Below are 57,671 nucleotides of genomic sequence, written 5' to 3'. Positions count from 1 at the left end.
AATCGAACCGGCGCTGGGTGTAGACCGGGCAACCTTGACATTCTTAATGGATGCATTTACCGAAGATGAGGCACCCAATGCAAAGGGCGAAATGGAGAAGCGCTCGGTTCTTAAGATCGACTACCGGCTTGCACCAGTTAAAGTCGCGGTACTTCCTCTGTCGCGCAATGCAGATCTCTCGCCAAAGGCCCGAGATCTAGCAACCCAACTGCGGAAGATCTGGAATATCGATTTTGATGATGCAGGGGCGATTGGCCGTCGTTATCGTCGACAAGATGAAATCGGGACACCGTTTTGCATCACGGTTGACTTTGAAACCCTTGCTGATCAAGCAGTGACAATTCGCCATCGCGACACCATGGCGCAGGAGCGTATTTCCCTCGATCAGGTAGAGGCATGGCTAGCGCCACGACTGCTAGGGGCATAACCCCTCTCACGCTCAAACTATCTAGCGGGGATTATGAAATAAATCCGCCAGTTGTTTTAGCGCCCATGGCCGGAATAACAAATGCGCCCTTTAGAACACTCTGCCGAGAACAAGGTGCTGGACTTTTTGTCTCCGAAATGGTGACGGCACGTGCGCTCATTGAGCGCCGCCCTGAAACATTAAGAATGATCGCCCCAGGCGAAGACGAATGGCCGCGATCAGTTCAACTCTATAGCGTGGATCCCGATGTGATGGGTGCTGCCGTAACAATGATTGGCAAAGAAGATCTAGCCGATCATATTGATATGAATTTCGGTTGCCCTGTCCCAAAAGTAACCCGAAAAGGTGGCGGGGCGGCACTTCCATACAAGCGCAGACTTTTCTCCGCGATTGTTGGAGCTGCAGTCGAAGCAGCGACCCCGTTCGGTATACCAGTCACGGTCAAGATGCGAATTGGTATTGATACAGACCACCACACATATTTGGAGGCTGCCAAGTCTGCTGCCGATCTTGGAGTGAATTGGGTTGCCCTTCATGCAAGAACTGCCGAGCAGATGTATGAAGGTAAATCTGATTGGAGCGCAATTAGTCGCTTGGTCGAACACCTCAAGCCAGATGGCGTTCCGGTTCTCGGCAATGGCGATATTTGGAGTGGAGCAGACGGAATCGCAATGATGGAGCAGACGGGTTGCGCCGGAGTTGTTGTCGGTCGAGGGTGTCTGGGCCGGCCGTGGCTATTTCGCGATCTCGTCAATGCATTTAACGGACAAGAGGATCGTCACTTGCCTACACTCTTTGAAGTTCGAGTGGTGATGTATCGTCACGCAGAATTGATTGTTGAATACTTCCAATCAGAGGAGCGGGGATGCCGCGATTTGCGCAAGCACATGGCCTGGTATCTAAAAGGCTTTAGAGTTCCAAGTGATTTGCGCCGTCAGTTTGGAATGGTCTCCTCGCTGGAGGAGCTGCGATCGCTACTTCATCAACTCACCGATCAGCCTTACCCAATTGATGTTGGCAATCTGCCGCGCGGGCGCACGAGTCACGGCCGACCTGTAACACTTCCAGATGGTTGGCTTAAAGATCCTGATGAGTTAGTTCATATTGAACTCGAAGATGCGTTTTCGGGCGGGTGACATGTTCGGATTTCGTCTAATTCGCAGGGTGTTGAGCGCGCTCATTCTTCTTGCTTTGGTAATCCCACTTTTTACACTTGGGAGAGTGTGGATGGCTGCCCACAATTCGAAAACTCGAACAGGAGAGGTAATTGTTGTGCTTGGCGCGGCTCAATTTGATGGACGACCCAGCGGTGCGCTGCTTGCGCGACTCGTTGAGGCCAAGAGAATTTATGACTTGGGCTTTGCTCCATCAATTATCACCGTCGGAGGAGGCGCTCCTGGCGATCGCACGACAGAAGCGGCATCTGCAGAGTTCTGGCTCGAAAATCATGGCGTCCCCAAAAGGACAATCGTCGCAACCGAAAAAGGTAGGGATACCTTTGTCAGTACTCGCGCATATATCGCCGAAATGAAGAAGCAGAAAATTCACACCGTCATCATTGTGACTGACCCGTACCATTGCTTAAGAGCTATGACGATGGCGACTGATCTGGGAGCAGAACCCAGTTGTTCGCCCGTGCGAACCGGAGCAAATTCCCTGGCACATTTCAATCTCCACTATCTCATCCGCGAAACTGGGGCTTATCTTGCCTACGTCACCCTTGGGCGACGGGGGATTCACCTGAGCGATCACCTGAGTCGGTAATAGAGTTCCCTTTATGAGTGCCTACAGTGGTCATGACCTGGAGCGCTTTATTTCCGAGCCTGCTAAGCGGTCCGGACGCACTGAGTTCATGCGCGATCGCGCGAGAGTCATCCACTCGGCTTCCCTTCGCAGGCTGGGAGCGAAGACGCAGGTAGCTGTGCCTTGGGAGAATGATTTCCAACGAACTCGACTTTCGCATTCGTTAGAAGTTGCGCAGATTGGCCGTGAATTAGGCGACTCCCTTGGTGCGGATCCTGATCTACTCGATACCGCTTGTCTGGCCCACGACCTGGGTCATCCACCATTTGGGCACAATGGCGAGGCCGCGCTTGCGCACATCGCACAGAGCGCGGGTGGCTTTGAGGGGAATGCGCAGAGTTTCCGTTTGCTTACCCGCCTGGAAGCAAAGAGCCTAGATCTAGTTGGAAATTCTGTCGGTGTTAACCTCACGCGTGCTTCACTTGATGCCGTCACCAAATATCCCTGGTCTGGCGAAGTAAGTTCGCCAAAATATGGCGTCTACAAAGAGGATCTGGAGATATTCAAGTGGATGCGCGAAGGAGCGCCCGGCTTTCAACGCTGTATCGAGGCACAGATCATGGATTGGTCTGACGATGTTTCATACTCCGTTCATGACCTTGAGGATGCCTTAGTTGCGGGTCAAGTCAGTGTTGCTGATTTCGATAACGACCTGCACCTCTTGTTCGAAGTGATGATTCATGATTATGCGGGAGATGCGAGTGAAGCAGAATTTGAAGCCGCGCTCCACCGCTTACAGAAATTATCCTGTTGGCCAACTTTTTACGATGGCACCCATGCGGGACTCGCACGAATCAAGGATTTAACCAGTCAATTAATCGGACGCTTTGTCTTGGCCGCCGAACTTGAAACGCGTCAAATACATGGAACCAGTGCTCTGGTTCGATATAACGCGAATCTCGAAGTTCCGCGCGATCAGATAATCGAAGTAGGTTTGCTCAAATCCGTTGCGGGTCTTTATCTCATCGGCACGCCGATTGCGAAGGAGCGTTACGCCAAACAGAGAGTAGTCATTTCCGACCTGGTGGAAATGCTTTTGGCAAGTGCGCCAGCGAGCCTTGACTCTATATTCTTGGCGGATTGGGGAAAGGCCGGAGATGATGATGAGCGTCTGCGAGTTATTGTTGATCAGGTTGCATCCCTTACGGATCCAGGTGCGTACACCCTGCATGCTCGTCTCTCCTCGCAGATAGAATCATAGGCATGAGCGGGCGGATAAAGGATGAGGATGTTGCATACATCCGCGATCGCGCGCCCATTGATGAAATTGTCGGGGATTACATCCAATTAAAGAATGCCGGCGGAGGTCAGAAAAAGGGTCTCTGCCCTTTCCACGATGAGAAATCCCCCTCCTTCCACGTCACTCCCAGCAAAGGGTATTTCCACTGTTTCGGCTGCCAAGTTGGTGGTGACGTCATTGCTTTTGTCATGAAGATGGATCATCTCTCATTTACCGAGACGGTCGAGAGACTGGCGGATCGAATCGGATATGCGCTTCGCTACGACGAGGGCAGCGGTGTTAAAAGTGCTCCCGCGGGACAGCGTTCACGCCTGATTGCAGCCAATGCCGCCGCCGCCAAGTTTTATCAACAACAGTTAAACGAATCACCCCTTGCCCAGTTCGGGCGAGACCTTCTCACAAAGAGAGGGTTTGATCAGGGCGCGTGTGCGACTTTTGAAGTGGGATATGCACCCGATGATTGGGATGTGCTCACTAAGTATCTGCGCGCGCAGGGATATTCGATCGACGAGCTCGAAGCGGCCGGCCTTTCGAAAATGGGGCAGCGAGGTCCCATTGATCGTTTTCGCAATCGGCTGATGTGGCCCATCCGCGATATTTCGGGGGATGTGGTTGGGTTTGGCGCCCGCAAGTTGGCCAGTGACGAAGTCGATAATGGTCCCAAGTATCTCAATACCCCCGAAACCGCCATTTACAAGAAGAGTCAAGTCCTTTACGGGTTGGATAAGGCTAAGAAAGAGATTGCCAAGAAAAGACAAGTAGTAATTGTTGAGGGGTACACCGATGTCATGGCGGCACACCTGGCCGGAATTCCCACCGCGATCGCGACTTGCGGTACGGCTTTTGGTGCCGATCACATCCGAATTTTGAGACGGTTACTTATGGATGATGATGCTTTTCGTGGCGAAGTAATTTTCACTTTTGATGGAGATGCGGCCGGACAAAAAGCGGCACTTCGAGCATTTAATGACGATCAAAAGTTTGTTACTCAAACTTTTGTTGCCGTCGAACCTAGTGGGCTTGACCCAAGCGAACTGCGACAACAGAAAGGGGATCTTGCACTTCGTGATCTTATTGCTCGGAGAGTTCCACTTTTTGAATTCGCGATACGAACAGAACTCAGGCAACACAACTTAGAGTCCGCAGAAGGTCGCGTTAATGCGCTCAATGCCGCCGCTCCGCTCATTGGGCAGATCCGCGACAGATCCTTGCGACCTGAATATATCCGATTGCTCGCGGGATGGCTTGGGATCGAAGTGGAGACCGTAAGTGCCGCAGTCGGTCGGGGAGTCCGGGCACCTTCCAAGGAAACTGTCGAACAAATTCCGGAACTAAATTGGAGACCCGATCCAAACGAGCCACGATTGGCGTTGGAGCGAGAAGTCCTGAAGGCACGCTTGCAAATGCCCGACCTTGTGAGAGGGTGGAAAGAAATTGAGAAGGATGCATTCACTCATCCTTTCTATCGGCAGTTAAGAGATGTCATTGATGTGCACGGGGATTCGGATCTACGTCTCGATCAGATAGAGGACGTATACATGAAGGCATTGATTGCTGAATTGTCGGTGGAGCCCATCAGGACTGATGGCGAGATTTCTCAGAGATACGTTGAGAGCATTGTGGCCAGACTCCGGGAGGTGGCAATGAGCCGGAAAATAGCCGAGGTAAAATCCACTCTGCAACGGCTCAACCCCGTTACACATGAGGCTCAATACACCGAACTTTTCACCGAACTTGTGGGCCTTGAGGCCGCTCGTCGATCCCAGCACGATTTGGCGATTGGCGATCTGTAATTCCCACCATAAAAACCAGGATTAACGTGTGAAAAATAGGGAGAAATGTCGCTAATTTAGCGGACTCGTAAGGGTGCGCTAGAGTTTGCGACTGCCAACCAGATTCATTGCAGTAGTCCCTGATAGCTCAATTGGCAGAGCAGCCGGCTGTTAACCGGCAGGTTCTTGGTTCGAGTCCAAGTCAGGGAGCAAAACACTTAATTGACCCCTACGCTTAGTTAATGCCCCGATCAAATCTTCGTGCGATTCGTTCTTCGTGGCGTAATCAAAGTCCGGCAATCCGCGTGATTCGCCTCTGGTTAGGCGTAACGTGGATTTATGCCGGATGGGACAAGGCCAGAGATCCCGGTTTTCTGCAGACAAATGGTGCGACATACATCGGACGACAATTAACTGGCTACGCCACAACTTCACCCTTGGGTTTTATCTTCAGACGGATGATCGAACATGCCACTGCGGTGGGCTCCTTCATCATGGTCGCTGAATTCGCCATCGGTCTGGCCACCCTCTTCTGGGTCGCCCCTACGCTGGCAGCGCTCGCGGGTTTTTCACAGTCCATTGGATTGTGGATCGCGGCCACCTGGCACGTAAAACCGTATTTCTTGGGAAGCGACAGTGCTTATGCAGTTTTATGGCTTGCTTATTTGCTCACGCTCGTGGGCAGGCGCAGACGAGTGGATGTCTCTCTCGACAGGCGTGGAGCGATGAGGGTCGGCGCCATTGGTGTAGTGGCGGTAGGTGCAGCGGGCCTGGTGCATTTTTTCTCTAGAACTAAAACTGAAGTAGGTTCGCAAGTGGTGTCGACCACCGATCCCAGGCGCGTTATTAAGTTGAGCAAACTTGGAGTCGGCCAGACTCACGAATTTGTGTCGCTGAATGGAAATCCTTCGATACTTTTCCGGACGACCAATGGTGTATTTGCATATTCTGAGATATGTACGCACCAGGGATGCACAGTCAGTTATTCGCCTGCTGATAAATTATTGGTCTGTCCTTGCCACGGAACTACCTATGATCCATTTAACAATGCCAAAGTTATCAGTGGCCCAGCCCCTTCGCCTGTCCCCCAGGTCAAAGTGGCGATAGAAGGTGACTGGATAGTTCAGGCATAGTCAACGCCAACTCATTCGGCAGAGGGGTCGCTTGAGTAGACTCTCACTAAGTTATCAGCCTTTTTTTGGTCACATTTCCCTCCAATTGGCTAAATTGCTCACATAGAACTCTTCTGAAAGGTTAAGAAATATGCCTGCGATGCTGAAGAATCTGAAGACCACGTTAAGTCGATCAGCTGGAGTGAAAATTGGGGTTGGTTTTCTTCTGGGAGTCACGATTGCTGGCGGTGTGGCAACTGCTGTGACGCCGTCTTCGCCGGTGATCAAAGCTTGTGTTGATAATAGGACGGCAGTGTTGTACTACTCCGCTGACGGTAAGTGCGCGAAGACTCGCACCGCGGTAGATCTTGGCACCGGTAGTTTCAGTGTCAAGGCAATTGCTGCGGCTGCCACCCCTAGCGTAGTTTCGATCTACGTGACGACGGCATCGGGAAACGGAACAGGTTCTGGATCCATCATCCGCACTGACTCAAGTTCAAGTTACATTCTTACTAACAACCACGTTGTTGATGGGGCAACCTCCGCTGGCGGTATCAACGTGGAGCTTCATAATGGTGACACTTATTCTGCGAGCGTTGTGGGGCAAGATCCAATTTATGATTTAGCGGTCCTCAAGGTTGCTGTAGGAAATCTCCCTGTGATTCCCTTCGGTGATTCATCTAAGTTGAGCATTGGAGATCCTGTAGTGGCGATCGGTTCGCCTTTGGGATTGGCAAGTACGGTGACGAGTGGAATTGTTTCAGCACTCAATCGAGCGATAATTGCGGGGGACACTGGAGTCGAAACGTACATCGATGCGATTCAGACCGATGCGGCAATTAATCCTGGCAATTCAGGCGGGGCGCTTCTGGATGGACAGGGAAGGATGGTTGGAGTGAATGCAGCCATTGCCACACTCTCCTCTGGTGGCACAAGCGGCAGCATAGGCTTAGGCTTCTCCATTCCGATAAATGAAGCAAAGAGAATTGCCAATGAACTTATAACAACGGGTGCATCCACTAGGCCACTCTTAGGCGTTTCTTTCAATAATTCTTATCAGGGCATTGGCGCGCTTATTAATGCGATTACGCCAGGAGGAGGCGCAGAAAAGGCAGGGATCCCAAATGGATCTGTCGTGCGCTCCATCAATGGGCTGCGAATTGCAGATTCAGTTTCCGCTATTGCCAGAATCCTTTCGTACGCACCCGGTGAGGTCATCTCAGTGACAGTCGATCTTCCAACGGGACCCTCGAAGACTTTCAAAGTCACTCTTGGATCTACGCCCTCTCGGTGAACTTTGGGCGATGTCCTAGTCCAGGTTTAAGAGCGCTCGGGATAAGGTGAGACATGGCGATTTTTCGGCTCCACGTCTCACTTCCTGACCGCCCGGGTTCTCTTGGAGCAGTTGCTTCGGCTATCGGCTTCGCAGGCGGTGATATTCGCGGCCTGGTTGTTATGAAGAGTGAAGCAGGGCGCGGCTACGACGATATAACCGTGGCAATTCCTGGAAGTGATCCAACAGATCTGTTAAATATTTTGGGTGATATTGGAGGTGTGGAAGTCCTGCGGGTTATACCAGTCGAATAATCCCTGTCTAATAATTATTGCGCCCAATTAAAAGTCCGCTCGACCGCATTTTTCCATCGCGCATAACCCTGCGCACGCGCTTCTTCCGAACTTTGAGGTTTCCAGGTTTTAGATGCTTTCGCCTGAGAGCGGATCTCATCTAGATCTTTCCAAAATCCCAGGGCCAATCCAGCACTGTATGCAGCACCTAGTGCTGTTGTTTCGCGAACTTCTGGTCGTATAACACTGATGCCCATAATGTCGGCCTGCAATTGCATACAAAGTTCATTGGCGGTAATGCCACCATCAACTTTCATCTCCTGCATAGGCACTTGACTGTCGACAATCATTGCATCCAGAATCTCCTTGGTTTGGTAGCAGATTGACTCAAGGGCGGCACGAGCAATATGTGCCCTTGTTGTTGCAAGAGTTAGTCCGATCATCAGGCCCCTCGCGCTACTGTGCCAGTACGGCGCAAATAACCCGGAGAACGCCGGAACGAAATAGAGATCTCCGGTGTCCGAAACGCTGGCAGCGAGGGCTTCTACATCGCTGGCTTTTTCAATCAGACCAATTTGATCGCGTAACCATTGGATTGCTGCGCCTGTCACCGCTACCGAACCTTCAAGTGCATAGTGAACTGGCGCGTTTCCCATTTTGAATGCCACGGTGGTGAGCAGCCCGGAATTGGATCTGACTATCTCTGTTCCTGTGTTGAGAAGCGCGAAATTGCCCGTGCCATAAGTTGTCTTGGACTCGCCGCGGTTGAAGCAAGTTTGACCAACGAGGGCGGATTGTTGATCACCTAAAATACCCGCAACGGGTATTGACACGCCAAATGGCCCTGATGGATCGGTGTCACCGTATCTTTCCGATGAAGAGCGAATCTTTGGCAACAGGATCCGTGGGATGTTGAAAATGTCCAGTAATTCCTGGTCCCAATCAAGAGTTTTGAGATTCATCAGAAGCGTCCTACTTGCATTGGTTACATCGGTCGCGTGCACTCCACCATCGATACCGCCCGTCAGATTCCAGAGCAACCACGAGTCAATGGTGCCGGCGCGCGCGCGGCCGTCCTTGAGTGCATTCCTTACTGGCTCACTATTCTCCATGAGCCAGCGAAATTTACTCGCCGAAAAATAAGAAGCAACTGGTAATCCAGTGCGCTCGCGGATCAGCTCACTTACGCGCGGCGGGAGAGAAGCAAGCGACTCTTGAGTTCTTGTGTCCTGCCAAACGATGGCGTTTGCCAATGGTTTACCGGTGGTGATGTCCCAAATAAGTGCAGTTTCACGCTGATTGGTGATGCCAATTCCAAGGAGGTCGGACCCGATGAGATTAGCCTTCGTCAATGTCGCGCGGATGACTTCTTGCGCTTTAGACCAGATTTCACTGGCGTCATGTTCGACCCACCCTGGCTGACTTACAATCTGGCGGTGTTCCACTTGGTGGGATGCGATCACATTGCTTGCATGGTCGAAAATCATAAAACGCGTGCTACTAGTGCCTTGGTCTAAACTCCCCATGTAAGACCCAATAACCGACATCGCGCGCTCCTCTTTCTTAGTGCATTAGACTCAACTCTAGTAGCGACGGATATGGAGCAGGGATGTTTGACTCGCGATTAGACCCAGATCAACATCGCGACGCCCTGGTGGCTCTATCGAACGAGAAATTTGATGTCCTGGTCATTGGTGGTGGCATAACCGGAGTTGGCGCCGCCCTAGATGCCGCGTCCCGTGGATTGCGGGTGGCACTCATCGAGGCACATGACCTCGCCTCCGGTACGTCAAGTAGGTCAAGCAAGCTCATTCATGGCGGACTGCGGTATCTAGAACAGTATGACTTCCGCTTAGTTCGCGAAGCATTGCAAGAACGGGAGTCCATGGTCACATCGCTGGCCCCACACCTAGTTAAACCGGTGGCATTTCTTTATCCGCTCCACGAGAAGTTGAAGGACAGAACCTATGTCGGTGCAGGACTTGCGCTCTATGACGTTCTGCGCGGATTCCAAAGGGCACTGCCGTGGCACAAACACCTAAGCCAGAAAAATATCGCGCAGATTGCTCCCTCACTTCGCCAGGACATTGTCACCGGGGCAATCAAATATTTTGATGCTCAAGTCGACGATGCCCGATACACAATGATGGTGGCTCGTACTGCCGCCCGACATGGAGCAGTAATCGCAACTGGGGTGGCATGTGAATCGCTGATTCGTGAAGGTCAACAAGTAACGGGCGCAGTAGTTCGTAATCTAGAAAATGATCAACTGGTCGAAGTTCAGGCGGGTGTCACGGTTATGTGTGCAGGCGTTTGGAGTGACGATCTACACGAGAAATTCGGACTAAAACCTGGGTATGAAGTCAGGATGAGTAAAGGTGCCCACATTGTTCTGCCCGGATCCGCAATTAAATCTGAGGCTGGAATTATATTGAAAACGCCGGTTTCGGTACTCTTTGTCATCCCCTGGGAAGATAAGTGGATTGTTGGTACTACCGATACGGAGTACACCGGAGACCGCAACGAACCTCTTGCCAACCGTGAAGATGTCGATTACATACTGGCTCAGGCAAACAGGATCCTCGAACCAGTAATCCGCTCTGAAGACATAATTGGCGTCTATGCCGGACTGCGACCTCTGGTTTCCAAGAAGGCCGATGCTCTCACGACAAAATTATCTCGTGAGCACACTGTCGATCGGCCCGCTCCGGGGTTTGTAAGCATTGCTGGCGGGAAGTACACGACTTACCGAGTGATGGCGCAGGACGTTATTGACCTTGCAGCTAAGGAGTTAAACGAGGAAGTCTCCAACTCGATTACATCAAAATTACCTATCGTTGGAGCCGACGGCTACATCGCGCTGGTGCAACAAGTAACCCTAATATCCGCCGAGACCGGGCTGGCCGAAAGCCAGGTACTTCATCTCCTGAATCGTTATGGATCACTCATAAGTGAGATTTTGGATCTTATAACCGAGGATTCTTCTCTGGCCGAACCACTTGCAAACGATCTTCCATATTTACGTGCCGAAATTCATTATGCTGCCAGCCATGAAGGAGCTCGATCGGTCGATGATGTCGTGTCTCGGCGAACTCGAATTTCTTTCGAATCGCGAGAGAACTCAGTAGAACTTCTTGATGAGATTGCAAAAATTATCGCTCCGATTCTGGGATGGAATCGGATAGAACGAGTTCAGTCAATCGAACGTTATCGTGAGATATATCGACAAGAGCGCCAGGCAACTACCGAATTACTAGAAAAGCAGATTAATTCTTAACCTGATACCGGCAGTAATCTATGGTGGATCTTTTCGTCGGAGTTGGTTTTGGCTTTGCCGTAGGGCTGGGAGTAGGGCTGTCTGTCTCAGATGTTGAAGGGGTTGGCGACGGCGATGGGGTAGGTCCCGGGCTAACTTCTAAAGTTACTGCACTCGTACTCTTTGCATGCGTACCAGAAAGATCATTGTAGATAATTCGTCCACTCCAAAGTCCAGCGGGCACCGACTTCAAGGTTAATGTCCAACGACCACTTGACGAGCGAACTGCATTCTGCGTAAAACCAACAAGTGGCGGAACAATTTTATCAGCCACGAATTTCACTGTTCCAGTGACAACCGGAAGTCCTGTTGGGCGATTCACATCGATGGAGAAGAGAATCGGTTTATTTGCCTTGGAGACCACTGGGGGAGTAACGACCATTTGGGTTGGTTCAAGGACCGGCATCAGATCGGCGCTCTCTGGGGCCCACGTACCTTTTGCAAGATCGAGGAAGCTCGATGGCGTTCCTCGGAATACATTGAGATCTACCCGCGTTCCAGGTACTCCATATTTCTTTGCGATTCCGCAGGATGTGTACTGCCACACCGCCCAAAGTGACGAGCAATTTGCTGTCGTCCAAGGAGTGACAAAACATCCCGCTGTTTTCAACCCAGGCTGTGACAACGGGTCAAAAGGATTAAGTGAGTAGTGAGCGATCCACAATGGATAACTTGCAAAACTTGCGTCCCTTACCATCGCATTTTCGAGAAATTGTGGGTATGAGTAAATAATCGGTGTGCGATTCGTTTTCGCCGCAAATATTTCCAGCCACGTCTTTGCCCACAGGGTGACCGCGCTTCGGGAGGTGTACTTGGTGCAGGAACCGCTGGTTGACTTGCGCACACAATTATTCTCAAGATCTAGGGCAAATGAGAGGTCTCGATCCGTATAACCTCCCAGGCTTGCTAATCTCCAGATGGCTTTTTGTGCTTGCGCTTGTGCATCCTCAATGATCACCGCTTCATCAGTTGTATCGGGAAGTGTGGCGTAATAGTAGAAGCCAGTGTAAATGCCCACGGCCTGTGCGGCATTACGATCCATGATTAGATATTTCAATGCCTCTGCGTCGGCAATATCATGAGAGTCCGCCGCTTTAATCATGACAAATCGAACACCGGCCGCGTACATTTTTTCGAAATCTATAGGTGCACCACCTGGATGTTGCCAGCGACTTATGTCCATGCCGTGGATGCGCCCTCCTGGACCTGTTTCCAGGATGAGTGATGAGGGATCGTAGTTACTCATTTCGGGTATTTGCGAAATTCTTATGGAGCGAGCAGATGAAAATGTTTTGCTGCTTCCGAGAGTTGCAATTGCGCGATACTTAACTTGAGCGTCCAGGGCAGTCGCTACGGCTTCAATTTTCCAGGTTCCTTTTGAAGTTGTGGTAGTTGAAAAGAGTGTGTTCTGCCATTTATTAGAGAGTTCCACTTGAACATTAATTTTCACTGACTTTCTTGCCGGTTTGAGTTGCCCGTACAGCGTGATTACGGGATCGCTGACACTAGGCGTTTGTCGAATCGAAAGAGTGAGTTTTGAAGAGGTTGCCAGGGCTGGCAATGGACTCAACGTGCCTACGACGATAGACATGATGAGGAAGAATTTTGGAAGATATTTCATCACCGATCAACAACTTCTAGAGCCACGCCGAGGGTGGTTTTTATAGCTTCTTGCAATGCAATGCGATGGCTATCTCGAATCTGTCCGTACTCGAGGCTTCCCGAAAATTTTCGGCTATCTGAAAAATCCAAGTAGAGAGTTTGATTCTCGAGTCGCGCCAACCTGGCATCAAAAAATGCTAACCAAGCAATTCGGTCTTCCTTCTCAAGAAGATTGAGGACATTACTCCACTGTGAGCGAAGCTGGGAAAGATTCATACTCGTGACGATACCCGAACATTCTTAGAATTCGCCACATACGCTTGGCTGCGGCCAAATTCAAGCCAATCAAACGGCATGGATCAGTGTCGCGGAGAACCGACCCACTTGTTGTATTCATTCGTCAATAGCACCCGCAAGTTACGGCTTCGATCGGGAGAGATTCTCAATTGAGAGGCGATTCGAGCCACAATCTGCTCAACTGATTTTTCGCTTACGAAACGCTGTCTACCAATTTCACTATTGCTCATGCCTGAAGCAACGAGACGGAATGTTTCGGCTTGAACATCTGTCAAGAGTGCAGTAGCGGTGAGAAATGATTTTCCATTTGGTGAGATGAATCGATTAACCCACTGAGTTTTTTCGTTTTTTGAGATTGCCTCCACCGAAGCCGAGACAGCCATGCATAGTATGTTTAAATCAGATAGGGACCTTTTAAGAACGACTTGGGTTCCAGTCGGTATGTCTTTCTCGAAAAGTCCCAGCAGCCGAAGATCGGGGCAGGCCGTGGTGAGGACAACTCCGAGCCCCTCTCTGTTCTTTCGCATCTTCCGAGCCAAATTAATTCCACCATATCCATCAAAGTGTGCATCAATGACAACAACGTCGGGCCTTAGCGTGCTGAACAGATTTTGAGCGGCCACGAGGGTATGCGCTTCACCGACGACATTTATCCCACGCAAGCGCATTGCGTCGGCCAAGGTAGTGAGTTCGAATGCATCATCATTGATAAGCAGAGCACGATGGGTCATGAGCCGAAGTATATTAATTACGCTTTGAATAAACCCACATTGACGGTGATAGTTAAATGCTAGTGAGTAGTTTTCGGATTGCCTCAGGTATAGCCGCTGAGACACTAATTGCGTTTATTGGCCCGCCGCTTGAGGCGAGAAGGGCGGCATGAGAATGTATCCACGAGCCAGTAGCGGCAAGTTCGGCAAGAAACTCGGGTCGCGCTTTTATGAGATCGGATTGTGTTGCAAGTAGAGCCCCAAGTATTCCACTGAGAACATCGCCAGTTCCTGCAGTTGCTAACCAAGCCGGAGCCGACGGCAATTCGATTGCAGTCTGCCCCGAGGCGACGACAGTTTGAGTGCCCTTGAGAAGCACGGAGACATTGAATTTATTGGCTGCAAGTAGAGCCCACTTTTTGGGGGCACCTTGAATCTCCGTTGCGCTCACCTCAACATTTGACAGAGCAAAGAGCGATGAGAGTTCTCGAAAATGAGGCGTGATGAGGGTTGGAGTGGTGGCTCTCAAGGTCAACGAAATGGCACCCGCATCCAAAATCAGGGGGACTTTTTGATCTAGTGCATTTTCAATGAATCGCCTTTTTCTGCGTCCAATTCTATGGAAATCAATTCCTGGTCCGATTAGCCATGCTTGAACTTGTCCGGATTGGATAACCACTTCTGGACTTTGCCGAAGTACCAACATTCGCGCAATTCTTGGACCAGAATATCGAACCATCCCTACGCCGGTCTGCATTGCTCCTTCGCACGCCAGTACTGCCGCTCCTGGATATTGCCTAGATCCGGCAATCACTCCCAGAACTCCACGTGAGTATTTATCGTCAGTTGACTTTGGGGTCGCGATACAACGGCGGGCATCATCTTCCGTCCATATCTTGAACTTTTCCATGATGACTTCCGCTCATATTGGGTCTAGATGAGTATATTTGCTTCACTCAAAGTCTACGATTTGTTGGAGGCCGCGTGAAGCATGCCGTTTGGACTCAGTGGGAAGATATCGCGGTTCCTGACGGGATTGAGAGGCTCACTCCAACGAGCACTCCTCTGGATATAAGCGATCTATCAAAGATCACTTTTTACGTGCCTTCGTATATGGAGGGCCGTCGCGCACTTGAGTACGTGAAATCAATGCCAAACCTCAAAGTTTTACAGATGCCAAACGCCGGCTATGAGGATGCATTGGAATATCTTCGGCCAGGGCTCACTCTCTGTAATGGACGAGGAATTCACAATGACTCAACAGCTGAATTGGCGGTAGGAATGGCCATTGCATCCTTACGGGGATTTCCAAGATTTGTTCTATCGCAGAGTCAAGGTAAGTGGGATCCCGCACAATTTCGTTCTATTAATGATAGAAAAATAGGGATTGTTGGATTTGGTGCAATTGGGCAAACCATCGCTCGAAATCTTTCGGGTTTCGACGTCGAGGTTATCGGTTTTTCCAGATCGGGTCGGGATGGGGCAGTCAAAATTAAGAATTTTGATGACTATTTACCTTCGCTGGACGTCGTCATCTTAATTATGCCGCTCAATGACGAGAGTCATCGCTTCTTCGATGCTAGAAGATTCGCACTGCTTAAAACTGGCGCACTACTCATAAATGTGGCTAGGGGAGCCATTATTGATACGGACGCCCTTTTAGCAGAACTGCGAACTGGAAGGATTACTGTTGCGTTAGATGTCACCGATCCCGAACCATTACCCCCAGATCATCCACTCTGGAAAGAGGCAGGAGTTTTTATTACTCCACACGTTGGAGGTAATTCGAGTGCCTTCGAACCACGCGCACGTCGATTAATCGAGTCTCAATTGATCCGACTGGCTGCAAGCCAACCTTTGGAGAACGTAGTTGCGCAAGGGAGGGATCAATAGGTTTATGAAAGTAGAAATTTTTGATGAGCGTCGAAACGTATTGGGGGAAGGGCCCAATTCATCTGGCGTAGAGAACGAAATCATCAACTGGGTTGATGTAACTGGTAGGAAGGTCCGATTCCGCAACATGCTCACGTCGGAGATTTCCGAATATGAGACTTCAGATGATGTGAGTTTTGCAATTCCGCGGGTAGGAGGCGGCGAAATAATCGGCGTTGCAGATGGCCCATTGCTCCGTGATTTGGATGGAACTCTCCACCACCTTCCTACAAGGGAAGATGCAGATGGCCTCAAGACATCTAAGAAAATACGATGGAATGATGCCAAAGTTTCGCCGTTCGGTGACCTATTCCTTGGCACCATGGCATATGACGCGGAATTGAATGCGGCGGCTTTTTATCAATTGAGAAGAGATGGTAAGCACTTGCGTCGTCTCTTTGGAGATGTCACGTGCAGTAATGGAATGGCGTGGAGCGCTGATGGTCGGCTGATGTATTACATAGATACGCAACTCAACCGTGTTGACATTTTTGATGTGGAAGAAAGAGAGATTAGAAATCGTCGAAGTCATGTCACATTTACGCAAGACATGGGATTGGCTGATGGCATGTCTATAGATGCGCATGGCAATCTTTGGATCGCGTTCTGGGGAGGCAGTCGAATCCGCTGCATCGACGGCAATACGGGGCAGGTACTTGATGAGATTCCCTGTCCTGCTCCGCTCATTACATCTTGTGTTTTTGGTGGAAAGGACCTTGATCAGTTGGTTATTACGAGTGCAAGTCAATCGACCGACTTGCGCGACTTTCCTCAAGCAGGCATGGTTTTTATTGCCCAACCTGGCCCTCGGGGGCGAGCGACGACACTCTTTCCTACCTGAGTTTCCAGCTATGGGCTATATGTCTCAATCTAGAGTTGAATGTTTGAATATATGGAATTCCACCATGGACAATCTTCTCAAATTCCATTGACTTTCTTATCCCATAGTTCTATAAATGAGTTGTCTCATTGATTTAGGTCACGATCTGAATTAGTGAGAATCGGATCGAGAAACGACTCTGGAATGGCGAAAGTCATTGCCAACACGGCGACGACGTGGGGGTCGGGAAAACGGCAGATTCGAGTCGTACAGCACCTAATGGGTTTTCGGGAAACCGAAAAACGCACTTTCATCGACTTTCGTCGGTCGGTCGTTATTTGCGAACATACTCATTGACACGGTGTGACGATGCTGTGGGGCCCCTCGAACATCTATTTCGAGGGGCCCCACGTACGTATTTAGACATACGGAGAGGGAAATGCGACTGAGGCACGCCGATTGCTCTCCCACATTTCTCTGTCAAGGGTGGGTATTTCCACATTATTCGTGCTTAACATGGATGTATTAGATATCTAGGAAAGGGCAGCGTCATGAATTGGTACAGGGATGGTTACGGGATGGACGGTGGCAGCATTGTCTTGATGGCGCTGATGTGGCTCGTCATAATTGGGTTTGGAATTTGGCTCGTCACGTGGATAACACGCAGGGATAACAACCCTCCGTTACAACATGCGTGCGTGGTCGACAAGATGGAAACCCCCCGACAGATTCTTGATAGACGGTTCGCTTCCGGTGAAATTGATGCGGATACATACTCTCAAGCACGTAAATTGATTGAGTAGGTATCAAAACTTAAATCGACGTGGGAGTTCGTTTCTTCCAAATTGGTCATTATCGACTCCCAGAAACTGGTGAATTTGGATGGAGTTCGTCTCAAATCCAATCCGACACAACTGCATATATAAGTTCCAGATACGGGCGCGATTCTCTCCCACCTCCTTGACGGCATCGTCCCAATTTGCGTCAAGGTTTTCGCACCACTTGGCCAGCGTTTTTGCATAGTGTTCGCGCAAGTTCTCGCTGTGCCTGAGTTCGAATCCGGAATTATGCAATGCCTGAGTCACTCGACTGGGCGCAGTTAGCTCGCCATCTGGAAAGATGTATCGATCAATAAATGCGCCCGTGCGAGCTTTAAGTTCAGAGTGAGGTCGGGTAATGCAATGATTGAGAATACGACCCTTTTCCTTGATCCGCTGATGCAACTGCGAGAAATAAAGGTCTAATTTGGAATCGCCAACGTGTTCGCTCATGCCCACCGAGGAGATTGCGTCGAAATCACTGTCCTGAACTTCGCGATAGTCTTGCAGACGAATATCGATACTTTCCTCTAAATGTGCTCTCACTATTCTCTCTCGTGCGAGCGTCACCTGGTTCTTACTTAAGGTTACGCCGACTGCTTTGACGCCGTACTCTTTTGCGGCATGTAAAATTAATGTGCCCCAACCGCAGCCAACATCGAGCAATTTCATGCCAGGTTTGAGATCCAACTTTCTGCAGATAAGGTCCACTTTCTCTCTCTGGGCTTCCTCTAACGAACTGCTTTCGTTGTCAAAGACTGCGCAGGAGTACACCATGGTGGGTCCCAGAATGTATGAGTAGAAGGTGTTGGAAACATCGTAGTGATGCTCGATTGCCGACCTGTCGCGAGTTAGAGAGTGCAGGAGACCCCTTCGATATCTTGGCGGTGCTTCTTCTATGGGTAACTCTGGTCTGATTAACGCGCTCGGACCAACTGCGAGAGTGAGTTTTGCCAGAGAATCGATTGGCATAGGGGATTTCACATAGGTTCGGAGGGCCATCAAGGTTGCATGGATATCTCCGCGTACGTCTAAGTGGTTTGTTATGTAGGCGCGCGCAAGTCCGAGATCCCCGGGATGACTCAGGATGTACCGCAGCGCCAGCGGTGATTTGATTTCAAGAATATTCTCAGATTGTAGGTTTCCTGCCGCACTTCCATCGAAAGCTGCAAATCTAATAGGCACACCTTCAGTGAAAAGTGTTGAAACTTTATCGGCTATCCATTTCGTCTGTGCCATCACGGTCTCCTAACCCGCAAAATTGCCCGATGAACGTTCATTTTCGTTGCCAGGTTTATAAAATATCCCTAAAGCCGATGCCCGACTAGTACCTGATCGGGGCTTTAATTGCTCACAGAGTTGGGATTGTAAGGAGAATTCTGGTTCCGAAGCCTGGTCTGCTCTCAAATGCGATGGTTCCCCCGAGCAGTTCGATGCGCTCGTGCATGCCCTGGATGCCGAGGGAACGGGCAGGAGAAGGACCGAAATTCCACATCCCGACTCCGTTATCGGTGACGGAAATCTCCAGATGGTCGGGATGATATTGCCAGAGTAATTCCACACTCGTGGCTCGTGAGTGGCGTTCTATGTTGTGGAAAGCCTCTTGCATCACGCGGAACAGGTGAATTTCGTCCTGTGCGTTGATCTGCGAGCCTTCGCCAATGGTCTCGAACTCAACAGAGATCTGTGCCCGAGTTTCGAGATCATTGCCTAGCCATTGCACGGCTGAAATAAGACCCATTGATTCAAGGAGAATTGGTCTTAATTCTTCGCAATAGCGTCGAATAGTTTCAGATGTAAGCATGAGTGTTTCCTTGGCGCGGACCATGTTATGTCTAATTTCCTCCAGGTTTGCGGCTTCAATCGCCTGGTCGATGTTGATCGTTGCGACAGCCAATAATTGCAATGAGTCATCGTGCAGGTCGCGTGAAATACGCAAGCGCTCGTTCTCCTGGGCTTCTCCAGCAAATTTGATGTAGCGCTCTTTCTCGAGAATGGTTTCTTTTAATTGATTGTTTAGCGCAATAAGGCGTTGGCGTGCTCTCTTCTCGCGATTGACAATAAATCCAGTTCCGATAGATGCAAGGGCTATCACCCCGAGTCGGAGCAAAATCACCTCGCCATACTTTGCATCTAATAAATGGAGGCCATTGGGGAGGAAGAAGATTGCAGCCGCAAGTATTGTGGCGAGTACCTCCTTTGGTCCAAAAAGTAATGCGGAGGCCATCGTCGCAATAAGGTAAACAAAGACAAAAAATTGAATTAGACTCGAATTTTGTAGTGTGTCGTTCAGATTTTCCACGGTGCGATAGTTGCGAATCTGGATACCCGTGGATGCAGATGCAGCAGCTGTGACCACCAGAATGACCCAGAGTCGATAGTCGCGGTACTGGTGGATGATTTTCTTAAGCAACCTCAAGGCAACTGAATCGCTTGATCACGGATGGCGGTGGTAACAGCTTCTGTTCGTGAGGAGACACCAAGTTTTGTAAATATGTTACGCATATGGACTTCAATTGTGCGACTACTCAAGTTGAACTGCACCCCAATTGCTTTATTTGTTTCGCCTTTGGCCACTAACTCAAGAATTTGCAATTCGCGCTTACTCAAGCCCTTGGAGTTGCCAAACATGGCGCTATCGTCAAGAGTCAAAGGTAATGGAATCCCTTCGGATTCTTCGTCTAGGCAAGTAATAATTGCTTGTCGAAGTTCGGCAGGACTCGAAGTCTTCACTAGATATCCACTGGCGCCAGCAATTATTGCGTCGCGTAAATCTGTCTCTGCAGTAGTTGCGGAAAGAATGAGGACTTGTATTCCTGGAAAGTCTGCCTTGATCTTTGCGGTGGCTTCAATTCCCGTCATGAGGGGCATATGCAAATCCATCAGTACAACATCGGGGCGTAGCGACTGCGTCATTTCAACCGCTTCATGACCATTTGATGCTTCGCCTACAACGGTGAGTTCGCCTTCTTCGTCTTCGAGCCGCTCTACCAAGCCAGCCCGGTATATCGGGTGGTCATCTGCGACCAAGACGCGAATTCTGGGGATTAAATCCATTGACACGTTCATTGATCCGCTAGGGCTGCCTTTCTCTGACATGCTTACAAATTGTAAGAATCATTATTGCTTATGTGACAGGGCGTTAACCACCACGCGATCGATATCGCTTCTCCTTGTAGAGAGATACGGGTTTTCACGTATAAAAATTCCTAGGCTTTGGAAAAGTGTGGCTCGACTCTCGAAGAGATCATATAGATCTTGTGGCAGATTCCCGGATGAGGTTCTTCTGATGATTGGCGTGAAAGAAGCGAGAGAAGGCAATCGAACCAAGGGTTACAACAGTTCCGGTGATGAGGTAGCCATCTAGTGCACCTGCATCTGTAGGCAGTAGCCAGTCCAACAACAAGGCTCCCACCAACTGTCCGGTGACACTGAAGAGAATGAAGTTAAGGACTCCCATTGTGCGAACGGCCGACGCGGCTACCGCCACGAAGAGCAATCCGCACGGGCCACCGATATATACCCAAAAATTATGGGGCAGGGGACCTATCGACCCGCCCCGCATTAAATCAATAACAAGGGCAATGATCAGGAATGAGATTCCAACAGAGAAATTGAGCCATGTGGTGACCATGGGATTTCTCGCGATTAGGTTAATCCGACTGTTTAACGCGTGCTGAAAAGCGACTACTACTCCTACTGCTAGGCATAAAACGATTGTGACAACCTTGAAATTGACTGTTCCAAGGTCGGGATAGACCGCGATGCTCACTGCAACGAGCGTCATGATTGCTGCAAAGACCCGTGGCCAGGTGATCGATTGTTTTCCATTGGCAGAGAAGCCAATTTTATCGACAAGGAGCGATGTGGCTGTTTGGCCCCCTACGAGGCAGATAGTAAAAACTGCGACCCCAATTTCGGGAACGGCAGAACTCTGCATAGCAAGGAAGAAGGCACCGCCGGCTCCACCCATGAGTTCCCACCAGTGCATCTCACGATTTCTTATAGCTTGCAGGAAAACTTTGAAACCTTGTCGGTCGCTTCTTCTGACAAGAACGAGGACCCAGAGAATTGCCCACCCCACCGCATTTGAAATGACTGCCGAACCTAGGGCGCTATGAACATCGACCGAGAGTTGGCCATTCGCTCGTGATTGGACGGAAGTAAGAGCCCCAACAAAGAGTGTCAGTAATCCGTACAAACTTCCCCCACTCACTTAATTCGCGTTAAATCTCATATGGAGAGATTCAATATCTGGATGCCTAGGCGATGGTAGTCCATGCCGAACCAAATGCTTGTACGTGCTGGTAGCCATTGGTAATCTCCAATTCGTCGCGCGTGGCATTTTTCATTTCGAAAAATACTTCCTTAGGAGGATTTTGTGACAAATAGAACCATCTACCAGATGCTCGATATGACTGGCAAAGTTGCGATTGTGACTGGAGGTGGGACACACCTTGGAAGCGCATTTGCCGAGGCGCTTGCCGAACTAGGAGCTCATGTCTATATCGCCTCACGGCGCACAGAACTTTGCGAAAAGGTAGCCGAAGAGATGCGCGGCCGAGGATTAAAAGTGACTGGATTAGGCTGCGATGCGACTGATGAAATTGCGGTGAGGCACCTTGTGGAGAGAGTTGTTTCCGAATCAGGTCGTCTCGACGTTCTTATTGCTAATGCAGGCGGTCATCGCACAACGACATATCCTCCATATGGGAAGATCGACGAATTTAGAGCCTCTTTCGAACTCAATATGCTTTCGACATATATTTGTGCTCAAGAAGCCGCGAAGGCGATGCTTCCAAATAAGAGCGGAGCAATTATCACCCTCGGATCGATCGCGGCGCGCCTTGCGATGGATCCACGATCATACAATTCTGACTTTACGAGATCAGGTCCTCCTTATATTGCCGCAAAGGCTGGGGTACTCAATCTCACTCGTGCATTAGCAGCAGAATTCGGACCTCATGGAATTCGTGTGAACTGCATTTCTCCTGGTCAGATTCCAAATGACGAAACCAATAAGTCGCAGGTGGAGACTTTCAGAAAAATGAATGCACTTCAGCGAACAGGTCTTGCTGAGGATGTCAAAGGTGCAGCAGCATTGCTTGCATCAGATGCAAGCGCCTGGATCACGGGGCAAGAAATTCTTGTCGATGGTGGTTGGTCGATCTGGTAATTCTCAAAAAAGCGAGATTGTTCTATTTCTTTGAGGTGTCTAGCCGCGTGATTAGATACATGACGAGTGTCACAAAGAGGATAAGCAAAGAACTTGCCGCCATCGCCATTCCATAGTTTTGTGTTCCGGGGCGGGAAATTAGTTGATAAAGGATTATTGGAAGAGTTCCTTGGTCCCCGTAGGCGAGAAAATTTGCGGCACCAAATTCGCCGATTGAGATGAGAGCGCTAAAGCCGAGCGCGGTAAGAATGACAGTCCGAATAAGGGGTGCCTCGATCTGCCACCAAGTCTGTTCGACCGAAGCCCCATCGGTTGCGGCGGATTCGAGCAGATCTTCGTCAATGGAGATGAGCGCGGGGTAGATCAGTCGGATTACGAGAGGTGTTGACAGGATTGAAGCGACGATAGGCGTCACTATCCAGCTTGATCTCAACGGAAATATCCCCGAACCAAAAGTAATGAGATAGCCAAAACCCAAAACGACACTGGAGATACCGATAGGTGCCTGGAAAGCTAGGTCGAGGATGTTCTTTGATACACGGGCGTTAAAACCCCTCTCGCGTCTAGAGATTATGAAACTCACTAGCAGTCCAATACTGATACTTATCGCGCTCGCCACAATTGCATTTCTCAGACTATTGAGCGCTGCGTGGGTTACTGAGATGTTGAGCAGCTCCCGTGCCCCGTGCCCGGTGAGATTGGAGAAGTTTAGGATGGAAGGCGAACCTTCAACTAAGAATGCATTAATGAATATTTTAAGGATTGGCAAGGCGATGAAGATTGAGACAAATGTGAGGGTTATTGCAATAACAGGCAAGTCACGCCTGTCCAATTTACGCGAAGGTCCGTGGGCCTGATTCTCGATGAGTCCGCTCGCCCCCCTGTCTCTGGACAGAAAGAAAGCAATTGCGGTAATGATGGATTGGAGAAAAACTAATCCTGCGCTCTTGTTTAGATCTAGATATTGAGTCGTCGTTACATAGATTTCTGTTTCAACTGTCCTGATCGCTCCACCGCCAAGAACCAGAATTATCCCGAAACTCGCTGCGCAATAAAGAAATATCAAGGTAAAAGCCGAAGCGATGGAAGTCTTGAGAAGGGGGAGGGTGACTTCCAAAAAAGTCCGCAGACGCCCTGCGCCATCCAGTGAGGCGGCGTCTTCAAGAGAGAAGTCAAGATTTCGCCAGGTGCTGCCAATTATTCGAACCGCAATCGAATAGTTCATGAATACGTGCGCTAAAATGATGATCGGAACGTTGGAACCGCCTTGTAAGAGTGAGGCGAATACAGGCAGTTGACGAAACGATGTGAAGCCGATCGCAACAACGATCGTCGGCAAGACAAACGGAACCGTAATGAAAGCCTTGATCAATTCCTGTCCTCGAAGTCGTCGAGCGTAGAGTACGTATGCGCCTGGGATCCCTAGTGATACGGAGATGAGTGAGGAGATTAGGGCTTGCCAGATCGTGAACCAGAAAATATTTAGCACTTGGGAAGTGGCTATTGACTCAAACCAATTTCCTGAAAATCCGAGAGAAAGTATTTTCCCTAAAGGCCAGTAGAACAGCACCCCAATAAAGAGGAGGGGCGCTGCCCACAGGATTTTGTTTCTTTTGATGTTAACCGAAGATTTCTGACCACGTTGAGAGCCAGGTCTTGCGATTTGCGTTGATATCTAACGTGTCACCATAAGTGCGATTGGCCTTGCCGGCAAAGGTCGCCCAACTCTCTGGAATTTCCACTCCGGTAACAGCCGGATACATATACATCGAGGTTGGGAAGGTTTTCTGGAAAGCAGGAGATAAGAGATATTCGATTAACTTCTCTGCACCCTGTGGATTTTTTGCCTTCTTGAGGACGCCGACATACTCGGTCTGCCGAAAGCAACCGTCGGTGATTGCTGTGGTTTGCGATTTACCATCTGCCCGAACTTCATCTGCGGGGGATGTCGCGTAACTCAGAACAATCGGGTAGGCACCCTTTCCACTGGAGCCGGAGAAATCTGTGTAGTAGGCGGCTTCCCAGCCGTCATCCACTTTGACCTCATTCGCTTTGAGGCTCTTCCAGAACATCGGCCACTTCTGCTGACCGAAGAGTTCTACGCTGGCTGCCAAGAAAGAGAGTCCTGTTGAAGAGGTATTTGGATTTTCTACAACCGTGAGTCCTTTATAAAGGGGTTTTACCAAGTCTCTTACAGAAGTGGGGGCCGCTATCTTGCGCGATTCAAACCATGTCCTGTCGTAGTTGAAGCAGACGTCACCATAATCGGTTGCGACTAGATCGCCATCAATAATTCCAGCTTTCGTGGCAACGCCGGCGAAGGAGTTATCAATTCCAAAGACTGCATCAGCGATGGGAGAATCTTTGGTGAGTACCAACTTGTTGGTGAGGGTTCCAGCGTCTCCGACCTTGACTAACTTGAGTGTGTATCCACTCTTTGCATTGAAGTCCTTGATCTGGGCAGGACTTATGACGAAAGAGTCATGTGTAGCCAGAGTCAGGTCCTTGATCTTGGTCCCGCCCGTGTTATTTACGACGATTACCAATAGCGCTGCAATTGCAACGATGGAGATGGGAATGAGCGTCTTTCTCGTAAGTTTCATTTCTGTGCCTTTCGTAATGAATAGGCACGGGTTGTAAGAGCGGTCTCCCTGCGTTGGCATTACCCATGTCAGGTTTGACGGTCGAAGACTCCGTAGTCTTCCTCTCAGTCCGGTATTACCGAACTCCCGTGAATTCAAAGGCTACATGAGTTATGAGTTATCTGCCATTTTCATTCCTCATTATTGTCCATTTCCATGAGTTCTTTACGGCCGCTCACTCCCATCTTTCGGTAGATTTCCATTGTCTCTTGTCGTATTAAAGAGGAACTGAAATTTAGGCTTAGCGCAATAGTTTCATTGGTCTTACCTCGACGTATCTCACTGAGAATAATTTTTTGGCGAGAAGTAAGTTCCTTACTTTCTGCCATTAGCGGTTGATTTTTAGAGCTGGCTGAAACTGCAGCGGGTCCTGTCGCACCGGTCGCACCCGTTGTGCCAACTGCACCTGTTGTACCGGTTGTGCCTTGCGGTCCCGCCTCGCCGGTTGTACCTGTTGTGCCCGTCGCGCCCGTTGTACCTTGCGGTCCCGCCTCGCCGGTTGTACCTGTTGTGCCGGTCGCACCGGTCGCACCGGTTGTGCCGGTTGTACCTTGCGGTCCCGCCGCACCGGTCGTACCTTGCGGTCCCGCCGGACCTGCTAATCCAACTCCTTCAGTGAAATCTGACAGTGTCTTCGTGTAAGTATGGTGAAGTGCGAGCATTCCACCAACCGAGCGGAAAAAAAGTTCATCGAGAGAGTCGAGTGCGATTTCCTCACTAAAAAAGAGGAGCCCAACTCCTAAGTAATGAATCGGCCAGGCCAGTGAGTAGTCAAGACCAGAAAGATGACCCTCCATTCTTATCTCTTTGGAGGAGTGCGGCAGTAAATCACCGAGTCCGTGCAGGCTCAGGACTTTGTCCTTCTGCATAGATTGAGAGAATGGACTCAACGGCCCGTTTGCGATTGCAACAACTTCATTCCGGATTCCTTCGCTAACTCCGAAATTGCCTGTGGCCTTAATCGATCCATTCGATTGAAGCAGCCCGAGGAGGAGTCCGCTTGGTTCGAATGGTGAAAAAGTATCTAAGACAAGAAAACGTGCGATGGAATCCGAGGACGGGTTGGTCTCATACAGGAAAGTTGTCAGGTTTGAGATTTTGCGCACATACTCCATGAACCACTTCCCTTCGCGATTTCCTCAGCCTATACCCAGAAAAGTAGCGAGTTCTAGGCGATAACCACGAGTAATTCTGCCCGAGCATGTTCGAGCATACACAAAAGTAACGACGTGAATGCGAGTACTAATGGCATTGGGGAACCCAAAGGCAGAACTCGCCACTAAACCCTTCTCCATAAAGGTGCTTTTCATGATTTCACTTATACGCTCAATATATGACTTTTTACTAAAAAAAGAGTCGACGGCAGTCCGATATATTCGAAAGCACCCACGCCGCATAGGCATGCTGAGCCTAGACGCGATACTTTCCATCGCTCTCGTTTCCGCTGGTTTTTCGTATGCCTCTGCATCATCAAAGAATGAAACTTCGCTGGCGCTCATGCGTGTAGGTGCGGTTGCCCTGTCATCTTCGGAATTTGTCGAACATATCCGTTTGGACAGAGGAGGAGCCTACTGGTTGGGAGACATTTCAGGATTTGATATCGTCCATGATGACAGCATCGATGAGCGTCGTTCTATTTCATATGTTAAGAAAGGCTCTGGTCCGAACCTATTACGACGGTGACTGCAAGTGGGTTGATGGTGGGATATGACATAAATTCGATGATGGGCGAAGTTATTTCGATGCATGGAACTTCCGACACTGTCTATATACATTACCCAAGAGCTCAAACACGGCAAACTCTCATGCGGAATGCGGTTGCCCTAAAACTGGTGGTTTAAGTTCAAAGTGTTATAGTCGAGAAATGAGAGTCATAAGTCTCATAGTAAAGGGAGTTCTTATTGGACTTCTTTTAAGTCTCTTGCCTGTTACCGCTTTCTCAGTTACAAAAATCTCTGCAGGGGCCGTCTGCAAGGTATACAAACAAAAAGTGACCTACCACGGCAAGATATTTACCTGTGTCAAGTCTGGCAAGAAATTGATTTGGAATAAGGGCGTTCGGGTCAAGGTTTCGACCCCAACTCCCACTCCCACCCAAACTCCTACTCCAACTCCGACTGCCTCACCTTCCTCATCATCCACTGCCAAACCACCATTGAAACAGAGGCCAACGCCAAGTCCAGCACGGACGTCCATAATTTTTCCACCTGAAAATTCTGTTTCCGCAATTACGAAGCGTCCAATCAATATGCAAGGAATAAATGTTCAGCACTTTCTCTTCAGCGGCGGAATGGACCCAGCTTTTGTAACACTTGGACCAAAAACAGGAAGCCGACCAGAGTTGGGATACTACGATGGGAAAAGCGGTGTTAACTTTGAAATAGGTAATGGTGAGCCAATCCTGGCACCAGTCGATGCCCGTTTCATCGGTTTCAATAATCGAAATTCTGAATTCAGAAACGGAATGGATGGAACGCTACAAGTCCCATTCAACGATTTGGAATTATGTTTTGAATCAACAAGTTCAGATTGGCCTGGGCTAATTATTTGTTTCTACCACCTGCAAAACTCCCCATTATTGTTGGGAATAGACAAGGATCCTTTGTGTAGTAATGCCAAAGAATGGCCAGGACCACTACGGGCGGAAGGTTGGCAGTTCTATACAGAAAATGATTCCGCATACGCCGGTAATGCGACCTCAGCCGCCTGCCAAGCACTTCTTGGCCGTGAAGTAAAGCGAGGCGCTGTCATTGCATATTCAGGAAGCGTTGGTACTCACTCGCAAGCACCGATAAGGATGAAGGTCCCAGATAAATCTTTGAATCCAACTGTTAAATCAGGAGACAGAAACTTGCACTGGGTTCAAGGAGATGCATTCTTCTATTGGAAATGTTTTGCTCCTGATGCCACCTTTGAGCAAGGTGTTCTTGCCTATCCTTGGGAGTGCAACGGGTTCAAGGTCCCTGCGGAACAACGTTTGGTTGACTATAAGTATGAAAAGTAGAAAGTCCTACCTAACTAGTTGCCTCGGACTTAGTTAAGAAAACTTCTTCAAAAGAAATTCCTGGGATACCAATTGCCCCATCGACGCCCTCTTGAATTAACTCCCGCAATTCCTTAAGTGAGTTGGCAAAAACCAGGTAACGGGTAGGCTCTCCGTCAATGATCAGATTGGATGTTGCCGACCAATAGCCTGGATCATCCTCACAAATTTCAAGTTTGTGTTGTGTCACCGTAATACCTCCAGTGCTTCTTTTTCAGCGAGTCCTAGGTCGTCCATAAGAACGTCACGAATCTGATGTCCCGAAAGTTCTTTCGCACTAAATCTAGACGACTTGGTGGGGCGAGATGGGATTGAACTCACTCAGATGAGAGATAGGTTCTTGCCAGGATATTCCATTTCAAAAGAGTTACATTCAACAAAAACTTCCTTGAAGGAGATTCCTTCGATCTCCAAATCTCCATCGATTCCTTCTTGTAACAATTCACGAAGCTCTTCTAATGAATTAGCGAAAATATTGTAATGCACAGGTTCTTGCGAAGTGCCGATATTAGAATACGCCCACCAGTTACCTTCATTATTTTGAATCTCCAACTTGAATTCAGTCACTTGATAACCTCCAGTGCTTCGACTTGAGTTAAATAAACTTGTCCCATTAAAACTCCCTTAACTTTCCGAGTTGAAAGTTCCCTGGAAGCATGAAAAGTAAAGAGGACCTCGGGCCTCCCCATGGCGACGAGAGTTCGATGAGAGCCATTAGTTCTAACTATTGTGTAGTTGAGGGGTTTTCGCAAAAGTATCTGCAGTAATTCGTGAGCCTTCATGGACGGGAATTTGGGCACTTGCGAAGTCTCTGCTGTAACGAGATTTCACTTTTCTCGCCCTGAGTAGTCTGTGCGTGGAATTACGCCGTGGATTTATGGGAAAGAAATTACTGAGAGTGATGTTGAGAGGATTCGCTCCTCGTTCAATGGGTGGAGTAATACAGCACGCAGTGGGGCGAGTCGGGTTCGACCTGAAAAAGAAGGTCCTACCTATTTAGTTGCTTCGGAGCTAGTTAAGAAGACCTCTTCAAATGTAATTCCTTCGATATCGAGATCTCCAGCTACTCCCTCTTGGACTAACTCGCGTAACTCTTCTAAAGTGCCTCCGATAACTATGTAAGCGGTCTTGCCCTCTTCTAGTTCCAAGTTGGACGTGCCTACCCATGTTCCAGTGCTGTCTTGTTCAATTTCCAATTTATATCGTGTCATCGTAAGACCTCCAAAGCTTCCTTCCCCTTGTCCACATAAATTAACAATTTAGTGGTTTTGCCTGCAAAATGCGAAGTAATTCGCGAGACTTCATTGTTGGAAAATTGGACATGCCCGTAGTGTGGAATTCCATGTAAGCCTTTCTTATTAGCGCTCAGTAACTTGTGGATAATGAAAGAGAGTTGAACTTGAGGCGACAGAATTGCACTATGAAACCGACATTTAATGCATATATTGATGGATTCAATCTTTACAAAGGCTCACTTGAGAGGCGCCCCGAATGTAAATGGTTAGATATTGTCGGTCTCTGTAAATCTCTCGAACCCGATGCTAATTTGGGCAGGGTATTTTATTTTACAGCTCCTGTTAAGTCACGTTTTGTAGGGGATCGGGCATCAGATCGTCAAGCTACTTATCTTCGAGTTTTGGAACATTCTGGTGTAAAAATAGTTCGAGGCAAATTTCGAAAAGATGCTCGTTGGCATCGCCTTGCTTCCATTACTTTTTACTAAGTCTGAGGGAGTAACTGTTCACGTAGTAGTTCCCGGAGATGGACAAAATTCGGCATCTCTAAAATCTTCCGCGAGTTCTCTTATTCGCTTAGACGTTGAACTGCTTCGAAATAATCAATTCCCCGACAGTTATTTGACGCCGAGTGGAGGAAATATTCAAAAGCCTAGGTCTTGGGCAAAATCGCATCCGCGGAAATGACAAGGGCTCAACCTCTCGGTTGAGCCCTAGGCTTGAAGACGAAACCTCAAGCGGTGTAACAGAAGGCTACCATTTACTGATGACGATTTGCTTTACCTAGAGAACTGTCGCGCCATTCTTTTGTGATGAAATGAAAACTTCTTCAAATGCAATTCATGGAATACCAATTGCCCCATCGACACCCTCTTGAACCAGATCTCGCAATTGTTTAAGTGAGTTGGCAAAAACCAGATAACGGGTAGGTTCTCCATCAATGATTACATTGGATGTTGCCGACCAATAGCCTGGATCATCCTCACAAATTTCAAGTTTGTATCGTGTCACCGTAATACCTCCAGCGCTTCTTTTTCCACAGGTAATGCAATGCTAAAACATCAGTTACCGAATACCCACTCTAATTCTCGACGTGAAAAGGCGCGAACTTCTGAAGAAAATTTATCGGCAAGCCGCGCGACAAGGGATTAGAGATGTAACGCTGCGTGAGGGCGGGAGCCATTCAATTATGACAATTAGTAACCTAGGTATTCCAATACCGCGGCATAAAGAGTTAGGTGATTTACCTGCGATGCAAATCATGAAACAATTCCAACCAGTCCTCGGAGAAAGATGGTGGCACAATGATTAAGACTACATATAGAGCCAACGTCACCAAAGATGGCACATTTTGGTTTATTCAACTTCCATCTCTGGAAAATGTCTTCACTCAAGCTCGCAACCTCGATGAGATTGATGTCATGACACGCGACGTGGTCTCGATGATGCTTGAAATTCCTGCAGATTCCTTTGATCTTGAATTTATTTTCGAAGACGGCCAATAAATCACCTTAGATCATTACAGTGGGGCGAGTCGGGCTCGAACCGACGACGACGGAATTATGAGTTCCGGGCTCTAACCAACTGAGCTACCGCCCCTTGGGGAGGAGTTTAGAGGAGAATTGAAAGTGATGCGCCACTATGCTCTAAAGATGCGTTTGAAGCACATTTTTTCTTTAATTCTCACTTCAATGATGTTCGTGGGTATTTTACCGCCTGCCTACGCCACACCGATTTACGCGTTTCCCATTGACGGATGCGCCGTTAAATATGCACACTCCCACCACAATTATCCTGCGACAGATATCTTGACGAGAAAAGGATGTCATTTTGTGGCTACGACATCTGGGATCGTTGACGAAGTCAATCGAGTGGATAGGTGGAATGGCAAGACTAATTTAGGGGCGCAGCGTGGGGGATTGTTCGTATCGATCATTGGTGACGATGGCGTTCGGTATTATGGGTCGCACCTGGGGAAAGTTGCGCCAGGTATTAAACCGGGCCGCCGAGTAAATGCGGGTGATGTGCTGGGATATATCGGCACATCGGGCGATGCTCGTGGAACCGCATCACATGTTCACTATGGAATTTCGTGGCCAACACCTGCAGGAATTTGGTGGGTACGTCGGGGTGAGGTGTACCCATGGAGATATTTAGATGCTTGGAAAGTTGGAAAGGATTTATCGCCGGCGAAATCAGTAGCTACATTGATGAAGAAAGTGGGAGTGATCCCTAAGCAATCTGGGTATTGACCTTTTATGTGAATGTTTGGAAATGAGAAAAGCCCCCGGTCTCCCAGGGGCTTTTCTACTTAAAGTGGTGAATATTAGTTAGCGTTTACGGCGTCGGCCTGTGGACCCTTTGGACCCTGGACGACCTCGAACGAAACTGACTGACCCTCTTCAAGGGACTTGTAACCATTTCCTTGAATTGCTGAGTAGTGAACAAATACGTCTTGTCCGCCACCATCAACTGCAATGAAACCGAAACCCTTTTCAGAGTTGAACCACTTAACTGTGCCTGTTGCCATGTTTTGCTTTTCCTTCGATATATGTGGGGTGAGCGAGAAATCCTCGTTCACCAGTCTTCCTCTTGCGCCAGCGATACCGAGCAAAGCTTTAGGCCATGAAACGGGTACTGATTAAGCGTCCGACTACCTATAAGGGTACTGGCTCTTAGGCTTATTACCTAAAGAGTTTTCCTCCAGCACTAGCGCGGATAGGGTCAAATGCGGTAAAAATAGACATCGAATCGTTCGTGGTGGGCTGGGGAAGGTCGCGCCAACGTCAACGAGGAGAGATATGGACCTATCCGCCTTACCCCCTACGGGCTCAAGAGCCTTTACACGGGGTTATCTCGTCATTCACTCAGCACCTTCCGCGCTCTGCCGCCACATTGAATGGGCGGTGGCCAGCCTCTTAGGGCGTCCTGTTCAACTCACGTGGAGGCCACAACCACTTCTCGTAGGAACTCATCGGACCACCATCGAATGGCGGGATCGAGCCGGCATTGGTGCCGAACTGGCAAGTGCGCTGCGAGGCTGGCACTACTTGCGTTATGAAGTTCGTGAGGAGTCTGCGCAAGCGCGCATCCTCTATCGATTCACGCCTAACTTAGGTATTCACCGCGCGGTTCTCGATGGCGCTGGTTCGGTCATGATTACTGAGAATCAGATTACAAGTGCGCTAGCACTCGATGATGACTCTATGCGGATTTCAATTCAGCTAGCACTCGGAAGCGAATGGGATTTAGAACTTGAGCAATTTCGACGAGTAGAGATGGATGAAATTTCACACGATCGCGTTATCTCCTTTTAATACCTCGCCAAATGAAGCAGGAGTAGGCTCTAATTTATGAGCGACATGAAAGAAAGTCCCATCATTACAATCGAGCGACGCAAAGCTATGACCATTATTATTTCGGCGATCATTGTCTCCATTGCACTTGGCTATGGATTGGTAAAGGTCGGGGCTGGATTTGCCGCACGTACAACAGATGGCATCACGGTTACCGGATCTGCAAAAGTTGCGGCAACGGCAGACAACGCAGTGTGGACTCTTTCTATACAAGAGTCGAAATCAAGTGTCGCCGCCTCAGTCAAGCAGGTCGGTGTAAGTATTGACGCACTTAGCGCCTATCTCACAAAAGGCGGAATACCAGCGGATTCGATTCAACTGGGAGCGGTCTCCACATACGCAAATCAGGAGTACAAGAACGGGAATCCCACTGGTCGCACTCTTTCATACAATGCCAGTCGCAATTTGACCGTGCGATCCAAAGACGTTCAACTGATTGCTCAATTGAGTCAAGATATTGGCACTCTCCTGCAGACTGGCGTCAACATCAATAACTATGGACCGCAATATTATGTTTCGACGCTACCAACTTTGCGTCCGCAATTATTGGAAGATGCCATGAAGGATGCTCAAGTAAGAGCAATTGCGTTGACCAGAGCAGTCGGCGGAACCATTGGGCCAGTCTTGAGCGTTCGCAGTGGACCCTTCCAGGTTACGACACCTGATTCGACGATAACTTCTGACTATGGGGAGTACGACACTTCAACCATTGAAAAGACGGTTACTTCGACGGTTTCGGTTACATTCAAGACAAAGAAGTAATTTCTCGCCTACTTGTATCTCTAGATCTTAAAGAGGGATTAAAGCGGGATATTGCCGTGGATTCCACGATGCTGTGGGGCAGTTTTAATCGCTCGCGCAATAATCTGGCGCGTCTTCTTGGGGTCGATAATTTCATCAACGACACCAATTTCGACTGCGCGGGCAACTCCGCCTGATATTTGATCGTGCTTCGCAGCGAGTTCGAGTTCCATCATCTCTCTCTGTTCTTCCGGCAGGTCGGCGAGCAGCCTGCGGTGGAGCACACGAACTGCTGCAACCGCGCCCATGACCGATACTTCAGCGGTTGGCCAAGCAAAGACTTTGGTTGCACCGAGGGAGCGAGAATTCATTGCGACGTAGGCTCCACCGTATGCCCTACGGGTGATTAGAGTGATCCGAGGTACAACCGCCTCACCAAATGCATGAAGTAATTTGGCGCCTCGTCTGACTGCGCCCTCCCATTCTTGGCCTGCCCCAGGTAAGAATCCGGGAACGTCGACAACGACAATGAGCGGGATACCGAACGAGTCACAGGTGCGGACAAAGCGAGCCGCCTTTTCTGCGGCAGATGAATCAAGGGCGGCGCCTAAGTGAGCGGGGTTGTTGGCGACGATTCCGACAGTTCGACCGCCAACGCGCCCAAGTTTTGTGATGATATTTGGTGCCCACATAGGAAGGAGTTCGATTTTTGCTTGGCCCTCATCGAGAAGTGCATCGACGAGTGGAAGGACCTCATACGTACGTTTCTTCGCATCAGGGACAAGTGATCCAAGATCGAGATCTTGAAGTGGAAGGGTGACCTCACCTTGATCTGCGAAGAGTGAAGTGAGCGAGCGAATTTCTTCGAAGGCTTCTTCCTCCGAACGTGCGATGACGTGAGCGACACCGCTATTTCTGCGATGCGCATCTGGTCCACCAAGTTTGGCCATGTCGATGGTTTCACCTGTGACACTTTTGACAACATCGGGACCGGTTACAAAGATTCTTCCCTCTGGCGCCAATACAACAACATCAGTGAGTGCCGGGCCGTACGCTCCGCCACCTGCAGTCGGTCCGAGTACCAATGAAAGTTGTGGAATCTTCCCACTCGCTGTGATCATTGATTGAAAAACTTCGCCAAAGGCGTTGAGTGAGAGAACCCCGTCGCGCAAGCGAGCACCACCTGAATGCCATATTCCAATCACGGGGATTCGCGCCGCCATCGCAGCGTTGTAAGCGGCAACAATGACCCGTGCTCCATCTGGTCCGAGTGCTCCACCTTGAATTGTGGCATCTGACGCAAAGATTATTACCGACTTGCCGGCGACAGTGGCTGTGGCGGCGAGCATTCCAGATTCATCACGAGGAGTGATCAGGGTGAGCGATCCGGTATCCGCAAGACGGCCCATTCTTACTTCTGGGTCGCGCGGATTCATTTCAGTAGGAAGCAAATGCCAACACCACGTTATGTCCACCAAAACCAAATGAATCATTGAGTGCGGCGATATCTCCCGCAGGAAGTGCGCGAGGCTTGTCGCGGACTACGTTGATTGTTATAGCTGGATCAAGGTTTTCAATGTTGATGGTTGGGGGAGCCATTCGCTCTTGCAGCGCTTTCACAATAAATACTGACTCAATTGCGCCCGCGCCACCAAGTAGGTGTCCCGTCATTGATTTAGTAGCCGACACTGCTACGTGGTCGGCATCTGCACCCAGGGCAAGGCGGAGGGCGTTGGCCTCTGCGATATCGCCGACAGGGGTAGAGGTCGCATGTGCGTTGAGATGCACGATGTCGCGTGTTGTAAGTCCGGCATCCCGCAGTGCGAAGGCGATTGCTCGCTGAACTCCGCTGCCATCTGGATCAGGCGCGGCGATGTGATAACCATCCGATGTAAGACCTTGTCCAACGATTTCTGCATAAATTTTTGCACCGCGCGCTTTTGCATGTTCGAGTTCTTCAAGAATAAGTACTCCGCCACCTTCACCGAGCACAAAGCCATCTCGATCAAGATCATATGGACGCGAAGCCCGAGCGGGATCGTCGTTTCGGGTGGAGAGTGCTTTCATGGCGGCGAATCCGGCCATTGGCAAGGCGTGGACCGCAGCTTCAACACCACCGGCAGCAATAATCTCTGCACGATTGGTGCGGATCATTTCCATTGCATAACCAACCGCTTCGGCACCTGATGCGCATGCACTCACTGGAGTGTGCACACCAGCGCGAGCTTTGAGTTCGAGTCCAACATTTGCCGCGGGTCCATTTGGCATGAGCATCGGAACGGTATGCGGGCTTACGAAGCGTGAGCCTTTGCCTTTCAATATGTCATATTGATCAAGCATTGTGATGACGCCACCGATGCCAGAGGCAATCACAACACCCAGTCGGTCGAGATCTACATCGGGTGCGCCGGCATCCTTCCACGCTTCCCGCGCAGCGATGAGGGCGAATTGCTCTGATCGGTCCAGTCGGCGCATTTCAACGCGATCCATGACCTCACTCGGTTCGACTGCGACCCGTGCGGCAATAGTGACCGGGATAGTGCTGGCCCACTCTTCGGTGAGAGTGCGCACTCCACTCTGGCCGGCCAGAAGAGCCGACCATGAAGTGGCGACATCTCCACCTAACGGCGTGGTTGCACCTAGCCCTGTTACTACTACGCGACGACGAGACATTCTTTGGTTCTCCGAATCAAGAATTATGCAGAAACCTTAACGATGAAATTCACTGCATCGCCAACAGTTGCCAGATCAGAGACCTGATCATCTGGAATCTTCACGCCGAAGCGTTCTTCCGCGGCAACAACAACTTCAACCATGCTCAAGGAATCGACATCTAGGTCATCGGTAAAGTTCTTGTCCATCTCAACGGAGGCGGCAGGTATTCCTGCAACTTCTTCGACGATCTCTTTGATTCCTGCGAGTACTTCTGCTTGTGAAAGTGCCATTGTTTCTGTACCTATTCCTTTTAGTTGTCTCTTAGTTGCTTTTAGTTTTTACTTGTGAAAGGTGCGGGAGGCAGTTTGACTACCTGACCCGCATAGACCAATCCTGCGCCATAACCGATGAGTAACGCCAATCCGCCATGCAAATGGGGCTGTTCTTCGAGCAAAGCCGACATTGCCAGCGGGATTGACGCTGCCGAAGTATTTCCGGCGGTCCGTATGTCCTTGGCGATCACAACATTCTCAGGGATGCCTATCTCCCTTGCCATCGATTCAATAATGCGCACATTTGCCTGGTGCGGGATAAAAGCGTCAAGTTGATCCGGGGTCACGCCGGCCGCTTCGAGTATCTGCTTACCGACCTTGCTCATGGAGAATACTGCCCAACGAAAGACAGTCTGTCCTTGTTGGGTAAGAGTCGGCCAGAGCGCGGCTGAATCACCCTTTTTGATATCAGTCCATGACGGCTCGAGCAAAATTGCATCGCGGTTTTCAGCATCAGAACCCCAAACCATGGGTCCGATTCCAGGCTCCTCGGAAGGCCCGATAACAACCGCACCCGCCCCGTCGGCAAAAATAAATGCTGTGGCTCGATCATCGGGATTGGTGAAGTCGGAGAGCTTCTCCACGCCAACCACCAGAACATATTTGGATGTGCCAGAGCGGATAAGGTCACTGGCCATACCAACGCCGTAACAGAATCCAGCACATGCGGCACTGATATCAAACGCTGCTGCTGTCGGATTTCCAAGTCGCGCGATCAATGCGGTTGCAGCGCTCGGTGCTTGGTAAGGGAATGTAATCGTGGCGACAATGACCGTATCAATATCAGTCATTGCAATATTGGTCCGCTCCACTGCTTGCCGACAGGCGGCCTCTGCCATGAACAGAACGCTCTCGTGCTCGGCGCCAAATCGGCGAGATTCAATTCCAGTGCGTTGGCGAATCCATTCATCGCTCGAATCGATGCGATCAACAATTTCCGAGTTGGGAACATTGATTGATGGTTGATAGCCGCCGACACTCAATATTCGACTGAAAGTTCCTTTGCGGACATTGATCATGGCGCTCCACCCTTATCTCTTTGTCTCTCAACTGTTCTCACTGGGTCTCGCTCTGTCGGGAAATTAAATCGCGTGCTGCATCTAGGTCTGCTGGGCTTTTGAGTGCCAAAGTCTCAACCCCCGGTAGGGCTCGTTTGATGAGTCCGATAAGAGTTCCGGCGGGGGGAAGTTCGATTACTGCGGTGACGCCGAGCGCCTTCATGGCTTCCATGCAAAGATCCCAACGAACCGGGTTGGCGATTTGACGTACGATTCGATCTAGAACTTCACGCCCACTTGTGACCTCGGCGCCTTCCTTGTTGGAAAGAATTACTACGCGCGGATCACTTACTGGAATTCCTTCTGCGAATCTTTGCAACTTTCCAATGGCAGGTTCCATCACCTCAGTATGAAAGGCACCAGCGACAGCGAGTGGTCTCACTCTTGCCCCCGCCGGCGGATTGGCTTCTAGTGCAGCCAGGGCTGCGAGTTTTCCGGCCGCGACAATCTGTCCAGCCCCGTTCTCATTTGCTCCCACTAGTCCAAGTGCGGTGAGCGCAGAAATAACTTCATTTCGATCGCCGCCCAGCACTGCTGACATGCCAGTGGGTGTCTGGGCTGCGGCTACTGCCATGGCCGCTCCGCGCTCGCGCACCAATCGCATGGCGTCCACCTCGGAAATCACCCCGGCAATAGCGGCGGAAGTTATTTCGCCGACCGAATGTCCGGCAGTGATTGAAAATTTAACGCCACCCAAAGCTTTCATTCCGAGAATTCCGGCACTCACAATAAGTGGTTGCGCATTGGATGTATCGCGAATTTCGTCAGCGTCAGCCAGAGTGCCAAGATGCAGAAGATCAAGTCCAATCGTTTCTGAAAATTCCTCTAGCGTGGATTTGAGTTTGGCATCTTCAATCCAAGGGGAGAGAAACCCGGGGGTCTGCGATCCTTGCCCGGGGGCGACTATTGCAAGCACGGAGTAGATTTTAGAGGGGCAGAGGCCGTACTAACCAGTATGTGAAAATTCTATGAAGAAAGAGTTCGTGAAACCAGCCACACTTGAGCGCAATGCGGGGCAACATTTACTTTTGCCGACGGCTTAGCAATAACGGGTTCATAAGTTGATGTCACCTCTGATGCGTCGAAAATACATCTATAGGAATGCCCCCACTTCTCATTTGGAAGCGTAAACGCAGTCTCATGTCGTGATGAGTTGAGCATGACCACGAGAGCGCGATTTGAACTAGCTTCGATAAAAATCGTCAAACTTCTTTTTTCACCATCTTGCCAGTGCGTGTCCGTCATCTCGCGTCCGCCCAAGCTGAACCAGGCGACGTCTTTGCGTTGAGTACCGCGATCGAGTGCACCCGTAAAGAAATCAGAGGAGACATCAGCAAGATATGTGGATCGGATTCGTGACAGTGTCGCCGTTGCTTCCAGCATGTCCTCCTCATCGTCATTGAGATTCCAATTGAGGTTTACTCCGAAATCGTCATCGCCTTCCCAGGGTTGGGAGTATGCATTATTGGATCCATTCTGAGTCCGGCTTACTTCATCGCCCATTGCGAGCATCGGCACACCGGAGGAGAGCATCAAAGTCGTGAGCATGGATTTCTTCAAACACTTTCTGGTCGCATTGATTTCTGAGTTGTCTGTTGGACCTTCAACTCCTACATTCCATGAGCGATTCCCAGCGCCGCCATCGCGATTGTCTTCACCATTGGGTTCGTTTCGCTTATGTTGGTAAGTAACCAAATCGTTGAGAGTGAAGCCATCATGCGCCGTGACGAAATTGATCGACGAAGTCGGTCCGCGAAAGTAGAAAATATCGCTGGAGCCACCAATGCGCGAGGCGATGTCTCCAACTCCTTCGCCGAACCCGCGTGCTAAATCACCCAACCAGAATTGACGTACCGCATCGCGGTAATGGTCATTCCACTCGCGCCACGGATATGCGAAATCGCCCAGGCTATATCGCGAAACATCCCACGGTTCGGCAATGAGCTTGAGATCTCGTAATTCTGGGTCGGCGCAAATCGCAGTAAAGAGAGAGGAATCAGATGCGGAATGATTTCGATAAAGCGCGGTTGCCAGATCAAACCGAAATCCATCTACCCCGATCACTTCGCTCCACCACCGGAGGGAATCCACGATGTGCCGGACCGAATGTGGCTGGCCGGCGTTGACGGTGTTTCCGCATCCGGTGACATCGATGTATTCCGAATCGGAAAGATGGCTGTACCAGGCCTTGTGATCGATTCCTCGGAAAGAGAGCGTGGGTCCGCCCAGGCCGCCTTCGCCGGTGTGGTTATAGACGACATCCAAAATCACCTCGATACCGGCATCGTGCAGGCGATCGATCGCCCACTGCAATTCGGATATCGGATCCTCGCCCGCCGCGTAGCCGCGGTGGGGCGCGCTAAATGAAATCGGGTTGTATCCCCAATAATTGCGCCGCCCACGTGACCAGATGGCAGGTTCGGTTATGGAATGCTGAATCGGCAGGAGTTCGAGGGCGGTGATTCCCATCTTCTTGAGATGCGCGATCGTGCTGGCATGACCGAGCCCCCGGTATGTGCCGCGTTCGCTCTCGTCAATCTCTGGATTTGCAGCACTTATTCCTTGAACATGGGTTTCGTAGATAAGAGTCTTCGGCCACGGGGTGTTGAGGCGGTCAATTTTTCGGGCAAGATGGTGGGTCACGACCGAATAGGGGACTTTCCCCGCGCTGTCACGGTTATCTCGGATAGATAGGTCGCCGTCGCCGAGACCGTCTTTACTCACATGCCCGTAGATCTCAGGTACGTACTGGACCTGGCCATCTAGAAGATGGGTATAGGGATCGAGGAGGAGCTTGGCTGAGTTGAATCGCAACCCCCGTTCAGGTTCCCATGGGCCATAAACCCGATAGCCGTATCGCTGTCCAGGTCGAACTCCGGCCAGATATCCATGCCAGATCGGTCCAGTCCGGTGGGCTAGCGCAAAGCGAGTTTCAACCAGGCGACCGTTGATTTCGTTGAAGAGGCAGAGCTCGACCGCATCGGCGGCTTCCGACCAGAGGGCAAAATTGGTGCCCTCGTGTGTCGGCGTTGCGCCTAGGAAGCGATGATCGGCTGGTAGCACCGTTCTATCTTTGCCTGCAATGCGCTCCTACGCGAACTCACAGGCCTTTCCGCCTGCCGAAATTGTTTCCGCCTGTACCGCCAAGTAGCATCCCACCATGAAGATCGCTGTCTGCGTCAAGCAAGTTCCCGATTCTTGGGCGGAGAAGAAGATGCAGGACGGTCGGCTCGACCGGGTCAACGTGGATGCTGTTCTCAATGATCTGGACGAGTACGCAGTGGAGGAAGCGCTGCGTATTGTCGAGGCCAATGGAGGAAGCGGCGAAGGCGCCCCGAACTCAGTCACGGTGATCTCAATGGGACCTGAGCGCACGGTCGATGCTGCGCGCAAGGCACTCTCGATGGGAGCCGATGGCGCCATCATCATCACTGACGATGCGCTCGCTGGTTCGGATGCCCTGGCGACATCGAAAGTGCTCGCCTCGGTCATTACGCAGGGTGAATTTGATCTGGTCATCTGTGGCACTGAATCAACTGATGCGCGGATGAGTGTTATTCCCGCGATGCTTGCCGCGCACCTGGGTTGGGCCCAATTAACTTTTGCTGGGTCGCTCACTATCGATGCTGCCGCAAAGACCGTAGCGATCGAACGCAATACGGATTTAGGTATCGAGAAAATGCGCGCTGCATTTCCGGCGGTTATTAGCGTTGTAGAGAAAATCAACGAACCCCGATACCCGTCCTTCAAGGGGATTATGGCGGCGAAGAAGAAGCCGATGGAGATCCGCTCTCTTGCAACGGTCGGCGTCGAAGCCAGTCTCGTGGGAGCGGCTGGGGCTAAGAGTGTCGTCGTCGATGCAACGCAACGCCCACCTCGTGCTGCCGGCATAAAAGTTGTCGATGATGGCAGTGGTGGAAATGAACTCGTCAACTTCCTCGTCGAAAAGAAATTGATATGAGCGATATTTTTATCCTGGCGGAATTCACAGGCGAGAAGATCGCAAAGACGACTTTCGAACTCGCGACCGTTGGTGCTCGTGCGGGGTCGGTCACCGCAATTCTTTTGGCGCCAATGGGTCGCGGCGCTGCGTTAGCGGGGCTCATCAATAGTGGTCCGATTTCAAAGGTCTTAGTTGTCGAGAGCGATGACTTCACGAGATTTGGCGTCCCTGCCGCTAGTGCAGCGATTAGCCAACTCCTTGCGCAGATGAAACCGAAAGCACTTCTCATTGCATCTAGCGCATTTGGGAAAGAGGTCGCGGGCTGTGTTGCGGTTGCTACCGATTCAGGACTGCTCACGGATGTTGTCGATGTTGCAGCAGATCTAAGTGCGACGCAATTGATTTTCGGTGGTTCGATGACGGTTCACTCTCGTGTGTCCACTGAGATTTCAATCATCACGGTCCGCCCGAATGCAGTCACGCCAGAGATGTCGTCAAGTGCGCCAGAAATCATCAACGCAACAGTTGAAATCCCAGCCTCTGCCAAACTCGCCGAAGTTCTCTCCTTGGAACCACCCGTCACTGGCGGTCGTCCCGAACTCACAGAAGCTCAAATCATTGTCTCCGGTGGTCGCGGTACCAATGGCGATTTCTCTCCGGTGGAAACATTCGCAGACCTCCTCGGTGCCGCGGTCGGCGCATCGCGCGCCGCGACAGATGCAGGGTGGTACCCGCACTCCCATCAAGTGGGACAGACAGGTAAGACCGTCAGCCCGCAGCTCTACGTTGCATGTGGAATTTCCGGTGCGATACAGCATCGGGCGGGCATGCAGACCAGCAAGACAATTGTGGTAATAAATAAGGATCCTGACGCTCCCATCTTTGAGTTGGCTGATTTCGGCGTAGTGGGGGACCTCTTTGCGGTCCTGCCTCAGGCCAGCGAAGGCGTGCGAGCCCGCAAGTCCTAGACTTGCCCTATGTCCATTTATCTCGACCACGCTGCAACGACACCGATGGTGGATGGTGCGATCGAGACTGTGACTGCACAGATGAGGAAGTTGGGTAACCCCTCCAGCCTGCACACTCACGGCCGCGCCATCCGGAAGGAAATCGAAGAAGCGCGGGAAGTAGTCGCTACCTCAATCGGGTCGCTTCCCAGCGAAGTCATCTTCACTGCCTCCGGCACTGAGGCAAATAACACCGCCCTGAAGGGGCTTTTCTGGGCTGGTCAGAAAATTGGTCGCAACCTCGTCGTCATTTCAGCGATTGAGCATCACGCGATCCTTGACCCAGCGCAGTGGCTGGTCGAACATGAAGGTGCCGAACTAGTCAAGATCGGTGTGGACTCCAGCGGGGTTCTCAATATTGGCGAACTCACCAATCTCATCGCGCAGCGCGGTGATGAGGTTGCCGTCATATCGGTGATGGCTTCAAATAATGAAACCGGAGTGATCCAACCGATCGCGGAAGTTGTTGAGTTGGCAAAGATCAATTCCATACCAGTGCACTGCGATGCGGTGCAGAGTTTCGGAAAAGTGCCGCTTTCTTTTAGCGAACTCGGGCTTACTGCAATGACGATCAGCGCACACAAAATCGGTGGACCATTTGGCATCGGCGTCCTTGTGTTGCGTCGGGCAGTAGAGATTCCGGCCTTGCTTCACGGTGGGGGACAGGAGCGCGAGATTCGAAGTGGCACATTGAATGCCCCTTCGATTCTTGCATTTTCTGCTGCTGTCAAGGAATCGGTGGAAACATTTGAGGTTCGCAATTTCCGAGTAGCGCAAATTCGAGATGACTTTGCCCGGCGGATAGTGGAAGTCATTCCTGATGCCTATATCAATGGAATTGAATCCACGCGCCTTCCTGGAATCATCAGCGTCACTTTCCCTGGCACCGAAAGCGATACGTTGTTGTTGCTACTAGATGCCGAAGGGATTTCATGCTCGACAGGATCGGCATGCAGCGCAGGAGTTCACCGACCAAGCCATGTCCTATTGGCGATGGGGCACACGGAGACGAGTGCGATGTCGAGCCTTCGGTTCTCACTTGGCACAACGACAACATTTGCAGAGATCGATGAGACCCTGCGCGTTCTTCCCTCGGTGATTGATCGCGGACGGATGGCTAATCTTCGATGAAACTGATTGCGGCGATGAGCGGCGGTGTCGACTCAGCAGTGGCTGCTGCCCGCGCGGTTGAGGCGGGTCACGATGTCATCGGTGTCCATCTTGCGCTCGCATCCAATCCGCAGAAGTACCGCTCTGGCGCGCGCGGGTGCTGCACCATCGAGGATTCGCACGATGCCAGGCGCGCTGCCGATGTGATCGGCATTCCTTTCTATATCTGGGACATGGCGCAAGAGTTTCACGAGGAAGTCGTAGAGAACTTCCTGGCCGAATATTCCGCGGGACGTACCCCCAACCCCTGTCTGCGGTGCAATGAGAAGATCAAATTCGCCGCTGTTTTAGACCGTGCACGTGCCATGAAATTCGACGGCGTTGTCACCGGTCATTACGCGATCACCCGGCAGGGAGCGATGGGCAAGACGCTACATCGCGCAATCGATGAAACTAAAGACCAGTCCTACGTGCTCTCGGTACTTACCGTCGATCAGATTCAAGGCGCAATTTTCCCGCTGGGTGACACCCGGAAAACGGATGTCCGTAAGGAAGCAGAAGCGCGCGGACTCTTCGTGGCCAACAAACCGGACAGTCACGACATCTGTTTTGTCCCAACCGGGGATAACGCGGGATGGTTACGCGATCGGTTGGGCAGCGAGATCGGACCGATCGTGGATCAAGAGGGACACCAAGTCGGTCAGCACAAAGGCGCATACACATACACAATCGGACAACGGCGCGGATTGGGGCTTTCTGTGCCGACCATTGATGGGTCGCCCCGTTTTGTTCTCAAAGTCGAACCTGAGACAAATACCGTTGTCGTAGGGTCGCGCGAGGATTTAGCGGTGTCAACAATGGTGGGCGAGAACCCCGTCTGGTGCGGTCTTTCTGTCGATGAGATTCCACGGCGTGGTTTCGTGCAGATCCGTGCTCACGGTCAGCCGCTTGCCTGCACCTATTACTTCAATGGCGAATTGTTGACTGCCCAACTCGACGAGCCGATTTTCGGCTTAGCAACCGGACAAGCGATGGCAATCTATGACGGGGATCGCGTGGTGGGCTCGGCGACTATTTGCGAGACACAATCGTGAGTGCGCAAGTACGTCGCAGAATTGCAGAATTAAGCGAGCAGATTCGAGATCACCAATTTCGCTATTACGTGATGGATTCTCCAGTCATCACAGATGCAGAATTTGATTCACTTCTAAAAGAACTTTCCGATTTGGAGGCGAAACATCCCGAACTGCGCGAAGCAGATTCTCCAACGCAGAATATTGGCGGAGGGTTTGCTACTCACTTCGAACAGCACAACCACCGCGAGAAGATGATGAGCCTGGACAACGTCTTTGACATGGACGAACTCAACGCGTGGTTTGACAGGGCGGAGAAGAGCGGCGCGATTTCGCAATGGCTCTGCGAACTCAAGGTAGACGGGCTCGCCATCAATCTCCTCTATGAAGACGGCCTGCTTACTCGCGCACTCACCCGGGGCAATGGTGTGACCGGTGAGGATGTGACCCTCAACGTCAAAACTATCCGTAATCTTCCGCACAAGTTGGTCGGGGAGAATCTTCCAACTTTGATGGAGGTGCGCGGTGAAGTGTTTTTCCCACTAGCCGCGTTCGCCGAACTCAATGCTTCGCTGGAGGAGTCTGGCAAGGCACTCTTCGCCAATCCGAGAAATGCTGCAGCAGGCTCTCTTCGTCAGAAGGATCCGCGGGTCACCGCCGAACGCCCGCTCAGCGTCGTTGTTCATGGGGTCGGTGCGTGCGAGGGTCACCAATTCGCTTCGCAAAGTGAGGCCTACGAAACCCTCAAGGCATGGGGATTGCCGACGAGTAATCGTTACAAAGTCTTTTCGAAGCAGTTTGAAGTAATCAAGTACATCGGAAATTTCCAGACCCATCGCCACGATCTCGAGCATGAGATCGACGGAGTGGTAATTAAAGTCAACCTCTTCGCACAACAGGAGAATCTCGGCGTCACTTCCCGCGCACCGAAGTGGGCTATCGCTTACAAGTACCCACCAGAGGAAGTAGTAACCAAACTTCTCGATATAAAGGTCAGCGTTGGTCGGACTGGCCGTGTCACCCCTTACGCTTTCATGGAGCCGGTCAAAGTTGCTGGGTCCACCGTCACCAATGCGACCTTGCACAACGCGCAAGAAGTTGCGCGCAAAGCAATCTTGATTGGCGACACTGTCGTTATTCGGAAAGCGGGCGACGTCATTCCGGAAGTCCTCGGACCGGTGATTGAGCGGCGCACTGGCACCGAGAAGCCTTTTGTTATGCCGACCAAGTGTCCTGAGTGCGGGTCCAAACTCCGAGCGATCTCGGAGGGCGACATTGATATCCGCTGCCCCAATACTCAGTTCTGTCCAGCGCAATTGCGCGAGCGGATTTTTTACATTGGTTCGCGTTCTGCACTGGATATTGATGTGTTGGGCTATGAAGCAGCGCAAGCCCTTCTGACCGATCAGATTATTAAGGACGAGTCCGATCTTTTTGCACTCACGGCGGAGCGATTATCGCAGTCGGCTTTCTTTCGAAAAAAAGATGGAGCACCCGGCGCAAATGTAGAGAAACTTCTGGCAGCCCTGCAGGAAGCAAAGAGCCGTCCACTCTGGCGAGTGGTTGTCGCACTATCCATCCGCCATGTCGGTCCGACCGCTGCCCAAGCCCTTGCCACATCTTTTGGAAGTATGGATGCAATTTCAGAAGCAAGCGCGGAGCAACTGGCCAATGTTGAGGGGGTCGGTCCCACGATTGCCGAGGCAGTCGTCGAATGGTTCGACCAAGATTGGCATCGCGCCATCGTTTCCGAGTGGGCGGACGCCGGAGTACGCATGGTCAATGAGAGTGCGGCCGCATTGCCACAAACTTTGGCGGGTCTGACCTTCGTTGTTACCGGGGGATTGGAATCGTTCAATCGAGATGAAATCTCAGAGGTGATCGCCGCTCACGGTGGCAAGGCATCTACGTCGGTATCTGGAAAGACCAGTTTTGTACTGGTGGGCGCTGATCCTGGCTCCAAATTGGCCAAGGCGCAGGAGTTGGGAGTGCCGATTATTGACGAGGCGACTTTCAAGAAGATGCTGGTGGGCGATCGGTGAGGGGCTCAGGTAGGATCGGGCCATGATTTCACTAGCCAGCGAGGTGGCAGAAGTAGCACGAGTGCTACCTGCAGATCCACTGTTCTTTGGTCTGTTCACCTTTGGTCTTCTCTCAGCCCTACTTTATTTAGTCCTTCGACTAGACCGGGATTAATTGTCCAACCGAGTTCGCATCGGCCTCTATGGCGGGACGTTCGATCCAATCCATAACGGCCATCTTCACGTAATTCACCAACTTTTCTCACTCAATATCGTCGATGAGTTGGTACTCGTTCCCGCGGGCGAACCGTGGCTACGCACTCGAGCACCTTTTGCATCAGGGGAAGACAGGCTGGCGATGGCAAAGTTGGCGCTCAAAGAACTTCCTGAAAATATTCAACCTCGCGTCACAGTGAGCGATGTAGAAGTAAGTCGGTCGGGTCCTACCTACACGATCGACACTGTTCTTGAACTGCAGGCAGGACGGCCGAAAGCCAAATGGCTTCTTATCGTCGGCACCGATGCGTACGAGAGCATCGAGCAGTGGCACAGAAGCGCAGAGCTCCAGGCGCTTATTGAGATTCTGGTCGTTGCCCGTGAGGGCAAGGGACTAGATATACAGGCGTTGCCGATTTCGGCTTCGCAAGTTCGCGCGCAGATTCATGCGAATCCAGCAGAAGTAAAAGATATTCCAGAGTCAGTTTGGACCTACATCAAAGAGAGACACCTTTATGCCCGCAAGTAAAGAAGTTATTGCAAGTACGGAGATTGCAGCGCATGCAATTCTCGAGAAACTCGGTCGCGACCTCGTCGCCATCGACATGTCGGATCAGTTGGTCCTCTGTGAAGTTTTCTTGATCGCCACCGGTCAGAACATTCCGCAGGTTGAGTCAATCGCCGATGAGGTTGAGCGGAAGATGACCGAGGCTGGACAGAAGCCAGTGCGCCGCGAGAATGGTGCCGAGTGGATTCTGATTGATTACACTGATCTTGTGGTACACATCCAGAGCCAAGAACTGCGCAATTACTACATGCTCGATCGTCTCTGGAATGACTGCCCGAAGATTGACCTGGAAGCAGTGAAGCAGGCGCATAGCCATGCCTAATGGAAATCGCGTCGTTCTCTGGCGCCACGGTCAAACAGACTGGAATATCAACAATAGGTTTCAGGGCCACTCTGATATTCCGCTCAACGAGGTTGGCAAATACCAAGCCGAACATGCAGCTCGCTTATTGGCGGATATGCAGCCAACGAAAATCATTTCAAGTGATCTGCAAAGAGCGCGCGTCACGGCAGAAGCTTTATCGAATCTGATTGGACTGTCGGTGGCAATCGATACAGATCTTCGTGAAACCAACGGCGGAAAATGGGAAGGCAAGACAGGCAAAGAAAATCGTGCTGAGGATTGGGCCAATTTTGTCCGATGGATTGATGGCGACAACAACCCAGCCGGCGAAACTGGCGAGAGACGCACCGATGTTGCAATCCGTGCAGTGGCGGCAATCGAACGCGCTCTTGCTGGTGGGGGAGACGAGCAAACACTTATCGTCACAACTCACGGCGGAACCGCGCGGTGCGTTCTGGGACATCTACTTGGTCTGCCACAGACTCATTGGGGCGTGATCGGTGGACTTTCCAATGCCGCGTGGTCCATCCTTCAAATGAGTCCGAAAGGCTGGCACCTGGTCGAGCACAATTCGGGGTCAATTCCTGAGCCGGTTTACGGCGAAGAGAGTGGCGCAGAGCCGAACGGGGAGAAATAAGAGGCTGTTGGCTTTATCGAAATTATTCGCGTTGCTGCAATGCAGGGGCCACGTTGTAAAACAATTTGTTGGATAAGTAGCTTTGCTCAGTCATTTTCCTAGACGAAGTTGAAAGCCAACGCTAGAGTCACTTGCATGCAAAAAACCATTGTAGGTGAAGCCCTACACGCCAAAGGTGCGGATGGTGCAAGACGAGCAAAGCGTTGGCTTGAAGGAACATCACGAGCCGAAGTACCTTGGGTAAATCCAGATAGAGGTGCAGCTGAGAAACTAGCAGGCGCGTGGCCGGTTGATAGGGAAACATTTAGTTTTGACCTGTTGGGATTCTTTAGACATGGTGATCTTGAGGGTAAAACTTTCTTTGCTGAGGTTAAAAATTATGCGAGTGGGTCAACTCTGGGGCAGCAGTACAAAGAATATTTGGCAAAATGCTACGTTATGATTGAATTACAGCCTGGATTCTCTGATCATTTTATGTGGATTGCCTGGGCACCTCATGGTGTCACCCAATGGGCCGATTTGTGCTCATCATCCTGGGTCACTGAGGCCGTAATCGAGCAAAGAGCCCGTATTTTTGATGTCGGTATATCGGAGGATGATGCGAGAGCAAGAATAGACATGGACCGCTGCAAAATTGTTGCTGATAGATTGTGGTTGATTATTTTGTCGGAAAAGCAAGAGCAATTGGTTCTCTCGCTTGAACACTTAGGGATCATTCGCAGTCACGAAATAGGGCAGGGGTGAAGACAAAAAAATGACAACGGGCTACTCTCACCAAGTTCTTGAAGCGTTGGACGACTCGAACCCACGCGAATCGATATTTCGCGTAAAACAAGTTGTTGCTAGGGAACTGGAGGCTTTTGATGATTCTGCGGAGGTGCGACTTACTGAACATTTCAACCACACCTTTTCTCCAGATATGGTTTTAGTTTGGCCCACCGAAAATAGAACAAGACAGGTTTACCTACGTTTTACCGACGATTTGACGGCTCTTATCGACGATTTTCCACTACTAGATGTTGCGAATAACCCCATGGTGTTTGGCCTTACAAGTCCTAATGGCGACGAGCAGTCAAGAAAACGTTTGGAATTGAATGCTCGTGAAGCGGGTATTTTTGTAACTGAGCCATTGGCTATTGAGACTCTTATGCATCCAAAGGACGAACAGAGGAATACATCGAGAATGCTTCGGAACTCACTTGCTCAAGGTGGGAAGGGAGCTCTAATCGGACGACCGATAGCTGAAAATCTGGCAAAGGTTATTCAGGATGGCATTTCCGGTGCTGGCGAGTTGAAGGTAACTGAGACAGCCGCGGCACTTGACGCCATGGAAAATTTTCTCGCAGCTCCACAAGCCTCTCGATTGACGCAAGTCCTGCATGCGGTATGGGATGGAGCCAACGGCCGTATAGATCAATTTCCTGGCATAAGGGAGTTGCCAGGGAAACTGAATACTCCAGCCTTACTTTTTCTTCTGGAATACATGGAGTCCGCGGATCCGACATTTTGGAGGAAGATTGGGAGAGGAATTAGTATCACCGAGTTGGCGAAACTTTCTTCAGTTTCTCATACTGATAATTTTCAACACCTTGTTAACGCAAATTTGAATTCAATTGGTGCCCGCGCTTGTCGAGTATTCGAAAATCCTTTAGGGATGGATGATTCTGACGGTGCACTATTTTCTTGGAAGCCGACACGGAAATTATTGGAATTGAGTGGACCAGGCTTTACAGCACAAATTGGAGATCTAAAGGATGATTTGGCTCCCGACGTTCATAATAAGAAACTCCCAAAGAGTCAGAATGATAAAAATAATGAATTGGGAATTAACGTTAAGAATTTCATTCATAGATGGCGCGATATGTCTGTCATAGACGTGCATATTGCAGACGAAAAAGACATTATTGATTACAGCACTAAGGACAACAACATCAACAAAGTTGCACTGCAAAACAAAGCAGCCGCTTTCAGTTCGACTCCCTATATTGAAAAATCCACATTTTCAACGCGGACGGGGAGAGTCTCTATTGATTTTGTTAATAGGACGGGTACGGGGATTACACGCTCTGAACTTCTTATGGCTGACTTAATTTGTGTGGCCGTGCCGATGCTCGCTGATTTAGAAGATGATGCATATATTGCGCTCGAGACCATCTTTTCTGATGAAATAGACAGGGAGTCTGTCGAAATACCTTTTTTCGACGATAATCCAAATAACTAGATCGCCTGGGCGAACGTCCGTGCTTGGCCGCACTCGACTATTTCGATTAAAAGCAAAAGCCTCGCGAAATTCGAAATGAGGAGGGAGGTCGTCGATGGGAGCAGGTGCGCCAGGAGAAATCAACCTCTTCCAACCAATCCACGAACCCGTTTACGGCGAAGAGAGTGGCGCGGAACCAACGGGGAGAAATAAGCGATTCCGTGTCGAGGGTGAGTGTGAGGTAAGGTCTGCCTTCGTAGTAATAGTTTTACCCAGTAAATGGGGCTGTGGCGCAGCTGGTAGCGCACCTGCATGGCATGCAGGGGGTCAGGGGTTCAAATCCCCTCAGCTCCACCAATAGCAGATATGTTCGAAAGATGCCCTCTGTAACAGGGGTTAACTTTGCTTGTTCCGGTACATGCACTCGCGCCAGTGCGGCTGACCTCATACCGCCGTGACCCCGGTTAAGCGTGTTTCGAGTGCCTCATGGCCTGTTGCTCCGGTACATATCTTTCGCAAATTGCTAACAAGGGTGGCATGTTCCGGTAGCCAATAGGGCAACCAAGAATGGCGACTGAGATTGCCGTCTTGCGGGACAGTCTCCATAATGCTTAGTCTAAGGAGATTCGTATGAAACAAGATGATCAAGCAGAGGTCCAGGCAAGTTTGTCGCTACCTGCGGGTGTCTCAGAGGACCAGATCTTGAAGGCGGTCGCGAAATCTGGTTACCCGTTGCAAACGGTCGTTTCGCACAAGCTCAGGCAGGTTGAACGCGTGCAGCAGCAACCTGAATGGGGTTTCCTCGATCGGACAACTGGCGATATGCGGGCGCTCGACATACTTGCCACGATCAATCTTGCGGATGATAATCCGAATAAATTCAGGGTTCGCGCCGGGGTCGCATTGCTTATTGAGTGTAAGCGCTCGGACCTACCTTATGTCTTCTTCACTGAGTCGGAGTCGCCTTACGGGAACTTTCCGCATGTCTCAGGTTTGAAGAGCGAACTGCTTGTCGTGAAAACTGATGATGATCGTTCCACTTGGAATCTTCCCATACTTTTTACCCTTGGACTCGACCGCCACAAATTCATCCTCAGTCCGTCCTCTTGCGTCACGTTCAGTAGATGTGAACGCAAAGGTCAGGACATCGTGCTCTCGGGATCAGATCCTTATCAATCGATTGTCTTGCCTCTGCGCAGTGCCGTTGACCACTACCGCAGCGCGCTTACTCCACCCTCGACAGCCCACTACTTTGATGCTCAGCTCGTCGTCGCGCTTAGCGTGATCGATGCACCTATGCTGTCGGCGGTGGTCAGTGACGATGGCACGACAACATTGCAAAATGTTCAATGGCAACGGCTGTGGCGCAACGAACCGGACGCTGCAACGCCTAGTTATGAACATGGCGAGACCTCGGCGATCGACATTGTTCACGTGGACTATCTCGAGGAGTATCTCGAGTCACACCTGCTGCCATTCTCGCGGGAGTTTGCGCAGCGTGCGCATGCCCACCATGAAGAATTGGCGTCGAGCAAGGCGTTTATTCGCGGTATGGGCCAAGACTCCTGGACGAATCTCCATGAGAGGCTGGAGCCTCAAAAGGTGTCGCTCCCTATGACCGACCGCAAGGTACAGGAAAATCTTGTTCTGTCGGTTGCACGATTGGCACGGGATGGTGCAAAGATCAAAAAAGAGAACGTCCGGCTTCGTAGGAACCGCCACCGGTAGTGCCAAGTGCCGCAGCGACGTGTGCGTCTGGCTGATGTGCGGGAATCCCTCCAGATTAACCATAGACTCAACATATCTCAGTCAGATCCGGGACTGAGAAAATGTTAAACACACTGCGCCCGTAGAATTCCTGTATTGATACCGAAGGACCCGGGGGTCGATTTCCGGCACCTCGGCTCTTTCCGCGACCGGAGCCCCACCATGCTAGGGTTCTTAAAACGCAGTTCTGTCCACACGTTTATGTAAGCAATGAAGAGGCCCATGAATCTTTGCCTCGAATTGTTGCTCTAGCGCTGGGTGTTGTTAGTCTCGGCGTCCTTGCGGGTCTTGAAAGAGCCTTTTCGATAGTTGTTCAGTCATCTGCGGCGCTAACGTTGACTCCGGTCACTCAGGTGCTGACAAATTAGCTCAAGTGGTTGCGAAGATCTCTAGACGATTCAGTGACCCGACGACCTGTTGAAGCCTGCCAGTCAGAAGGCATCGACCGGTTGTCAGTGCCCGCTGATACCGTGACATTGTGGAAGTGAACCCCACCTACCGGGGTGAGTCTTTGCACTTACTAAAATCGCTGTATGCGACTTTTGTCGAAAGGAAAGAGTCGTGGCTAGCGAGCCATTACGGGAATAGTACATTCGTTAGCGAACTTGGATATCGGAGGTTAGAGAAATGGAACACGCTCAAGATTCGAAAATAGTAACCATCATCGTAGAAGGCACGCCACACGAGTGGCCCAAGAACGAGGACATCTCGTACGCTCAAGTCGTTACCCTTGAAGTGCCTGACTATCCGCAGCACACGGACATCACCTACGCGGTCACTTACCGCAATGGTCACGGGGAGAAACCGGAAGGTGTATTGGTGCCAGGTGCGTCCGTTAAGGTCAAGGAAGGTATGAGCTTCAGTGTTTCAGAGACTGGTCAGTCATAACGACGACCTAGCGCGACTTGTCAATAAGGGTTACGCGGTCGCCTTTGATGTCACGAACCATCTAGTGGTTCGTGACATCCCTTATCTTGGCTCGCTTGGAGAATTGCAGTGGGGTGCCATCGTTGCAAAGTTGGAGTTCATCGATCTGAACTACGTCAAGCAGACCGATCACCAGATATTTTTTGCAGGATCTACTCCTCACGAGCTGGACGGAAGTCCCATCGCAAACCTGGGTGGCGGACCGGCCAGCATTCCGCTAAGTGAGACTTGTGTCGATGTCAAAGTGGAGCGGTCATTTTCGAACAAGCCCAGAGTTAGCGGCGTTCTCACAGGGTTCGTGGACTTTTTCGCGAAAATTGAGAGTTATGTCGCGATCATCAGCGGTCCCGCGATTGAGGCTCACAGGGTCTCACCCCTTTCGTACAGGTCGGTTACTGATGACGCAAACGATCCCATCTTCAAATTCCGCGATACACTCACAAGCCGGGCGGAGATTGCTGCACTCGCATCGAAGTTTGAGGATGAGGTAGTGGCCGTAATCGGCTTGGGCGGGACTGGGTCCTATGTTTTGGACTTCCTAGTCAAGACCCGTGTGAAGGAGATCCGCGGTTTTGATGGTGACAACTTTCATGTGCACAACGCATTCCGCGCACCCGGCCGAGCTCTTGAAGAAGAGTTCGGCAAGTCTAAAGCGCAAGTCATGGAAGATCGATATGGAAACTTCCGCCATGGGTTGGTGCTTGAGCCTACCTACATCGATGAGACCAGTCTGGACGCAATCGAGGGTGTCACCTTTGCGTTTGTGTGCGTGGACAAAGGTTCGTCGCGGGCGCGCATATTTGACCTCCTTATCAACACCGGGATCCCATTTGCGGACGTGGGCATGGGACTGAAAAAGAAGTCTGACGGTTTGAGTGGTCTTATCCGTACAACTTACTTCCCACCAGATCAAGCATCAAAGAGACGGGACCGCGGATTCGCTGCACTGGTTGATGAACCTGATAATCTCTATCGCGCGAACATACAGATTGCCGAGCTGAACGCATTAAATGCTGCGATGGCGATTATTAAGTACAAGCATCGAGCCGGGTTTTATCGAGACGACACTCCGGCATATCACCACATTTTCAACATCGCTGAACTCAAAACTTACGAAGAAGGTTCCGAGTGAGAATCAAACTCGAGCGTGTGCATTTCATGCCAAAAGTCCTCGAGCCGGGTGTCCTCTATTTTGCTGAGGAGTATGGCGCTGCTGCACACCTCTGTGCGTGTGGTTGTGGAACCAAAATTCGTACACCCATCGGGCCAACGGAGTGGAGCGTCGACGAAGGGTCGCAGGGCGTTTCACTGCACCCATCTATTGGAAACTGGCAACTTCCCTGTCGTTCCCACTACTTGATTACTAGGGGTGAGGTCATCTGGAGTGGTCGATGGACAGAAGATCAGATTCAGATGGGGCGAGAGAGAGAGGTCTCGCGACGGTCGGATTACTATGCGATTAGACAACCGGGTCAACGCAAGCCGGGTATCTTGCTTCGGCTGTGGCGAAAGTTCTCTCGATAATCCAGATGGGCCCGGCCTTATCGGCACCGACTATCTACACATTCGCCACTCGACCAGGGTTAAACATTTGTTTGTATTAGCAGTGCTAAGGGCCACCATGTGATGTGTCGAGACATAGTGAACAGATGTCTCCAGACATAGTGAATATTTTTTTGCAAAGAAAAACCCCTTGGAGATTAACCAAGGGGTTTTATGCCCAATGACGTAGGTAACTAAACCTTAGCACCACTCACATGCGTTACTTATTAACACTCCAAACTTTCATGCTTAGGAACAAGAGTCTTGCGAACTACCTTCGACTCATGCGGCTGTAGCTCAGCGGATAGAGCAGCCTCATGACGTAGGGCAGGCGGTGAGTTCGACTCTCACCAGTCGCATAACGGTGGAGTGACCTTCGCTTCGTCAACGAGGGTCATTTCATTTGCCTTATATTGCGAAGATGCCCGGCAGGACTTCACTCATATGGAATCGCATGCTCGAATCGATCAGCCTGACATCCGAGAGCGTGTAACCACTGAGGTCAAGTTGGCCAATCAGAAGTGTCCTCGCTTGTGGTTCGATGGACCCTCAGAGAAAAGGGTGTTGTAGTCATTGGTCCGGGGCCCTACAGAAACCGCTTTGATCTGCCCAACGTTCTTCGGACACCTCCTAATCTAGACATCCAGATAGGTGTCGGAAGAACGTTGGGCAGATCACTCAGGTGATACCAAGGTTTTGGGGGTTGTTCACCAGTGGTTTGAGCCTTGGTGAGCGTGGCAATATGAAGTATTGGGATGATTTGCCGGACGTTGCCCTGGATGCTTGCGCAGATTGTATTTATATGTATAATCCTACATATAATCATACAAGGGGGGTATTATGAGTTTGCTACTTTCGGGGAGTGCCTATCAGGTAACTGACCTCCAGAGGGATGCCCGTACCGTGATTGATGAGGCTCGTGACTCTAGTGCCCTTATCAGGGATAAAGATGGCCTGATGCTCATAATTCAGCCCGCCGATGTGGCTCAACAAATGTCACTCATTTCCGACCTAATGGGGAACTCCATTCGACTGGGCAAGGCTTTGCGTCGTCCACCGTCTGATCGTGACATCAGTAGTTATGGGACTTTTGCCTGGGTATCCATGCTCGCTGAGGAAGATCAGCGAGAGTTTCTCCAGGATCTTCTTGATCAGGTTCTGGTTAGTCATAGCAGTGGCTCTACCAGCGAATTGGAAGACTTTATCGGGGACTGGAAGGCAACTGCGCTGGTGCATTCCGACGAGGAACTGCGCGATGAGCTAACAGGGGATCTAGACAGCCCTCTTTCTGACGTTGTGCTCTAAGGGTTCCCGCCAACACAATGGGATGGACGATAAAGCCAGCTTCATCTAAAGCCCGCAAACAGTGGGATGACGCGTTCGAACAATGGCAACAAGAAATCACCAGTTCCGGGAGGGTTTGGTATTGCCCTGATCGCAAAACCGTACGGTGTGGATTACGGCCGTGTCCCTTAGTCATCCAAAGGAAACCGACTAGCGAAGCGGTATGACGCAAGGCAATGTTGGCCATTTGTTTGTGTCGGCAGCGGATAGGGCCACGGTGTGATCATTATTTGAAAAGCAAACTGGGCTGTCCTGCCAACTGCATATGCATGTTACGAAGATGCGTCGATCCATCAATCACTATTAATGCTTTGTCTAGTGGTGATTACTTTATTTGAGCCAGTCATCGATCGAGGCAACACCCGCTGCATATTGTTTGCGCACGACGTCCTGGATTTGACTGAGTCGGTCGTTAAGTTGACCTCGCAGTTTGTAAAACACCTGTCGTTCCTGCTTTGTGCGAGCCAGGAGATCGTGCACCGCAGCGTGATCACTTAGGTTGCTGGTGACCATTTCAGCGTGGAGACCCAGCAAGGCCTCTGCCTGATCTATCGCAAATTCGGTGACGGGAGAGATCGACCATCCTCCTTCTATCCATCCAGAGGCGAGTATCCGAGGGAGGTCATCCACGATTACTTGTAGGACATCCTCACTTGATGACGTAAGGCTGTGATTGAGAACTTCGATGTCAAGAGATAACACGCCGATGGCGTAGGAAACGGAGACCGAAGCCCGCACCAGGTCAGTCCGCCACTGCCGCAGGATCGCGGTGGGGGTGGCTTCATCGACCGACTCTGTACTGGTGAGTAGGAAGTCAATTTGATGGAGAGAGCCTGCCATGGTATTGAGGATAGACTTAATCTATGAATGTCAGTCAAGGAATGTTACTGGCGGGTTTGAATAGATAGGTTTGAATAGATAGAGAGGTAAATTTAGGCTAAGTACGGGCCGTTATACGTTAGGTGAATCCTCAAATGACACACCCTACGGCCACCGTCGCACCTCTGCTCTCGGTCTGCCTCATCGTCAAAGATGAGGAGGCGATGCTTCGGTCGTGTCTTGAGTCGGTGGCCGATGTCGTTGACGAGATCGTTGTGTATGACACCGGGTCGAGTGACAGTACTGTCGAGATTGCGCGGAGTATGGGGGCTCGAGTCTTTGAGGGTTATTGGGATGGCTCCTTCGCTCGCGCTCGCAACGCCGCACTAGAACAGGCACTCGGCGAGTGGGTTCTTGTGATCGATGCCGACGAGAGATTTCTTGGCGATCGGCAGGCCTTGCGAACTCTGCTAGAGAGCCAGGGTTCAGAAGTTGAGGCGT

The 57,671-nt window shown here is 50.6% G+C and carries 61 protein-coding genes, 4 tRNA genes and 1 riboswitch (2 of these 66 cut by a window edge); of the genes, 40 read left to right on the top strand and 25 right to left on the bottom strand.

From position 1 onward, the window contains the following. The 9 genes from VMW30_07985 to VMW30_07945 form a co-directional block, all read left to right on the top strand. Positions 1–427: the 3' portion of a glycine--tRNA ligase gene (locus VMW30_07985; GenBank protein HUW88294.1), read on the top strand. 950 nt of this gene lie to the left of the window's left edge; only the last 427 of its 1,377 coding nucleotides appear in the window; its start codon lies beyond the left edge, outside the window; its stop codon occupies positions 425–427. Continuing rightward, on the top strand, positions 397–1,563 hold the full coding sequence (gene dusB / locus VMW30_07980; GenBank protein HUW88293.1) for a tRNA dihydrouridine synthase DusB: 1,167 nt from the start codon (positions 397–399) through the stop codon (positions 1,561–1,563). Before VMW30_07985 ends, dusB begins: the two co-directional genes overlap by 31 nt. A 91-nt stretch (positions 1,564–1,654) precedes the next feature. Next, the gene (locus VMW30_07975; GenBank protein ID HUW88292.1) at positions 1,655–2,191 is read left to right on the top strand and encodes a YdcF family protein; all 537 of its coding nucleotides are present in this window, start codon (positions 1,655–1,657) and stop codon (positions 2,189–2,191) included. 13 nt (positions 2,192–2,204) lie between these two features. Continuing rightward, positions 2,205–3,431: a deoxyguanosinetriphosphate triphosphohydrolase gene (locus VMW30_07970; protein ID HUW88291.1), complete on the top strand. Its 1,227-nt coding sequence runs from the start codon at positions 2,205–2,207 to the stop codon at positions 3,429–3,431. Between the two features lie 2 nt (positions 3,432–3,433). Then, on the top strand, positions 3,434–5,263 hold the full coding sequence (gene dnaG / locus VMW30_07965; protein ID HUW88290.1) for a DNA primase: 1,830 nt from the start codon (positions 3,434–3,436) through the stop codon (positions 5,261–5,263). Positions 5,264–5,379: 116 nt separating this feature from the next. Next, a tRNA-Asn gene (locus VMW30_07960) sits at positions 5,380–5,452 on the top strand. 32 nt (positions 5,453–5,484) lie between these two features. Then, the gene (locus VMW30_07955; protein ID HUW88289.1) at positions 5,485–6,375 is read left to right on the top strand and encodes a Rieske 2Fe-2S domain-containing protein; all 891 of its coding nucleotides are present in this window, start codon (positions 5,485–5,487) and stop codon (positions 6,373–6,375) included. A gap of 130 nt (positions 6,376–6,505) precedes the next feature. Further along, positions 6,506–7,648 carry a trypsin-like peptidase domain-containing protein gene (locus VMW30_07950; protein ID HUW88288.1) on the top strand — a complete coding sequence of 381 codons (1,143 nt, stop codon included), beginning with the start codon at positions 6,506–6,508 and terminating at the stop codon, positions 7,646–7,648. Between the two features lie 53 nt (positions 7,649–7,701). Further along, complete coding sequence (locus VMW30_07945; protein HUW88287.1) at positions 7,702–7,941, top strand: ACT domain-containing protein; 240 nt, start codon at positions 7,702–7,704, stop codon at positions 7,939–7,941. A gap of 14 nt (positions 7,942–7,955) precedes the next feature. Here the strand turns inward: VMW30_07945 and glpK are convergent, their stop codons facing one another. After that, a complete protein-coding gene (glpK, locus tag VMW30_07940; GenBank protein ID HUW88286.1) occupies positions 7,956–9,458 on the bottom strand; it encodes a glycerol kinase GlpK in 1,503 nt (500 codons plus the stop codon). Between the two features lie 71 nt (positions 9,459–9,529). Between glpK and glpD the strand changes: the two genes are divergently transcribed. Beyond that, complete coding sequence (gene glpD / locus VMW30_07935) at positions 9,530–11,197, top strand: glycerol-3-phosphate dehydrogenase (GenBank protein HUW88285.1); 1,668 nt, start codon at positions 9,530–9,532, stop codon at positions 11,195–11,197. On the opposite strand, the gene VMW30_07930 is transcribed toward glpD, so the two are convergent. From VMW30_07930 to VMW30_07915, 4 genes are all read right to left on the bottom strand, one after another. Next, positions 11,187–12,857 (bottom strand): glycoside hydrolase family 25 protein, encoded by a 1,671-nt coding sequence (locus VMW30_07930; protein ID HUW88284.1) that lies wholly within the window; start codon positions 12,855–12,857, stop codon positions 11,187–11,189. The genes glpD and VMW30_07930 overlap by 11 nt on opposite strands. Further along, positions 12,857–13,114 (bottom strand): hypothetical protein, encoded by a 258-nt coding sequence (locus tag VMW30_07925; protein HUW88283.1) that lies wholly within the window; start codon positions 13,112–13,114, stop codon positions 12,857–12,859. Before VMW30_07925 ends, VMW30_07930 begins: the two co-directional genes overlap by 1 nt. Before the next feature lie 83 nt (positions 13,115–13,197). Further along, a complete protein-coding gene (locus tag VMW30_07920; GenBank protein ID HUW88282.1) occupies positions 13,198–13,866 on the bottom strand; it encodes a response regulator in 669 nt (222 codons plus the stop codon). Between the two features lie 52 nt (positions 13,867–13,918). Further along, positions 13,919–14,755, bottom strand: a complete 837-nt coding sequence (locus VMW30_07915; protein HUW88281.1) for an ADP/ATP-dependent (S)-NAD(P)H-hydrate dehydratase — start codon at positions 14,753–14,755, stop codon at positions 13,919–13,921. Between the two features lie 74 nt (positions 14,756–14,829). Between VMW30_07915 and VMW30_07910 the strand changes: the two genes are divergently transcribed. The 3 genes from VMW30_07910 to VMW30_07900 all read left to right on the top strand — a co-directional run bounded on the left by VMW30_07910 (position 14,830) and on the right by VMW30_07900 (position 17,400). Beyond that, a complete protein-coding gene (locus tag VMW30_07910; GenBank protein ID HUW88280.1) occupies positions 14,830–15,738 on the top strand; it encodes a 2-hydroxyacid dehydrogenase in 909 nt (302 codons plus the stop codon). Between the two features lie 4 nt (positions 15,739–15,742). After that, on the top strand, positions 15,743–16,618 hold the full coding sequence (locus VMW30_07905) for an SMP-30/gluconolactonase/LRE family protein (GenBank protein HUW88279.1): 876 nt from the start codon (positions 15,743–15,745) through the stop codon (positions 16,616–16,618). Between the two features lie 530 nt (positions 16,619–17,148). Next, the gene (locus VMW30_07900; protein ID HUW88278.1) at positions 17,149–17,400 is read left to right on the top strand and encodes an SHOCT domain-containing protein; all 252 of its coding nucleotides are present in this window, start codon (positions 17,149–17,151) and stop codon (positions 17,398–17,400) included. Positions 17,401–17,403: 3 nt separating this feature from the next. Here the strand turns inward: VMW30_07900 and VMW30_07895 are convergent, their stop codons facing one another. From VMW30_07895 to VMW30_07880, 4 genes are all read right to left on the bottom strand, one after another. After that, a complete protein-coding gene (locus VMW30_07895; protein HUW88277.1) occupies positions 17,404–18,654 on the bottom strand; it encodes a cyclopropane-fatty-acyl-phospholipid synthase family protein in 1,251 nt (416 codons plus the stop codon). Between the two features lie 112 nt (positions 18,655–18,766). Next, complete coding sequence (locus VMW30_07890; protein HUW88276.1) at positions 18,767–19,828, bottom strand: ATP-binding protein; 1,062 nt, start codon at positions 19,826–19,828, stop codon at positions 18,767–18,769. A 2-nt stretch (positions 19,829–19,830) separates the two neighbouring features. Next, positions 19,831–20,514, bottom strand: a complete 684-nt coding sequence (locus VMW30_07885; protein HUW88275.1) for a response regulator transcription factor — start codon at positions 20,512–20,514, stop codon at positions 19,831–19,833. 148 nt (positions 20,515–20,662) lie between these two features. Beyond that, on the bottom strand, positions 20,663–21,631 hold the full coding sequence (locus tag VMW30_07880) for a DMT family transporter (protein ID HUW88274.1): 969 nt from the start codon (positions 21,629–21,631) through the stop codon (positions 20,663–20,665). Positions 21,632–21,796: 165 nt separating this feature from the next. Between VMW30_07880 and VMW30_07875 the strand changes: the two genes are divergently transcribed. Beyond that, positions 21,797–22,591, top strand: coding sequence for an SDR family oxidoreductase (locus VMW30_07875; GenBank protein HUW88273.1), 795 nt, complete (start codon positions 21,797–21,799; stop codon positions 22,589–22,591). A 22-nt stretch (positions 22,592–22,613) separates the two neighbouring features. Here VMW30_07875 and VMW30_07870 read toward each other — a convergent pair whose 3' ends face one another. The 3 genes from VMW30_07870 to VMW30_07860 form a co-directional block, all read right to left on the bottom strand. Then, a complete protein-coding gene (locus tag VMW30_07870; protein HUW88272.1) occupies positions 22,614–24,161 on the bottom strand; it encodes an iron ABC transporter permease in 1,548 nt (515 codons plus the stop codon). Between the two features lie 49 nt (positions 24,162–24,210). After that, a complete protein-coding gene (locus tag VMW30_07865; protein HUW88271.1) occupies positions 24,211–25,194 on the bottom strand; it encodes a thiamine ABC transporter substrate-binding protein in 984 nt (327 codons plus the stop codon). A gap of 28 nt (positions 25,195–25,222) precedes the next feature. Next, positions 25,223–25,334, bottom strand: a riboswitch (TPP riboswitch). A gap of 30 nt (positions 25,335–25,364) precedes the next feature. Beyond that, positions 25,365–26,348 carry a helix-turn-helix transcriptional regulator gene (locus VMW30_07860; protein ID HUW88270.1) on the bottom strand — a complete coding sequence of 328 codons (984 nt, stop codon included), beginning with the start codon at positions 26,346–26,348 and terminating at the stop codon, positions 25,365–25,367. Positions 26,349–26,541: 193 nt separating this feature from the next. Between VMW30_07860 and VMW30_07855 the strand changes: the two genes are divergently transcribed. Next, on the top strand, positions 26,542–26,916 hold the full coding sequence (locus tag VMW30_07855) for a hypothetical protein (GenBank protein ID HUW88269.1): 375 nt from the start codon (positions 26,542–26,544) through the stop codon (positions 26,914–26,916). Positions 26,917–27,097: 181 nt separating this feature from the next. Beyond that, on the top strand, positions 27,098–28,237 hold the full coding sequence (locus VMW30_07850; protein HUW88268.1) for a hypothetical protein: 1,140 nt from the start codon (positions 27,098–27,100) through the stop codon (positions 28,235–28,237). Between the two features lie 10 nt (positions 28,238–28,247). On the opposite strand, the gene VMW30_07845 is transcribed toward VMW30_07850, so the two are convergent. The 3 genes from VMW30_07845 to VMW30_07835 all read right to left on the bottom strand — a co-directional run bounded on the left by VMW30_07845 (position 28,248) and on the right by VMW30_07835 (position 29,487). Then, a complete protein-coding gene (locus VMW30_07845) occupies positions 28,248–28,466 on the bottom strand; it encodes a hypothetical protein (GenBank protein HUW88267.1) in 219 nt (72 codons plus the stop codon). Positions 28,467–28,597: 131 nt separating this feature from the next. Beyond that, on the bottom strand, positions 28,598–28,843 hold the full coding sequence (locus VMW30_07840) for a hypothetical protein (GenBank protein HUW88266.1): 246 nt from the start codon (positions 28,841–28,843) through the stop codon (positions 28,598–28,600). Between the two features lie 425 nt (positions 28,844–29,268). Beyond that, a complete protein-coding gene (locus tag VMW30_07835) occupies positions 29,269–29,487 on the bottom strand; it encodes a hypothetical protein (GenBank protein HUW88265.1) in 219 nt (72 codons plus the stop codon). Positions 29,488–29,696: 209 nt separating this feature from the next. Between VMW30_07835 and VMW30_07830 the strand changes: the two genes are divergently transcribed. Continuing rightward, entirely contained in the window at positions 29,697–29,999 is a 303-nt protein-coding gene (locus VMW30_07830; GenBank protein ID HUW88264.1) for a hypothetical protein, read from the top strand. 352 nt (positions 30,000–30,351) lie between these two features. Here VMW30_07830 and VMW30_07825 read toward each other — a convergent pair whose 3' ends face one another. Continuing rightward, positions 30,352–30,522 carry a hypothetical protein gene (locus VMW30_07825; protein ID HUW88263.1) on the bottom strand — a complete coding sequence of 57 codons (171 nt, stop codon included), beginning with the start codon at positions 30,520–30,522 and terminating at the stop codon, positions 30,352–30,354. A gap of 293 nt (positions 30,523–30,815) precedes the next feature. Between VMW30_07825 and VMW30_07820 the strand changes: the two genes are divergently transcribed. Further along, on the top strand, positions 30,816–31,016 hold the full coding sequence (locus VMW30_07820) for a hypothetical protein (protein HUW88262.1): 201 nt from the start codon (positions 30,816–30,818) through the stop codon (positions 31,014–31,016). Positions 31,017–31,036: 20 nt separating this feature from the next. Here VMW30_07820 and VMW30_07815 read toward each other — a convergent pair. Next, positions 31,037–31,110, bottom strand: a tRNA-Ile gene (locus VMW30_07815). A 53-nt stretch (positions 31,111–31,163) separates the two neighbouring features. Here VMW30_07815 and VMW30_07810 point away from each other — a divergent pair. Beyond that, a complete protein-coding gene (locus tag VMW30_07810; GenBank protein HUW88261.1) occupies positions 31,164–31,763 on the top strand; it encodes a M23 family metallopeptidase in 600 nt (199 codons plus the stop codon). 74 nt (positions 31,764–31,837) lie between these two features. Here the strand turns inward: VMW30_07810 and VMW30_07805 are convergent, their stop codons facing one another. Next, positions 31,838–32,041 carry a cold-shock protein gene (locus VMW30_07805; protein ID HUW88260.1) on the bottom strand — a complete coding sequence of 68 codons (204 nt, stop codon included), beginning with the start codon at positions 32,039–32,041 and terminating at the stop codon, positions 31,838–31,840. 271 nt (positions 32,042–32,312) lie between these two features. On the opposite strand from VMW30_07805, the gene VMW30_07800 reads away from it, so the two are divergent. Both VMW30_07800 and VMW30_07795 read left to right on the top strand, forming a co-directional pair. After that, a complete protein-coding gene (locus tag VMW30_07800) occupies positions 32,313–32,828 on the top strand; it encodes a DUF3145 family protein (protein ID HUW88259.1) in 516 nt (171 codons plus the stop codon). A 36-nt stretch (positions 32,829–32,864) separates the two neighbouring features. Then, the gene (locus VMW30_07795; protein HUW88258.1) at positions 32,865–33,629 is read left to right on the top strand and encodes an SIMPL domain-containing protein; all 765 of its coding nucleotides are present in this window, start codon (positions 32,865–32,867) and stop codon (positions 33,627–33,629) included. 38 nt (positions 33,630–33,667) lie between these two features. On the opposite strand, the gene VMW30_07790 is transcribed toward VMW30_07795, so the two are convergent. The 6 genes from VMW30_07790 to glgX are packed head-to-tail and all read right to left on the bottom strand — an operon-like array spanning position 33,668 to position 40,716. Beyond that, entirely contained in the window at positions 33,668–35,044 is a 1,377-nt protein-coding gene (locus VMW30_07790; GenBank protein HUW88257.1) for a carboxyl transferase domain-containing protein, read from the bottom strand. Position 35,045: 1 nt separating this feature from the next. After that, positions 35,046–36,281 (bottom strand): beta-ketoacyl-ACP synthase II, encoded by a 1,236-nt coding sequence (gene fabF, locus VMW30_07785; GenBank protein ID HUW88256.1) that lies wholly within the window; start codon positions 36,279–36,281, stop codon positions 35,046–35,048. Positions 36,282–36,304: 23 nt separating this feature from the next. Beyond that, entirely contained in the window at positions 36,305–36,553 is a 249-nt protein-coding gene (locus tag VMW30_07780; protein ID HUW88255.1) for an acyl carrier protein, read from the bottom strand. Between the two features lie 41 nt (positions 36,554–36,594). Then, positions 36,595–37,614 carry a beta-ketoacyl-ACP synthase III gene (locus VMW30_07775; GenBank protein ID HUW88254.1) on the bottom strand — a complete coding sequence of 340 codons (1,020 nt, stop codon included), beginning with the start codon at positions 37,612–37,614 and terminating at the stop codon, positions 36,595–36,597. A gap of 37 nt (positions 37,615–37,651) precedes the next feature. Beyond that, positions 37,652–38,569: an ACP S-malonyltransferase gene (locus VMW30_07770; GenBank protein ID HUW88253.1), complete on the bottom strand. Its 918-nt coding sequence runs from the start codon at positions 38,567–38,569 to the stop codon at positions 37,652–37,654. Between the two features lie 50 nt (positions 38,570–38,619). Continuing rightward, on the bottom strand, positions 38,620–40,716 hold the full coding sequence (gene glgX / locus VMW30_07765; protein ID HUW88252.1) for a glycogen debranching protein GlgX: 2,097 nt from the start codon (positions 40,714–40,716) through the stop codon (positions 38,620–38,622). A gap of 97 nt (positions 40,717–40,813) precedes the next feature. Between glgX and VMW30_07760 the strand changes: the two genes are divergently transcribed. From VMW30_07760 to VMW30_07675, 18 genes are all read left to right on the top strand, one after another. Then, on the top strand, positions 40,814–41,614 hold the full coding sequence (locus VMW30_07760) for an electron transfer flavoprotein subunit beta/FixA family protein (protein HUW88251.1): 801 nt from the start codon (positions 40,814–40,816) through the stop codon (positions 41,612–41,614). Further along, positions 41,611–42,564, top strand: coding sequence for an electron transfer flavoprotein subunit alpha/FixB family protein (locus tag VMW30_07755; protein ID HUW88250.1), 954 nt, complete (start codon positions 41,611–41,613; stop codon positions 42,562–42,564). The genes VMW30_07760 and VMW30_07755 overlap by 4 nt, the downstream gene beginning before the upstream one ends. 9 nt (positions 42,565–42,573) lie before the next feature. Continuing rightward, complete coding sequence (locus VMW30_07750) at positions 42,574–43,734, top strand: cysteine desulfurase family protein (protein ID HUW88249.1); 1,161 nt, start codon at positions 42,574–42,576, stop codon at positions 43,732–43,734. Next, positions 43,731–44,807: a tRNA 2-thiouridine(34) synthase MnmA gene (gene mnmA, locus VMW30_07745; GenBank protein ID HUW88248.1), complete on the top strand. Its 1,077-nt coding sequence runs from the start codon at positions 43,731–43,733 to the stop codon at positions 44,805–44,807. The genes VMW30_07750 and mnmA overlap by 4 nt, the downstream gene beginning before the upstream one ends. Then, positions 44,804–46,828 (top strand): NAD-dependent DNA ligase LigA, encoded by a 2,025-nt coding sequence (gene ligA / locus VMW30_07740; GenBank protein HUW88247.1) that lies wholly within the window; start codon positions 44,804–44,806, stop codon positions 46,826–46,828. Before mnmA ends, ligA begins: the two co-directional genes overlap by 4 nt. A gap of 22 nt (positions 46,829–46,850) precedes the next feature. Continuing rightward, positions 46,851–46,982, top strand: a complete 132-nt coding sequence (locus VMW30_07735) for a hypothetical protein (GenBank protein HUW88246.1) — start codon at positions 46,851–46,853, stop codon at positions 46,980–46,982. Beyond that, on the top strand, positions 46,983–47,552 hold the full coding sequence (nadD, locus tag VMW30_07730) for a nicotinate (nicotinamide) nucleotide adenylyltransferase (protein ID HUW88245.1): 570 nt from the start codon (positions 46,983–46,985) through the stop codon (positions 47,550–47,552). Continuing rightward, the gene (gene rsfS, locus VMW30_07725; GenBank protein HUW88244.1) at positions 47,539–47,913 is read left to right on the top strand and encodes a ribosome silencing factor; all 375 of its coding nucleotides are present in this window, start codon (positions 47,539–47,541) and stop codon (positions 47,911–47,913) included. Before nadD ends, rsfS begins: the two co-directional genes overlap by 14 nt. Further along, positions 47,906–48,571 carry a histidine phosphatase family protein gene (locus VMW30_07720; protein HUW88243.1) on the top strand — a complete coding sequence of 222 codons (666 nt, stop codon included), beginning with the start codon at positions 47,906–47,908 and terminating at the stop codon, positions 48,569–48,571. The genes rsfS and VMW30_07720 overlap by 8 nt, the downstream gene beginning before the upstream one ends. A gap of 135 nt (positions 48,572–48,706) precedes the next feature. After that, positions 48,707–49,315, top strand: a complete 609-nt coding sequence (locus VMW30_07715) for a hypothetical protein (protein ID HUW88242.1) — start codon at positions 48,707–48,709, stop codon at positions 49,313–49,315. 10 nt (positions 49,316–49,325) lie between these two features. After that, positions 49,326–50,792, top strand: a complete 1,467-nt coding sequence (locus VMW30_07710; GenBank protein HUW88241.1) for a hypothetical protein — start codon at positions 49,326–49,328, stop codon at positions 50,790–50,792. Positions 50,793–51,052: 260 nt separating this feature from the next. Then, positions 51,053–51,128 (top strand) — tRNA-Ala (locus VMW30_07705). A gap of 273 nt (positions 51,129–51,401) precedes the next feature. Next, a complete protein-coding gene (locus VMW30_07700) occupies positions 51,402–52,499 on the top strand; it encodes a hypothetical protein (GenBank protein ID HUW88240.1) in 1,098 nt (365 codons plus the stop codon). 666 nt (positions 52,500–53,165) lie between these two features. Continuing rightward, complete coding sequence (locus VMW30_07695; GenBank protein HUW88239.1) at positions 53,166–53,426, top strand: multiubiquitin domain-containing protein; 261 nt, start codon at positions 53,166–53,168, stop codon at positions 53,424–53,426. Beyond that, positions 53,401–54,597, top strand: coding sequence for a ThiF family adenylyltransferase (locus VMW30_07690; protein ID HUW88238.1), 1,197 nt, complete (start codon positions 53,401–53,403; stop codon positions 54,595–54,597). Before VMW30_07695 ends, VMW30_07690 begins: the two co-directional genes overlap by 26 nt. A gap of 26 nt (positions 54,598–54,623) precedes the next feature. Next, positions 54,624–54,989: a DUF6527 family protein gene (locus tag VMW30_07685; GenBank protein ID HUW88237.1), complete on the top strand. Its 366-nt coding sequence runs from the start codon at positions 54,624–54,626 to the stop codon at positions 54,987–54,989. 304 nt (positions 54,990–55,293) lie between these two features. Continuing rightward, a tRNA-OTHER gene (locus VMW30_07680) sits at positions 55,294–55,366 on the top strand. A gap of 481 nt (positions 55,367–55,847) precedes the next feature. Next, positions 55,848–56,312, top strand: coding sequence for a hypothetical protein (locus tag VMW30_07675; GenBank protein HUW88236.1), 465 nt, complete (start codon positions 55,848–55,850; stop codon positions 56,310–56,312). Positions 56,313–56,681: 369 nt separating this feature from the next. Here VMW30_07675 and VMW30_07670 read toward each other — a convergent pair whose 3' ends face one another. After that, positions 56,682–57,191, bottom strand: coding sequence for a hypothetical protein (locus VMW30_07670; GenBank protein ID HUW88235.1), 510 nt, complete (start codon positions 57,189–57,191; stop codon positions 56,682–56,684). A 134-nt stretch (positions 57,192–57,325) separates the two neighbouring features. Here VMW30_07670 and VMW30_07665 point away from each other — a divergent pair, with 134 nt between their 5' ends. Beyond that, a protein-coding gene (locus tag VMW30_07665; protein ID HUW88234.1) for a glycosyltransferase crosses the window boundary here: on the top strand, positions 57,326–57,671 show its start. It continues 2,441 nt past the right edge of the window; only the first 346 of its 2,787 coding nucleotides appear in the window; it begins with the start codon at positions 57,326–57,328; its stop codon lies beyond the right edge, outside the window.

The sequence above is a fragment of the Candidatus Paceibacterota bacterium genome (genome assembly GCA_035530615.1).
In the GTDB taxonomy this organism is placed as follows: Bacteria; Actinomycetota; Actinomycetes; order Nanopelagicales; family Nanopelagicaceae; genus QYPT01.
The sequence above is the reverse complement of the archived record's forward strand: the minus strand, read 5'-3'. Positions and strand labels throughout refer to the sequence as shown.

Coding starts and splice junctions, on each gene's coding strand:
- VMW30_07780 (HUW88255.1), bottom strand. CDS start 36,553: ATGGCACTTTCACAAGCAGAAGTACTCGCAGGAATCAAAGAGATCGTC.
- VMW30_07710 (HUW88241.1), top strand. CDS start 49,326: ATGACAACGGGCTACTCTCACCAAGTTCTTGAAGCGTTGGACGACTCG.
- VMW30_07945 (HUW88287.1), top strand. CDS start 7,702: ATGGCGATTTTTCGGCTCCACGTCTCACTTCCTGACCGCCCGGGTTCT.
- VMW30_07695 (HUW88239.1), top strand. CDS start 53,166: ATGGAACACGCTCAAGATTCGAAAATAGTAACCATCATCGTAGAAGGC.
- VMW30_07835 (HUW88265.1), bottom strand. CDS start 29,487: ATGACACGATATAAATTGGAAATTGAACAAGACAGCACTGGAACATGG.
- VMW30_07885 (HUW88275.1), bottom strand. CDS start 20,514: ATGTCAGAGAAAGGCAGCCCTAGCGGATCAATGAACGTGTCAATGGAT.
- mnmA (HUW88248.1), top strand. CDS start 43,731: ATGAAACTGATTGCGGCGATGAGCGGCGGTGTCGACTCAGCAGTGGCT.
- VMW30_07755 (HUW88250.1), top strand. CDS start 41,611: ATGAGCGATATTTTTATCCTGGCGGAATTCACAGGCGAGAAGATCGCA.
- VMW30_07800 (HUW88259.1), top strand. CDS start 32,313: ATGGACCTATCCGCCTTACCCCCTACGGGCTCAAGAGCCTTTACACGG.
- VMW30_07790 (HUW88257.1), bottom strand. CDS start 35,044: ATGAATCCGCGCGACCCAGAAGTAAGAATGGGCCGTCTTGCGGATACC.
- VMW30_07860 (HUW88270.1), bottom strand. CDS start 26,348: ATGGAGTATGTGCGCAAAATCTCAAACCTGACAACTTTCCTGTATGAG.
- VMW30_07715 (HUW88242.1), top strand. CDS start 48,707: ATGCAAAAAACCATTGTAGGTGAAGCCCTACACGCCAAAGGTGCGGAT.
- VMW30_07685 (HUW88237.1), top strand. CDS start 54,624: ATGCCAAAAGTCCTCGAGCCGGGTGTCCTCTATTTTGCTGAGGAGTAT.
- VMW30_07970 (HUW88291.1), top strand. CDS start 2,205: ATGAGTGCCTACAGTGGTCATGACCTGGAGCGCTTTATTTCCGAGCCT.
- VMW30_07775 (HUW88254.1), bottom strand. CDS start 37,614: ATGATCAATGTCCGCAAAGGAACTTTCAGTCGAATATTGAGTGTCGGC.
- VMW30_07920 (HUW88282.1), bottom strand. CDS start 13,866: ATGACCCATCGTGCTCTGCTTATCAATGATGATGCATTCGAACTCACT.
- dnaG (HUW88290.1), top strand. CDS start 3,434: ATGAGCGGGCGGATAAAGGATGAGGATGTTGCATACATCCGCGATCGC.
- VMW30_07720 (HUW88243.1), top strand. CDS start 47,906: ATGCCTAATGGAAATCGCGTCGTTCTCTGGCGCCACGGTCAAACAGAC.
- VMW30_07675 (HUW88236.1), top strand. CDS start 55,848: ATGAGTTTGCTACTTTCGGGGAGTGCCTATCAGGTAACTGACCTCCAG.
- VMW30_07670 (HUW88235.1), bottom strand. CDS start 57,191: ATGGCAGGCTCTCTCCATCAAATTGACTTCCTACTCACCAGTACAGAG.
- VMW30_07900 (HUW88278.1), top strand. CDS start 17,149: ATGAATTGGTACAGGGATGGTTACGGGATGGACGGTGGCAGCATTGTC.
- VMW30_07735 (HUW88246.1), top strand. CDS start 46,851: ATGATTTCACTAGCCAGCGAGGTGGCAGAAGTAGCACGAGTGCTACCT.
- VMW30_07955 (HUW88289.1), top strand. CDS start 5,485: ATGCCCCGATCAAATCTTCGTGCGATTCGTTCTTCGTGGCGTAATCAA.
- VMW30_07865 (HUW88271.1), bottom strand. CDS start 25,194: ATGAAACTTACGAGAAAGACGCTCATTCCCATCTCCATCGTTGCAATT.
- VMW30_07905 (HUW88279.1), top strand. CDS start 15,743: ATGAAAGTAGAAATTTTTGATGAGCGTCGAAACGTATTGGGGGAAGGG.
- VMW30_07895 (HUW88277.1), bottom strand. CDS start 18,654: ATGGCACAGACGAAATGGATAGCCGATAAAGTTTCAACACTTTTCACT.
- VMW30_07795 (HUW88258.1), top strand. CDS start 32,865: ATGAGCGACATGAAAGAAAGTCCCATCATTACAATCGAGCGACGCAAA.
- VMW30_07820 (HUW88262.1), top strand. CDS start 30,816: ATGATTAAGACTACATATAGAGCCAACGTCACCAAAGATGGCACATTT.
- VMW30_07950 (HUW88288.1), top strand. CDS start 6,506: ATGCCTGCGATGCTGAAGAATCTGAAGACCACGTTAAGTCGATCAGCT.
- VMW30_07850 (HUW88268.1), top strand. CDS start 27,098: ATGAGAGTCATAAGTCTCATAGTAAAGGGAGTTCTTATTGGACTTCTT.
- VMW30_07810 (HUW88261.1), top strand. CDS start 31,164: ATGCGTTTGAAGCACATTTTTTCTTTAATTCTCACTTCAATGATGTTC.
- VMW30_07760 (HUW88251.1), top strand. CDS start 40,814: ATGAAGATCGCTGTCTGCGTCAAGCAAGTTCCCGATTCTTGGGCGGAG.
- VMW30_07925 (HUW88283.1), bottom strand. CDS start 13,114: ATGAATCTTTCCCAGCTTCGCTCACAGTGGAGTAATGTCCTCAATCTT.
- dusB (HUW88293.1), top strand. CDS start 397: ATGGCTAGCGCCACGACTGCTAGGGGCATAACCCCTCTCACGCTCAAA.
- VMW30_07975 (HUW88292.1), top strand. CDS start 1,655: ATGGCTGCCCACAATTCGAAAACTCGAACAGGAGAGGTAATTGTTGTG.
- VMW30_07915 (HUW88281.1), bottom strand. CDS start 14,755: ATGGAAAAGTTCAAGATATGGACGGAAGATGATGCCCGCCGTTGTATC.
- glpD (HUW88285.1), top strand. CDS start 9,530: ATGTTTGACTCGCGATTAGACCCAGATCAACATCGCGACGCCCTGGTG.
- VMW30_07930 (HUW88284.1), bottom strand. CDS start 12,857: ATGAAATATCTTCCAAAATTCTTCCTCATCATGTCTATCGTCGTAGGC.
- VMW30_07855 (HUW88269.1), top strand. CDS start 26,542: ATGATTTCACTTATACGCTCAATATATGACTTTTTACTAAAAAAAGAG.
- fabF (HUW88256.1), bottom strand. CDS start 36,281: ATGTCTCGTCGTCGCGTAGTAGTAACAGGGCTAGGTGCAACCACGCCG.
- rsfS (HUW88244.1), top strand. CDS start 47,539: ATGCCCGCAAGTAAAGAAGTTATTGCAAGTACGGAGATTGCAGCGCAT.
- VMW30_07750 (HUW88249.1), top strand. CDS start 42,574: ATGTCCATTTATCTCGACCACGCTGCAACGACACCGATGGTGGATGGT.
- VMW30_07830 (HUW88264.1), top strand. CDS start 29,697: ATGAAACCGACATTTAATGCATATATTGATGGATTCAATCTTTACAAA.
- VMW30_07805 (HUW88260.1), bottom strand. CDS start 32,041: ATGGCAACAGGCACAGTTAAGTGGTTCAACTCTGAAAAGGGTTTCGGT.
- VMW30_07700 (HUW88240.1), top strand. CDS start 51,402: ATGAAACAAGATGATCAAGCAGAGGTCCAGGCAAGTTTGTCGCTACCT.